This window comes from Streptomyces monomycini, from assembly GCF_022271435.1.
In the GTDB taxonomy this organism is placed as follows: domain Bacteria; phylum Actinomycetota; class Actinomycetes; order Streptomycetales; family Streptomycetaceae; genus Streptomyces; species Streptomyces monomycini.
This window is the reverse complement of record NZ_JAFIQY010000032.1, coordinates 54910-103019: the sequence shown is the minus strand read 5'-3', so window position 1 is coordinate 103019 and position 48110 is coordinate 54910. Positions and strand designations below refer to the sequence as shown.

At 74.2% G+C, this 48110-nt stretch carries 42 protein-coding genes, 2 pseudogenes and 1 riboswitch (1 of these 45 running past the window's edge); of the genes and pseudogenes, 21 read left to right on the top strand and 23 right to left on the bottom strand.

Translation table 11 applies throughout. The features are described from left to right. The 3 genes from JXZ78_RS28985 to JXZ78_RS28975 form a co-directional block, all read right to left on the bottom strand. Nucleotides 1-504: reverse transcriptase-like protein (locus tag JXZ78_RS28985; RefSeq protein ID WP_238783447.1), on the bottom strand; the 504-nt coding region annotated here is incomplete at its 3' end. Nucleotides 505-507: 3 nt separating this feature from the next. After that, on the bottom strand, nt 508-1251 hold the full coding sequence (locus JXZ78_RS28980; RefSeq protein WP_030022783.1) for a zinc ribbon domain-containing protein: 744 nt from the start codon (nt 1249-1251) through the stop codon (nt 508-510). After that, nucleotides 1248-2114 carry a Nif3-like dinuclear metal center hexameric protein gene (locus JXZ78_RS28975; RefSeq protein WP_030022782.1) on the bottom strand — a complete coding sequence of 289 codons (867 nt, stop codon included), beginning with the start codon at nt 2112-2114 and terminating at the stop codon, nt 1248-1250. Before JXZ78_RS28975 ends, JXZ78_RS28980 begins: the two co-directional genes overlap by 4 nt. Nucleotides 2115-2412: 298 nt before the next feature. Between JXZ78_RS28975 and JXZ78_RS28970 the strand changes: the two genes are divergently transcribed. Together JXZ78_RS28970 and JXZ78_RS28965 are read left to right on the top strand one after the other, a co-directional pair. Next, nucleotides 2413-3801 carry a hypothetical protein gene (locus JXZ78_RS28970; protein ID WP_050502814.1) on the top strand — a complete coding sequence of 463 codons (1389 nt, stop codon included), beginning with the start codon at nt 2413-2415 and terminating at the stop codon, nt 3799-3801. A gap of 134 nt (nt 3802-3935) precedes the next feature. Continuing rightward, the gene (locus JXZ78_RS28965) at nt 3936-4085 is read left to right on the top strand and encodes a hypothetical protein (RefSeq protein WP_167745458.1); all 150 of its coding nucleotides are present in this window, start codon (nt 3936-3938) and stop codon (nt 4083-4085) included. 158 nt (nt 4086-4243) lie between these two features. Here the strand turns inward: JXZ78_RS28965 and JXZ78_RS28960 are convergent, their stop codons facing one another. The 3 genes from JXZ78_RS28960 to chsH3 are packed head-to-tail and all read right to left on the bottom strand — an operon-like array spanning nt 4244 to nt 7260. Then, entirely contained in the window at nt 4244-5197 is a 954-nt protein-coding gene (locus JXZ78_RS28960) for a 3-oxoacyl-ACP reductase (protein ID WP_238783446.1), read from the bottom strand. 52 nt (nt 5198-5249) lie between these two features. After that, nucleotides 5250-6335 (bottom strand): Zn-dependent alcohol dehydrogenase, encoded by a 1086-nt coding sequence (locus JXZ78_RS28955; RefSeq protein WP_030022779.1) that lies wholly within the window; start codon nt 6333-6335, stop codon nt 5250-5252. Nucleotides 6336-6393: 58 nt separating this feature from the next. Then, on the bottom strand, nt 6394-7260 hold the full coding sequence (gene chsH3 / locus JXZ78_RS28950) for an enoyl-CoA hydratase ChsH3 (RefSeq protein WP_030022778.1): 867 nt from the start codon (nt 7258-7260) through the stop codon (nt 6394-6396). Nucleotides 7261-7627: 367 nt separating this feature from the next. Here chsH3 and JXZ78_RS28945 point away from each other — a divergent pair, with 367 nt between their 5' ends. After that, nucleotides 7628-8986, top strand: a complete 1359-nt coding sequence (locus JXZ78_RS28945) for a sensor histidine kinase (RefSeq protein ID WP_030022777.1) — start codon at nt 7628-7630, stop codon at nt 8984-8986. Nucleotides 8987-9109: 123 nt separating this feature from the next. Next, entirely contained in the window at nt 9110-10507 is a 1398-nt protein-coding gene (locus tag JXZ78_RS28940; RefSeq protein WP_030022776.1) for a condensation domain-containing protein, read from the top strand. A 103-nt stretch (nt 10508-10610) separates the two neighbouring features. Here the strand turns inward: JXZ78_RS28940 and JXZ78_RS28935 are convergent, their stop codons facing one another. Next, on the bottom strand, nt 10611-10913 hold the full coding sequence (locus JXZ78_RS28935) for a hypothetical protein (RefSeq protein ID WP_030022775.1): 303 nt from the start codon (nt 10911-10913) through the stop codon (nt 10611-10613). A gap of 102 nt (nt 10914-11015) precedes the next feature. On the opposite strand from JXZ78_RS28935, the gene JXZ78_RS28930 reads away from it, so the two are divergent. After that, nucleotides 11016-11627, top strand: a complete 612-nt coding sequence (locus JXZ78_RS28930) for a response regulator transcription factor (RefSeq protein ID WP_030022773.1) — start codon at nt 11016-11018, stop codon at nt 11625-11627. A 15-nt stretch (nt 11628-11642) separates the two neighbouring features. On the opposite strand, the gene gcvH is transcribed toward JXZ78_RS28930, so the two are convergent. The 3 genes from gcvH to JXZ78_RS28915 all read right to left on the bottom strand — a co-directional run bounded on the left by gcvH (nt 11643) and on the right by JXZ78_RS28915 (nt 14356). Further along, nucleotides 11643-12038: a glycine cleavage system protein GcvH gene (gene gcvH / locus JXZ78_RS28925; protein WP_030022771.1), complete on the bottom strand. Its 396-nt coding sequence runs from the start codon at nt 12036-12038 to the stop codon at nt 11643-11645. A 67-nt stretch (nt 12039-12105) separates the two neighbouring features. Next, entirely contained in the window at nt 12106-12918 is an 813-nt protein-coding gene (locus tag JXZ78_RS28920; RefSeq protein WP_050502813.1) for an SDR family NAD(P)-dependent oxidoreductase, read from the bottom strand. Beyond that, nucleotides 12911-14356, bottom strand: a complete 1446-nt coding sequence (locus JXZ78_RS28915) for an MFS transporter (protein WP_030022768.1) — start codon at nt 14354-14356, stop codon at nt 12911-12913. The genes JXZ78_RS28920 and JXZ78_RS28915 overlap by 8 nt, the downstream gene beginning before the upstream one ends. A 328-nt stretch (nt 14357-14684) precedes the next feature. Here JXZ78_RS28915 and JXZ78_RS28910 point away from each other — a divergent pair, with 328 nt between their 5' ends. Next, a complete protein-coding gene (locus JXZ78_RS28910; RefSeq protein ID WP_030022767.1) occupies nt 14685-15788 on the top strand; it encodes a VanZ family protein in 1104 nt (367 codons plus the stop codon). A gap of 34 nt (nt 15789-15822) precedes the next feature. Here the strand turns inward: JXZ78_RS28910 and JXZ78_RS28905 are convergent, their stop codons facing one another. Next, nucleotides 15823-17019, bottom strand: a complete 1197-nt coding sequence (locus tag JXZ78_RS28905; RefSeq protein ID WP_030022766.1) for a lipid-transfer protein — start codon at nt 17017-17019, stop codon at nt 15823-15825. Nucleotides 17020-17101: 82 nt separating this feature from the next. After that, nucleotides 17102-19372, bottom strand: coding sequence for an acyl-CoA dehydrogenase family protein (locus tag JXZ78_RS28900; RefSeq protein WP_030022765.1), 2271 nt, complete (start codon nt 19370-19372; stop codon nt 17102-17104). A gap of 392 nt (nt 19373-19764) precedes the next feature. Here JXZ78_RS28900 and JXZ78_RS28895 point away from each other — a divergent pair, with 392 nt between their 5' ends. From JXZ78_RS28895 to JXZ78_RS28875, 5 genes are all read left to right on the top strand, one after another. Then, entirely contained in the window at nt 19765-20415 is a 651-nt protein-coding gene (locus JXZ78_RS28895; protein ID WP_238783444.1) for a class I SAM-dependent methyltransferase, read from the top strand. Nucleotides 20416-20436: 21 nt separating this feature from the next. Then, on the top strand, nt 20437-21450 hold the full coding sequence (locus JXZ78_RS28890; RefSeq protein ID WP_030022763.1) for an N-acetylmuramoyl-L-alanine amidase: 1014 nt from the start codon (nt 20437-20439) through the stop codon (nt 21448-21450). Nucleotides 21451-21626: 176 nt separating this feature from the next. Continuing rightward, complete coding sequence (locus JXZ78_RS28885) at nt 21627-22490, top strand: DUF5336 domain-containing protein (RefSeq protein ID WP_030022762.1); 864 nt, start codon at nt 21627-21629, stop codon at nt 22488-22490. A 173-nt stretch (nt 22491-22663) separates the two neighbouring features. Then, entirely contained in the window at nt 22664-23674 is a 1011-nt protein-coding gene (locus JXZ78_RS28880) for an LLM class F420-dependent oxidoreductase (RefSeq protein ID WP_030022761.1), read from the top strand. 82 nt (nt 23675-23756) lie between these two features. Further along, nucleotides 23757-24068: a helix-turn-helix domain-containing protein gene (locus tag JXZ78_RS28875; protein WP_030022760.1), complete on the top strand. Its 312-nt coding sequence runs from the start codon at nt 23757-23759 to the stop codon at nt 24066-24068. Between the two features lie 103 nt (nt 24069-24171). Here JXZ78_RS28875 and JXZ78_RS28870 read toward each other — a convergent pair whose 3' ends face one another. Then, on the bottom strand, nt 24172-24966 hold the full coding sequence (locus JXZ78_RS28870; RefSeq protein WP_372498454.1) for a maleylpyruvate isomerase N-terminal domain-containing protein: 795 nt from the start codon (nt 24964-24966) through the stop codon (nt 24172-24174). Nucleotides 24967-25083: 117 nt separating this feature from the next. Here JXZ78_RS28870 and JXZ78_RS28865 point away from each other — a divergent pair, with 117 nt between their 5' ends. Continuing rightward, nucleotides 25084-25392, top strand: a complete 309-nt coding sequence (locus JXZ78_RS28865; protein ID WP_030022758.1) for a hypothetical protein — start codon at nt 25084-25086, stop codon at nt 25390-25392. A 34-nt stretch (nt 25393-25426) separates the two neighbouring features. Here the strand turns inward: JXZ78_RS28865 and JXZ78_RS28860 are convergent, their stop codons facing one another. The 3 genes from JXZ78_RS28860 to JXZ78_RS28850 all read right to left on the bottom strand — a co-directional run bounded on the left by JXZ78_RS28860 (nt 25427) and on the right by JXZ78_RS28850 (nt 28813). Further along, nucleotides 25427-26497 (bottom strand): prenyltransferase/squalene oxidase repeat-containing protein, encoded by a 1071-nt coding sequence (locus JXZ78_RS28860; protein ID WP_030022757.1) that lies wholly within the window; start codon nt 26495-26497, stop codon nt 25427-25429. Then, nucleotides 26494-27297, bottom strand: a complete 804-nt coding sequence (locus JXZ78_RS28855; protein WP_030022756.1) for a class I SAM-dependent methyltransferase — start codon at nt 27295-27297, stop codon at nt 26494-26496. The genes JXZ78_RS28860 and JXZ78_RS28855 overlap by 4 nt, the downstream gene beginning before the upstream one ends. A gap of 103 nt (nt 27298-27400) precedes the next feature. Continuing rightward, nucleotides 27401-28813: a glycosyltransferase family 4 protein gene (locus JXZ78_RS28850; protein WP_033039028.1), complete on the bottom strand. Its 1413-nt coding sequence runs from the start codon at nt 28811-28813 to the stop codon at nt 27401-27403. 285 nt (nt 28814-29098) lie between these two features. Between JXZ78_RS28850 and JXZ78_RS28845 the strand changes: the two genes are divergently transcribed. After that, nucleotides 29099-29731 (top strand): TetR family transcriptional regulator, encoded by a 633-nt coding sequence (locus JXZ78_RS28845; RefSeq protein ID WP_030022753.1) that lies wholly within the window; start codon nt 29099-29101, stop codon nt 29729-29731. Nucleotides 29732-29852: 121 nt separating this feature from the next. Then, a pseudogene (locus tag JXZ78_RS28840) lies at nt 29853-30443 on the top strand (response regulator transcription factor); the annotation flags it as partial. On the opposite strand, the gene JXZ78_RS28835 reads toward JXZ78_RS28840, so the two are convergent. The 6 genes from JXZ78_RS28835 to JXZ78_RS28810 all read right to left on the bottom strand — a co-directional run bounded on the left by JXZ78_RS28835 (nt 30369) and on the right by JXZ78_RS28810 (nt 38908). Continuing rightward, entirely contained in the window at nt 30369-32246 is a 1878-nt protein-coding gene (locus tag JXZ78_RS28835) for an ATP-binding cassette domain-containing protein (protein ID WP_030022752.1), read from the bottom strand. The pseudogene JXZ78_RS28840 and the gene JXZ78_RS28835 sit on opposite strands and share 75 nt — an antisense overlap. Then, nucleotides 32239-33939, bottom strand: a complete 1701-nt coding sequence (locus JXZ78_RS28830) for an ATP-binding cassette domain-containing protein (protein ID WP_030022751.1) — start codon at nt 33937-33939, stop codon at nt 32239-32241. The genes JXZ78_RS28835 and JXZ78_RS28830 overlap by 8 nt, the downstream gene beginning before the upstream one ends. 124 nt (nt 33940-34063) lie before the next feature. Next, the gene (locus tag JXZ78_RS28825) at nt 34064-34180 is read right to left on the bottom strand and encodes a SapB/AmfS family lanthipeptide (protein WP_063726143.1); all 117 of its coding nucleotides are present in this window, start codon (nt 34178-34180) and stop codon (nt 34064-34066) included. Nucleotides 34181-34338: 158 nt separating this feature from the next. Next, on the bottom strand, nt 34339-37005 hold the full coding sequence (lanKC, locus tag JXZ78_RS28820; protein ID WP_030022750.1) for a class III lanthionine synthetase LanKC: 2667 nt from the start codon (nt 37003-37005) through the stop codon (nt 34339-34341). Nucleotides 37006-37166: 161 nt separating this feature from the next. Beyond that, nucleotides 37167-37448 (bottom strand): ferredoxin, encoded by a 282-nt coding sequence (locus JXZ78_RS28815; protein ID WP_050502812.1) that lies wholly within the window; start codon nt 37446-37448, stop codon nt 37167-37169. Between the two features lie 8 nt (nt 37449-37456). Next, the gene (locus JXZ78_RS28810) at nt 37457-38908 is read right to left on the bottom strand and encodes an aldehyde dehydrogenase (protein ID WP_030022747.1); all 1452 of its coding nucleotides are present in this window, start codon (nt 38906-38908) and stop codon (nt 37457-37459) included. A gap of 127 nt (nt 38909-39035) precedes the next feature. Between JXZ78_RS28810 and JXZ78_RS28805 the strand changes: the two genes are divergently transcribed. From JXZ78_RS28805 to JXZ78_RS28775, 7 genes are all read left to right on the top strand, one after another. Next, the gene (locus JXZ78_RS28805) at nt 39036-40169 is read left to right on the top strand and encodes a Strvi_7410 family MBL fold metallo-hydrolase (protein WP_078624531.1); all 1134 of its coding nucleotides are present in this window, start codon (nt 39036-39038) and stop codon (nt 40167-40169) included. Nucleotides 40170-40234: 65 nt separating this feature from the next. After that, a riboswitch (cobalamin riboswitch) is annotated at nt 40235-40360 on the top strand. A gap of 208 nt (nt 40361-40568) precedes the next feature. Continuing rightward, on the top strand, nt 40569-41900 hold the full coding sequence (locus JXZ78_RS28800; RefSeq protein WP_078624528.1) for an SCO2321 family membrane protein: 1332 nt from the start codon (nt 40569-40571) through the stop codon (nt 41898-41900). Then, nucleotides 41900-42634, top strand: coding sequence for an SCO2322 family protein (locus JXZ78_RS28795; protein WP_030022742.1), 735 nt, complete (start codon nt 41900-41902; stop codon nt 42632-42634). The genes JXZ78_RS28800 and JXZ78_RS28795 overlap by 1 nt, the downstream gene beginning before the upstream one ends. After that, nucleotides 42631-43878, top strand: a complete 1248-nt coding sequence (locus JXZ78_RS28790; protein WP_106968873.1) for an energy-coupling factor transporter transmembrane component T — start codon at nt 42631-42633, stop codon at nt 43876-43878. Before JXZ78_RS28795 ends, JXZ78_RS28790 begins: the two co-directional genes overlap by 4 nt. Continuing rightward, a complete protein-coding gene (locus tag JXZ78_RS28785; RefSeq protein ID WP_030022739.1) occupies nt 43875-45719 on the top strand; it encodes an ABC transporter ATP-binding protein in 1845 nt (614 codons plus the stop codon). Before JXZ78_RS28790 ends, JXZ78_RS28785 begins: the two co-directional genes overlap by 4 nt. Next, nucleotides 45716-46633, top strand: a complete 918-nt coding sequence (locus JXZ78_RS28780; protein ID WP_033039026.1) for an ECF transporter S component — start codon at nt 45716-45718, stop codon at nt 46631-46633. The genes JXZ78_RS28785 and JXZ78_RS28780 overlap by 4 nt, the downstream gene beginning before the upstream one ends. Nucleotides 46634-46980: 347 nt before the next feature. Further along, nucleotides 46981-47421, top strand: a complete 441-nt coding sequence (locus tag JXZ78_RS28775; protein WP_050502811.1) for an aggregation-promoting factor C-terminal-like domain-containing protein — start codon at nt 46981-46983, stop codon at nt 47419-47421. A gap of 144 nt (nt 47422-47565) precedes the next feature. Here JXZ78_RS28775 and JXZ78_RS28770 read toward each other — a convergent pair. Then, nucleotides 47566-48110, bottom strand: a pseudogene (locus JXZ78_RS28770) (DinB family protein) (it continues 36 nt past the right edge of the window).

Sequence of the window (48110 nt, the reverse complement as noted above, 5' to 3'; positions counted from 1 at the left end):
CGCCGCCGCGTCGGCCGCGCGGGCGGCGGCACTGCGCGCCGGACCGCCCGCGTCCAGTTCGGCCCGCGAGTCCCGCGGCTCCCACTGCCGGCCCGCCTTGCCCGCGTCCATCGCCTCGTTGGCGAGCCGGTCGGCGTGCTTGTTCTCCTCGCGCGGGATCCACTCGTACGTCACCTGCGCGGGCGGGAAGACGCTCCGCGCCTCCGCCGCCAGCGGCCGCATGTCCGGGTGCTTGATCTTCCAGCGCCCGGACATCTGCTCCACGACGAGCTTGGAGTCCATCCGCACCCGGACGTCCGCCTCCGGGTCCAGCGCGTACGCGGCGCGCAGGCCGGCGACCAGGCCCCGGTACTCGGCGACGTTGTTGGTCGCCGTGCCGATGTACTCGGCGGCCTCGGCGAGCGCCTGCCCGGTCTCCGGGTCGATGACGACCGCGCCGTAGCCCGCGGGCCCCGGGTTGCCCCGGGACCCGCCGTCGGCCTCGACGACGAACGTACGGGCCACGGCCTACAGGCCCGAGTCGGGCGTGCGCACCAGGATGCGGCTGCAGTTCTCGCAGCGCACGACCTTGTCGGCGGGCGCGCTGCGCACGTCGTTCAGCTCGGTGATGTCCAGCTCCAGGCGGCAGCCCTCGCAGCGGCGCTGGTAGAGGCGGGCCGCGCCGAGGCCGCCCTGCTTCTCGCGCAGCCGGTCGTAGAGCTTGAGCAGGTCGGCCGGGATGTCGGCGACGGTCAGCTCGCGCTCCTTGCGGACCGTGTCGGCCTCGGCGTCGATCTCGGCCCAGGCGGCGTCCCGGCGGGCGGTGGCGTCGTTGACCTTGGCCTGGACGGACTCCACGCGTCCGGTCAGCTCGGTGACCCGCTCCTGGGCGGACTCGCGGCGCTCCATGACCTCCAGGACGACGTCCTCCAGGTCACCCTGGCGCTTGGCGAGGGAGGCGATCTCCCGCTGGAGGTTCTCCAGGTCCTTGGGCGAGGTGATGGCGCCGGAGTCCAGGCGCTGCTGGTCGCGGGCGGCGCGCTGGCGCACCTGGTCCACGTCCTGTTCCGCCTTGGTCTGCTCGCGGGTGGTGTCGCTCTCCTCGGTCTGCGCGGCGACGAGCAGGTCGCGCTGCTGGGTGAGGTCGCCCTCCAGGGTCTGGATCTCGGCCAGCTCGGGGAGGGTCCTGCGCTTGTGCGCGAGCTGGCTGAGCCTCACGTCCAGGGCCTGGACGTCGAGGAGGCGGATCTGGTCGGCGGGCGCGGCGTTCAGCGGGGGGCTCCTGATGTGTTCGTCGGGGTCGTGCGGGCGTCGGACGCCGCGTGGGCGGTCCAGGGGTCGGTGACCGTGCGCGACACGTGGGTGCGCAGGTTCCAGCCGTGCCGGTCGGAAATCTCGTCGAGCTGGGCCGCGGCCTGCTCGCACCAGGGCCACTCGGTGGCCCAGTGGGCGGCGTCCAGCAGTGCCAGCGGGCTCTTCTGGGTCGCCTCGGAGGCGGGGTGGTGGCGCAGGTCGGCGGTGAGGAACGCGTCCGCACCGGCCGCCCGTACGTCGTCGAAGAGGCTGTCGCCGGAGCCGCCGGAGACGGCGACCGTGCGGATCGTACGGTCCGGGTCGCCGGCGATCCGGACGCCCTGCGCGGTGGCGGGCAGCCGGGCGGCGGCGTACGGGCCGAACTCCGCGAGCGTCATCGGGTGCGGCAGCTCGCAGATCCGGCCCAGGCCGCGGCGGCCGTGGGAGTCGGTCTCGTCCGGCACCAGCGGACGCAGGACCCGCAGGTCCAGCGCGCCGGCCAGGGCGTCGGAGACGCCGGGGTCGGCGGTGTCGGCGTTGGTGTGCGCGACGTGCAGCGCGACATCGTTCTTGATCAGCGTGTGCACGACGCGGCCCTTGAAGGTGCCGGCCGCGACCGTGGTGGTACCGCGCAGGTAGAGCGGGTGGTGCGTGACGAGCAGGTCGGCGCCGAGCCGGACCGCCTCGTCGGCGATCTCCTGGACGGGGTCGACGGCGAACAGGACCCGGCGCACCTCGGCGTCCGGATCACCGCAGACCGTGCCGACGGCGTCCCACGACGCGGCCCGCTCGGGGGGCCAGAGGGCGTCGAGCGCGGCAAGGACTTCAGACAGTACGGGCACGGGGGAAGGTTACCTCCCAGCCGCACCGCCGCGCCGGGCCGCTTCGGACGGCGGCCCGGCAGGCCGGGAGCGCCGCGGCCGTCGGGGCGTACGGCGGGCACCGGGGCCGCCGGGGGCGTTCCGGCGTCGTGGCCGCTCCCGCCGCCGCCCCGTCCCGCCGCACACAGCACAAGCACCCCTCGCACCTCAAGGCGAACCGGACATCAGCCACTCTTTTGCGTGAAGTGCCGCAACCTTCTCTCCTCGTTTGAGAGTGCGAAAACTAGCTTCGACCGCACTGACTGGAGGTGAGCACTCGATGACAGCCTGTGTCACCGAGGACGCCGCGACGCCGGACACCCGGCAGCACGGCGCGGCGCTGACGATCGCCGCCGACGGCTCCTACGCCGCCCGGCTCGCGCGGCACCGCAGCACCGGGAGCTGGTACCCCGAGCGCTGGACGCTGGCGGGCCCCGAGCCGTACGCGGTCCCCCTGCCCGGCCACCAGCCCGAGGAGGCGGGCACCGGGCTGCTGCCCCTGACGGACGGCCGGGTGCTGATCCGGCGCCGGGCCGCGGACCGCTGCACGCTCGGCCTGCTGTACCCGACCGGCCCGGGCACCGGCGAGCTGCCGCTCGGCGCCGTCGGGACGGCGGAGCTGACGCTGCTGCCCGCCGCGCCGTGCGGCTCGCGCGCGTACGCGCTGGCGCCCGGCGAGCACTCCACCGTGCTGTGGCTGGTGCACGACGGGCGGCCGTCCACCGTTCCCGGCCGGGCGCGCTCCGTGCCCGCCTGCGTCGCCGAGATCGAGGGCCGCTGCACGGGCGGTGTCTGGCTGGACCGTACGGGCCGGCTGCTGGCCCTGGACCAGGAGGTGGCGGGGCGCACCAAGACGGTGGCGGTCGATCTGGAGCGCGGCGGCGAGGTCAGCCCGCTGCTCCAGATCACCGAGGAGAGCAACGACCGGCTGCTGCTGGCCGACCCGGACAGCGGGCTGCTGGTGCTGCGGTCGGACGCGGCGGGGCACGACCGGCTGGGCTGGGGCGTGCTGGGCAGCGCGCTGCCGGTGCGCTTCCCGGAGTGCCTGCGGCTGCCGGACGCGGCGCTGCGGCCGTTCGCCGTGCAGTCGGGTCAGGCGCTGGCGCCGGAGAGCTGCGCGGTGGCGTTCCGTGTGGACGCGGCCGCCGGGACCTGGCTGGGCGTCTGGCGGCCGGCGGAGCGCCGCCTGCGCCAGCTGCCGCCGCCGCGCGGGTGGCTGGCGGGCACCGGACTGTGGACGCCGGACGGCGAACTGCGGCTGCCGTTCGAGACACCGGCGGTGCCGTGCGGGGTGGCCCGGCTGCCGGCCGCGGCCACGGGGGCGCAGTCCCGGGATGCCGCGCCCGTCGTGCTGTCCGCCGGCGCCGGGCGTCGCGCGGAGCCGCCTGCCGTGCCCGGTTCCTCCGGTGGTCCGTCCGGCGGTCCGTCCGGTGCTGCCTCCGGTGATCCGACGCCCACCGGTTTTCCGGTCAGAGCCGCACGATGGGTACGTATCCCCTCAACTCCCGCGGGGCTGCACGTCCGTACGCCGCCACCGCCCGCTCCCTCCACACCATTCACACAAGCGGAACCCGTGACCCTGGAACCGTACGGCGCGTCCGCACATCCCTCTCCGTGCAGACCGGTGCCGCTGCAACAGGCGCCGCTGGCGGTCCGGGAAGCCCGGTAGAGCAAGATCGTTCGCTTCGTTAGGATCGGCGGTCGACCGGCCGCCGACGGCATCTCGCCGCGGCACTTCCCAGTGGTGACTGGGAGAGGTCCGACGCGTACCGCCGTAAGCGATCCGACGGAGTGACTCCCCGCATGTCCGAAGCCCGAACCGATACGACCCAGGCGCACCAGCAGGACGCCGACCGGGCCGCCGCGGCGGCAGGCGCCGGCAAACACCGTGGCCCGGCCGCCTCGGAGGACACCGCCGCGTCCCCGAACGGCAGGCACCGCCGGGACCAGTAGCCGCAGGACTCCCGAGAGCCCGCGTCCGAGCCTCCGGGGCCGCCCCGGGCCGTGGGGCCCGCCCCGGACCGCGCGCCACGCGACGGCCGTGACCTCCGTGCCACCCGGTCAGGGGCACGGCGGGCACGGCCGTCGGGTGTGTCCGGGGGCCGGAGGACTCACCTGCGCTTGAGGCCGAGCACCTCCGCCGCCGCGAACGTCTCGTTCGGCGGGCGCTCCGCGTAGTACGGCGTCAGGACGCCGTCCAGCTCCGCGTACGTGAAAGCGTCCTTCGCGGTGTCGAACTGCGCGGCCACCCTGGGCCGTTCGACCACCGCGACCATGCCGCCGTGCACCACGAGCACCTGCCCGTTGACCCGCGCCGCGGCGGGCGAGGCCAGGTAGCCGACGAGGGGCGCGACGTGCTCGGGGGCCAGCGCGTCGAGAGCCCCCTCCCCCGGTACCTCGAACCCGGCGAAGACGTCCTCGGTCATCCGGGTACGGGCGCGCGGGCAGATGGCGTTGACGGTGACGCCGTACTTGGCCAGCGCGAGCGCCGAGGAGGTGGTCAGGCCGACGATGCCGCCTTTGGCCGCCGCGTAGTTGGGCTGGCCCGCCGAGCCCGCGAGGAACGCCTCGGACGAGGTGTTGACGATCCGCCCGTACACGGCGGCGCCGGCGGCCTTGGAGCGTTCGCGCCAGTGGGCGGCGGCGAAGTGCGTGGTGTTGAAGTGGCCCTTGAGGTGGACGCGGATCACCGTGTCCCACTCGTCCTCCGTCATGGAGAACACCATCCGGTCGCGCAGGATGCCCGCGTTGTTGACCAGGACGTCCAGCTTGCCCCAGCGGTCCACGGCCTCCCGGACCAGGCCGCTCGCCGTCTCGTGGTCGGCGACGTCGCCGACGTGCGCGACGGCCTCGCCGCCCGCCGCGCGGATCTCGGCGGCGGTCTCCTCGGCCGGGGCCGCCGACGCGGCGCCGGAGCCGTCGCGGCCGGGCTGCCCGTAGTCGTTGACGACGACGGCCGCGCCGAGCCGGGCGAGTTCCAGCGCCTCCGCCCGGCCCAGGCCGCGGCCCGCCCCGGTGACGATCGCGGTCAGGCCGTCGAGCGGCCGTTCGGTGGGAAGAGTCACGTTCTCGGCTTCCTCTCGTTCGTCGGGGGCGTGCCACCCGCGCCGGGACGGGTCACATCTCGACGCACGTACGGAGCGCGACGCCGGTCCGCATCTGCTCCAGCGCCTCGTTGATCTCGGTGAGCCGCACCCGGTGGGTGATCAGCCCCGCCAGGTCGATGCGGCCCGCCCGCCACAGGGCGACGGCCCGCTCGTAGGAGCGCAGCACGTCCCCGCCCCCGTACAGCGACGGCAGGATGCGCTTCTCGTCGAAGAACAGCTCGAACATGTTGACCTGGAAGTGATCGTCCATCGCCCCGGCACCGACGACGCAGAGGGTGCCGCCGCGCCGCGTCGCCTCGTAAGCGGTGCGCGCGGTGGCGGACTTGCCGACGACCTCGAAGACGTAGTCGAAGCCTTCACCGGCGGTGATCCGCTGCACGGCGTCGGCCAGCGCCTCCGGGGCGACCGCTTCCGTGGCGCCGAAGCGCAGCGCCGCCTCGCGCCGCGTCTCCACCGGGTCCACCGCGACGATCGACGTGGCCCCGCACACCCGCGCGCCCTGGACGGCGGAGATCCCCACGCCGCCGCAGCCGAGGACGGCGACCGACGAGCCGGGCTCCACCCGCGCGGTGTTCAGCGCGGCACCCAGCCCCGTCGTCACCCCGCACCCGATCAGCGCCGCGATCTCGTACGGCACGTCGTCCGGGATCGGTACGGCGCAGTTGGCGGCGACCACCACCTCCTCCGCGAAGGTGCCGGTGCCCGCGAAGCCGAAGACGTCGGACGGGTCGGCGCCGGGGCGGCGGAAGTTGGGGGTGCCGGCGTTCATGAACCCGGCCAGGCACAGGTGGGTCTGGCCGCGCTTGCAGGACGGGCACGTACCGCAGGCGGGCAGCCAGCACATCAGCACCCGGTCGCCCGCCGACAGGCCCGCGACGCCGTCACCCACCTCCAGAATCTCGCCCGCGCCCTCGTGCCCGGGGACGAACGGGGCGGGCTGCGGCAGCACCCCGCTCATCGCGGACAGGTCGGAGTGGCACAGCCCGGTGGCCCGGATGCGGATACGGACCTTTCCCGGGCCGAACCCGACCGCCTCGATGCCATCGACGACTTCCAGCTTGTCCTGCCCTGTCTGGTGCTGAATCGCTGCGCGCATGTGCGCTCCCTTCGCGGGGCGGCCAGAGTGGGGTGGTCATGTGCGGCCGGGCCTGTCCTCACACACCCGGCGGGCCGGTCTCGACGGCGGTGTCCGCCAGGACCGGCGCGTCCTCCCGGTCGGCCGCCGTGACCGACACCAGGACCCCCTCCGGCTCCCGCCACATGCGGACGCGCAGCGTCTCGCCGGGGAAGACCACCCCGGCGAACCGGGTCGTGTACGCGGTGACGCGCGCCACGTCGCCGTCCAGCACCTCGTCCACCACCGCCTTCAGCGTGATGCCGTAGGTGCACAACCCGTGCAGGATCGGCCGGTCGAAGCCGGCCAGCTTGGCGAACTCGGGGTCGGCGTGCAGGGGGTTCCAGTCACCGGACAGCCGGTAGAGCAGGGCCTGGTCCTCCCGTACGGGCCGCTCGACGGTACGGTCCGGCGCGCGCTCGGGAAGCTCCCGCCTGCTGGACGGGCCCCGCTCCCCGCCGAAGCCGCCCTCCCCCTTGACGAAGATCTGCGTGTCGCACGTCCACAGCGGCCCGTCGTCGTCGGCCGTCTCGGAGCGCAGCACGATGACCGCGGCCTTCCCCTTGTCGTACACGGCGGGCACGGTGGACGTCTGGACGGCCCGGCCCCGTACGGGCAGGGGCCGGTGCACGGTCACGGTCTGGCCGCCGTGCAGGACGGCGGCCAGGTCCACGTCGATGCCGGGCGCGGACAGGCCGCCGGCCAGTGCCATGCCGCCGCCCGCCACCGTCGCGAAGCTGGGCAGTACGTGCAGCTCGCTCTCCAGGGTGTAGCGCAGCTCGCCGGGGTCGGTGGCGGGCACGCCGGCGCCGATGCCCAGGTGGTAGAGCAGGACGTCCTTCGGCTCCCAGGCGAGTTCGGTGGTCCGCGGCTCGGCGGAGGTGGCCTTGGCGGCGTCGATGGGCATGGGGCTGCTGCTCCTTCACCACGGTGGGAAGACCCCGGCCCGGCCGTCCGCACCGTCGGCCGTGCCGGGGTCGCCTGCGGTCGGCCGTCGCGTCGGCGGTCCGGGCGGTACGGGGCCGGCCACGGCGCCCGGCCCGCCGTTCTAGAACGCGTTCTATCCGACGGCTCCCATGTATAGCCGATCCGGCGGAAGCCCGGAACCCCCTGACGCCCCGTCAGGCGGGCGCGGCGCACCCACCGCCCGCCTCTGTGACATTTGTCGGTACCGACCGCGTACATTCACCCCTGCCGAGGCCGCGGACGGCGTCGGTAGCGTCGCGGGCGGAGCGCGGACAGCGGCGCGGAACAGGGAAGAGGCAGTACGGAACGTGCGCAGGAACCGGCAGACCGAGGCGGACGGCCAGAACGGGCAGGAAGGACAGGACGGGCGAGACGGCCAAGAGGCGCAGGGCGCGTGCGGCGGGCGGCGCCGGCCCGGCCGGCGCCGCCCCCGTCAGCAGGCCCGGCCGGGCTGGTCCGGCCTGCTCGACGTACCCATCGAGCCGCACCGGGCCGTCGAGGCCGGGACGAGCGACGGGAGCGCCCCCGCCAAGGGCACCCCCGACAAGGGACCGCGCGCCTTCACCTTCCTGCCGTGGCTGCTGATGGGCATCGGCGCCCTGTCCAACATCATCAGCGGCAAGTCGCAGAACACCTGGCTGGCGGGGCTCGGCCTGCTCGCCTTCAACTCGATCTACATCTTCGTCGTCTTCTCGGCCTTCAACCCCCGCTACCGCGACTCCCGCGTCCCCGTGTACGGCCTCGCCGCCCTGACCGCCGTCACCTACGCCATCTCGATCACCTTCGGCCACGCCTGGCTGCTCTTCTTCCCGCTCCTCTCCCTGGCCTCCGGTGCGGTCCGGGCGATCCGCGGCAAGCCCCACTTCATCCTGCTGTTCGTCCTCAGCGGCTCCGCGGGCACCATCGCGGGCCGGCTCGTCGGCGACCACTGGGAGGCCGCCGCCATCGGCTACGGCACTTTCATCTCCGGCATGGTCACCGCGACCGTCCTGAGCCTCTTCGACACCGTCAAGCAGCTCGACGCGACCCGCCAGGAGCTGGCCCGCACCGCCGTGGAGAAGGAACGCCTGCGCTTCTCCCGGGACCTGCACGACCTGCTCGGCCACACCCTGTCGGTGATCGTGGTCAAGGCGGAGGCGGTACGGCGGCTCGCGCCGCGCGACCTCGACGCGGCGCTGGCCCAGACCGCCGACATCGAGGCGGTGGGCCGCCAGGCGCTCACCGAGATCCGCGAGGCGGTCACCGGCTACCGCGAGGGCAGTCTGAGCACCGAGCTGGACCGCGCCCGGTCCGCCCTGGAGGCCGCCGGCATCGAACCCGTCGTACGCGAGTCCGGCCCGCCGCTGCCCCCGCAGGCGAGCGCGCTGCTCGGCTGGGTGGTGCGCGAAGGCGTCACCAACACCGTGCGGCACAGCGGCGCGACCCGCTGCGAGATCGAGGTCCGTACCGACGCCGCCGGCGACCGGGCCCGCCTCACCGTCACCGACGACGGCCACGGCCCCGCCCCGTCCGCCGCACCCGCCACCACCGGCGGCACCGGCCTCAAGGGCCTCACCGAACGCCTCGCGGCCGCCGGCGGCGCGCTGGACGCCGGGCCGGACGGCCGCCGGGGATTCCGGCTGGTGGCGGAGCTGCCGGTGGGCGGCGAGGAGCTCACGGGACGCTAGCGTGTCCTTTACCGCACAGTTCCGCCCCACGGTGCAACTTCGCTCTCATGGGATAACTCCCGCCCCGTCCGGGACAACCTGTAGCTGAGTTCCCGCGACTACGAACGGAGAACCCCTGTGCGCATGACCGACATCCAGCGTTGCGAGGTCCGGCCCGGACGCCTCGTGGAGTGGACCCTGCACCCGGCGGTCGTCGAGGCCGCCACGAGCTTGCCGAACGATGCGCGCCCGCCCGCCTACATCCAGGAATCCCACGTGCGCACGGCACGATCGGTACGCGAGGACGGGCTGTTCGTCCCCACCTGGCTCGGCACGGCCTTCGACATACCGCAGAGAGCCGACCTCGACGTCCTGCAGGAGGCGCTGCGGACCTGGACCCTCCGGCACGAGACGCTGCGCAGCGGTTTCCGCTGGGCCGGTGACGAGATGCAGCGGTTCACGCTCGACGCCGGCGACGTCGAGCTGCACCGTACGGAGGCCGGCGACTTCACCGACGCGGCGGCGCTGACCCAGCATCTGCAGGATCGATTCGACACCGCGGCGGACGCGCTCAGCTGGCCGAACTTCATCTTCGCCGCGGTCGTCCGGGACGACAGTACGAGTGTCTACATGGCGTTCGACCACAGCAACGTCGACGCGTACTCCATCCAGCGGATCACCGCCGAGATCCACGAGCTCTACGCGGCCGGTCTCGACCGCCGCACCGTGGACGCGGCGCCCGTCGCCAGCTACGTCGACTTCTGCGCGACCGAACGCAGCACCGCCGACCAGGTCGACGACACGCACGAGATCGTCGCCCGCTGGCGGAAGTTCATCGCCCAGTGCGACGGGAAGCTGCCGAACTTCCCCCTGGACCTCGGCCTCGACCCCGCCGGACCGCTGCCCACGCAGAAATTCCTGCACGAGATGCTGGTGGACGACGCCGCGGCGGCCGCCTTCGAGGCGTACTGCCGTCCGTACGGCGGCAGCTTCATCGGCTTCCTCGCGGCCACCGGCCTCATCGTCCGCGACGTCGGCGGCCACCCGGTGTACCGCACCGTCGTGCCCTTCCACACCCGGGCGAAGTCCCGGTGGTCGGACTCCGTGGGCTGGTACGTGGGCGGCGCGCCGATCGAGGTGCCCGTGGGCCAGGCGCCGGACTTCGACACCGCCATGCGGATGGTCCGTACCGCGTTACGCGAGAACCGGTCGCTGTCCCGGATTCCCCTCGCCCGCGTGCTCCGGCTGCTGGGCTCGGACTTCCGGCCCACGTCCCCCGACCTGTACTCGATCGTCTCGTTCGTCGACGCGCGCGGCGTCCCCGGCTCCGAACAGTGGCAGCACCTCAAGGCGTACGGGCTGATCCGGGTCTCGTACGGCGACCAGGTGTGCGCGTGGATCACCAGGCTCCACGAGGGCCTGCAGTTCGCCGGCCGCTACCCGGACACCGACGCCGCGTACGGCAGCCTGCGGCTGTACGTCGAGCGGCTGCGGGAGATCGTCCTGTCGGTGGCGCACGAGGGCGCCGCGACGCCCGTCTGAGTCCTGACGCTCCGACCCGCGCCGAGCCGCCGGCCGGCGCCGAGGCCCGCGCTGTCCGCACGAGCGTCCTCGGCGCCGGCCGTGGGCGGCCCGGCCCGGCGGGTCAGCGCTGGATCTTCACGCTGATCCCCCGGGGCGCTTTCGCCGACTTCCCCGGCGGGACGACCTGCCCGACGGTGCCGGAGCAGTTCGTCCCCCGGTACACGACCACTTCGCGGTTGGTCTGGTTCTTGATGTCCAAACCGGCCTTGGGCCAGGAAAAACAGGCCCCGTCGTGCGGATTGACGAATTTCTCGCCGCCGTTGACCGTGAGCGTGCCGGTGGCCGCCTGGGCGCTCGTCGGACACGTCAGACACAGGGCCGCAGCGGCGCACGAGATGCCGACCGCGGCACGCAGACGTTTCAAGGTTCCTCCCGGGGTGCGCAATGCATTCCCCTTATCGCTACCTCGCCTCGGCACCACCACACCACTCGTTCGCATGGTGTCGCAGCGCTCTACCCTGGTGCCATGAGCTGCGTAAGAGTCCTGCTGGCCGAGGACCAGGGAATGATGCGGGGCGCGCTCGCGCTGCTGCTCAACCTGGAGGACGACATGGAGGTCGTCGCCCAGGTGTCGGCCGGGGACGAGATCGTGCGGACGGCGCTGGAGGCGCGGCCGGACATCGCGCTGCTGGACATCGAGCTGCCGGGCCGCAGCGGGCTGGACGCGGCGGCGGAGCTGCGGGAGGCGCTGCCGTCCTGCAAGGTGCTGATCGTGACGACGTTCGGGCGGCCCGGGTACCTGCGGCGGGCGATGGAGGCGGGCGCCTCCGGGTTCCTCGTCAAGGACGGGCCGGTGGAGGAGCTGGCGGCGGCGATCCGGCGGGTGCTGGCCGGGGAGCGGGTCATCGACCCGGGGCTGGCCGCCGCCGCGCTCAGCGCGGGGCCCAATCCGCTGACCCAGCGTGAGCGCGATGTGCTGACCGCGTCCGTGGACGGGGCGACCGTCGCCGACATCGCGGGGAAGCTGCACCTGTCGCAGGCGACGGTGCGCAACTACCTATCCGGCGCCATCGGCAAGACCGGCACGCGCAACCGTATGGAGGCGGCGCGTACCGCCCGTCAGAACGGCTGGCTGTAGCGGCGGGCCGGGCCGTCAGCTCTCCGTGCCCTCCTGGAGATAGCCCTCGTAGCCCTTCGCGTCCATCAGCGCGTCGAGTTCGGCGGGCCGGGACAGGCGGAGGACGATCAGCCAGCCCGCGCCGTACGGCTCGTCGTTGATCTGCTCGGGGGCGTCGTTGACGGTGTCGTTGACCACGAGGACCGTACCGGTCAGCGGTACGTAGACCTCGGTGACGGCCTTGACCGACTCCAGCGACCCGAACGCGTCACCCGCCTCGAACCGCTCACCCTGCTTGGGCAGTTCGGCATAGACGATGTCACCCAGCTGCCGCTGCGCGTGGTCGGTGATGCCGACGGTGACCTGATCGCCTCTGACCCGGACCCACTCGTGGTCCTTGGTGTACGAAAGATCCGCGGGGATGTTCGCCATGCCGCGGACGGTGCCACCACGCCCGGGCGGAGGGAAGGCTTCCGGCGGCCGGGGCCCGGGCGGCCGCTCACGTCCGCAGGTACGACGCCCCGTTGAGGTCCAGTACCGCGCCCGAGCTCCACTGCGCCTCCGGGGAGGCCAGCCACCGTACGGCGGCCGCGACCTCCTCCGGCGTGGCGACCCGGCCGAACGGGCTCTGCGCGCGGATCGCCGCGCCCTCGGCGCCGGTCAGGCGGTGGGCCACCCGGTCCGTGTCGATGAAGCCGGGAGCCACCGAGGCCACCGCGATGCCGTACGGGGCGAGGGCGACGGCGAGCGACTGGCCGAGGGCGTGCACGGCGGCCTTGGTGGCACCGTAGGCGGGATGGTCGGGTTCGCCGCGGAAGGCCCCGCGGGAGCCGACGTTGACGATCCGGCCGCCGGTGCCCTGCGCGATCATCGCCTGGGCCGCGCCGTGACCGAGGTGGGCCGTGCCGAGCAGGTTGACGGCGACGTGCTGCTGCCAGGCGGCGGTCCAGTCGTCGTACGGCGTGGTCGCGGGCGGGTGCGGGGTGTTGACGGCGGCGTTGTTCACCAGGACGTCGAGGCCGCCGAGCGCCTCGACGGCCGCACCGGTCAGCGCGGCGGCACCGGCCGGGTCGGCGAGGTCGGCGCCGAGCAGGACGTGGCCGCTGCCGGGCAGCGCGGCGAGGGTCTCCTCGGCGTCGGCGCGCCGCGATCCGTAGTGCACCGCGACCCGGTCGCCGTTCGCGGCGAAGGCGTGGGCGACGGCCCGGCCGAGGCCGCGCGAGGCGCCGCTGACCAGGACGCGGCGGCCGGTGGCGGGGAACGCCGGGACGGGGGCGGCGGGTGCGGGGGTCACGGGGGCGGGGTCAGTCATGGTGGGCGTCCTCGGGGCGGCGCGGCAGGGCTAGGACCATCAGGAGCACGCTCGCCAGCAGGACGGCCGTGCCGACCTCGAAGGCGAGGCCGTACCCGGCGGCCATGGCGGCCCGGCCGCCGTGGTCCGCCGCGATGCGGGTGGCCGCGACCGTGGACAGGATCGACAGGCCGAGCGCGCCGCCCATCTGCCGCGAGGTGTTGATCAGGCCGGAGACCAGGCCCTGGTCGGAGGGGGCGGCGCCGGAGGTGGCGATGGAGGCGATCGGGGTGGCGGTCAGGCCCGCGCCGAAGGCCATCAGGATGCCGGGGCCGAGCAGCGTGCCGAGGTAGGTGCCGTCGGCGTCCATCTGCCCCTGCCAGAGCATGCCGGCGGCGGAGACCAGCGCGCCCGTGACGGCCAGCGTCTTGGCGCCCGCCCGCTTCATCAGGCGCGGCGCGATCTTGGAGCCCAGCACGATGCTCAGCGAGTGCGGGATGAAGGAGAGGCCGGCTTCGAGAGGGGTGTAGCCGAGGACGTTCTGCACGTAGAGGGAGAGGAAGTACCACATGGAGAACATCGCGGCGCCGGCCAGCACCATGGCGCTGTTCGCCGCGTACACCGAGCGCAGCCGGAAGAGCGTGAGCGGCATCAGCGGTGCCTTCGTACGGGCTTCGACGGCCACGAAGGCGAGGAGCACCAGCAGGCCGGCGGCCAGCGGCAGCAGCGCGGTCGCGGAGGTCCAGCCGTCCGACTCGGTCTGCACGATGCCGTACGCCACCAGCGCGAGGCCGGCCGTCACCAGCAGGGCGCCCGGTATGTCGAGCCGCCGTCCCTCGCCGCGCCGGCTCTCGGTGAGCCAGCGCAGCGCCCCGGCCAGCACGAGCGCGCCGACCGGCACGTTGATCAGCAGCACCCACCGCCAGGAGAGGTACTCGGTCAGTACGCCGCCGACCAGGCCGCCGACGGCGCCGCCGCCCGCGCCGACCGCGGTCCAGGTGGCGATGGCCCGGGTCCGGGCCGGGCCCGCGGGGAACGCGGTGGTGAGGATGGTGAGCGTGGCCGGGGAGAGCACCGCCGCGCCGATGCCCTGCACCGCGCGGGCCGCGATCAGCTGCCACGGCTCCCGCGCCAGGCCGCCCGCCAGACTGGCGACGGTGAAGAGGGTGAGCCCCACGACGAAGATGCGCTTGCGCCCGAAGAGGTCGGCCACCCGGCCGCCGAGCAGCATGAACCCGGCGAAGGTGATCACGTAGGCGTTGACCACCCATTGCAGCCCCAGCTCGCTGAGTCCGAGGCCGGTGCGCATGCTCGGCAGCGCGACGTTGACGACCGAGACGTCGAGGACGACGAGGAACTGCCCGGCGCAGACCAGCAGCGTCACCAGCCAGACGGGCGGGGTACGGCGGGCGTTTTCGGGCAGCGTGGCGGGGGTGGCTGTCGGGGGCATGGTCTCCATAGTTGCACCTGACACGCGCCGGCGGCATCGGATTATCGGCCCGGAGTGGCCGGTCGGCGGGCCTACGACGAAGGTCACCGGGTCCGGGCCGGAGGTCGCAGGACCGGGCCGGAGGTCCCGGCCGGACGAGGCGGTGTCCGCGCGTCCGCGCCCTTTAGGGTTACCGCCATTGATCATCGGGAGCGCGCGGCCGACCCTGCGCGCCCTCACCTGCCAGGAGAGACACCATGCGCTTACGCAGCCGTACGGCATCACCTGCGGCATTACCCAGCCGTTCGGCGTTGTCCACCGTGGCCGCGATCGCCGCCCCCGGCCCGGCCCCGGTCGTATGCTGACCGCCGTCTTCGGCGGGCACGGACAGTTCGTCGCCCTCGCCGTCGTCCTCTCCTGCGCCGTGGGCGCGGTGACCTGCGCCGTCGCCCGCAGGAAACGCGCCCGCCCCCTTGCCTGGGGACTGTGGGGCGCCTGTACGACCGCCACGCTCGCCCTGACGCTGTGGAGCACCGGCGACGGAGGCGAGGCGGCATCCTGCACCGTGAATCTCGATGTCTTCGAGCCCTTCCGGCAGACGCAGGGGCTGCTCAACTTCGGGATGCTGGTGCCGTTCGGCCTGCTCGGCGTTCTCGCCACCGGACGTCCGGTCCTGGTCGCCGCGCTCGGCCTCCTGCTCCCGGCCGCGATCGAGACGGCTCAGGCGCTGGCCCCGATAGGACGGGCGTGCGATACGAGCGACCTGGTGGCCAACGGCCTCGGCGCGCTGCTCGGTACGGCGGCCGGCACCGTCCTCGCGCAGTTCGGCCGCGGTACCCCCTTGTCCCCGGGCGTGACCAGAAGAGCCTTCCTCGGCGGCGGGGTCGCGGCGGCCGTCATGGGCGCCCTGCTGTTCTCCTTCACCGAGTTCAGCGTCGTCAGCCGCACGGTGAACACCGTGGCGGCCACGGCGGAGCAGAAGGCCGCGATCGACGGCCGGCTCCGGGCGGCCTTCGGTGGCGCGTACCGCGCGACCGACCACAGCGTCACGCTCGGCGAGGACGGTACCGGCACCGTCACCGCCTTCTTCGGTGCCGGTGCGGCCGAGCTGAGCTGGCCGGACCAGAGCGAGTTCACCGCCTCGATGCCCCCGGCGGACGTGGAGCCCGGTCAGGCGTTCGCGGTGCCGGGCACCCAGCCGCGGCCCGCGACCGGACCGGATGCCGTGCGGATCGCCGAGGCGTACGCCGGCCGGTACGCGCCCGGATGGCTGAAGAACGCGAAGATCCATGTCTCGCGCGACGACGGGCCGGCCGGCCGCGGCTGGCACGTCTACTGGCGTCGGCGGGAAGGCAAGGTCCTCCTCCCCCCGGGGCTCGACCTGCGTATGGACGGTGAAGGGCGCATCAGCGACCTGACCGAACGCAGGACCAACGATCCCGCGCGCGCTGCCGCCGGGTGACCGGGGCGGGCGAGGGCTCCGGAGCTCCGGGCCCTCACCCCTTCCGCAGCAACGTCACCACCGCCGCGCCGCCCAGGCCGATGTTGTGCGCGAGGCCCACGCGTGCGCCGGGTACCTGCCGGGCGCCCGCCGTTCCGCGCAGCTGCCACACCAGCTCGGCGGCCTGGGCCAGGCCCGTCGCGCCGAGCGGGTGGCCCTTGGAGATGAGGCCGCCGGACGGGTTGACCACCCACCGGCCGCCGTGGGTCGTGGCGCCGTCCTCGGCCAGCTTGCCGGACTCGCCGTCCGCGCACATGCCGAGCGCCTCGTACGTCAGCAGTTCGTTGACCGAGAAGCAGTCGTGCAGCTCGATCACGTCCACGTCCTCGATGCCGAGGCCGCTCGCCTCGTACGCCTGGCGGGCGGCGGCCCGGGACATCGGGCGGCCGACGACGTCGATGCAGGACCCGGCGGTGAAGCTGTCCTGGGTGTCGGTCGTCATGGCCTGCCCGGCGATCTCCACCGCCCGGCCGGCCAGGCCGTGTTCGCGGACGAACCGCTCGGAGGCGACGACGGCGGCGGCCGCGCCGTCCGAGGTCGGTGAGCACTGGAGCTTGGTCAGCGGCCGGTGGACGGTCCGGGCGGCGAGGATCTCCTCGACCGTGTACACGTCCTGGAACTGGGCGTTCGGGTTGTCCGCCGAGTGCCGGTGGTTCTTGGCGCCGACCGCGGCGAGCTGGCGTGCGGTGGTGCCGTACCGGTCCATGTGCTCGCGGGCGGCGTTGCCGAAGAGCTGCGCGGTGGGCGGGGACATCTCGAAGCCGTGCGCGGCGGCCATCACCGCGTAGTGGCGGGCCACCGGGGAGGTCGCGAAGTCGCCGCTGTCCGCGCCGCCGCCGAGCGCGCCGCGCTTCATCTTCTCGAAGCCGAGGGCCAGTACGCAGTCGTTGAGGCCGGAGGCGACGAACTGCCGGGCCATCATCAGCGCGGTGGCGCCGGTCGCGCAGTTGTTGTTGACGTTGTAGACGGGGATGCCGGTCAGGCCCAGTTCGTAGACGGCGCGCTGGCCGGCCGTGGAGGCCTGGTAGCAGTAGCCGACCGGTGCCTGTTCCACGGCGCTGTACGGAATGCCCGCGTCGGCGAGGGCCTTGCCGCCCGCTTCCCCCGCCATGTCCCAGTACTGCCAGTCGCGCGTTTCCGGCTTCTCGAACTTCGTCATGCCCACGCCGATGATGTACGCCTTGCCGGCCATGTCCGTCCTCCTCCTCGGGGGCGTATCCGGGCCCTGCTGTCCGGGCGTCCGGGCTCCGGATACCGGGTCTCCGGGTACCGGGTCAGATGAGCGGGCGCGGCTCCGGATCCCTGGGCAGGCCGAGCAGCCGCTCCGCGACGACGTTCAGCTGCACCTGCGTCGTACCGCCCGCGATCGTCAGGCAGCGCGACATCAGGAAGCCGTGCAGGGCGCGTTCCGCTTCGCCCTCGCCCGTCGCGCCCTCCGGGCCGAGGAGTTCGAGGGCCAGCTCGGCGACCTTCTGCTGGTGCGCGGTCTGCACCAGTTTGCGAATGCTGGCACCGGCGCCCGGTTCCCGTCCCGCCACCTGCTGGAGGGTGGTGCGCAGCCCGATGCAGGCCAGCGCGTGCGCCTCGGCGGCCAGCGCGCCCACCCGCTCGCGTACCGCGCCGTCCAGTCCGGCGGTCCGCTCGATCAGCGCCTCCAGGCCGGTGCCGAAGGTCACCTGATCGGCCATGTGGACGCGCTCGTTGCCGAGGGTGTGCCGGGCCACCGTCCATCCGTCGTCCACCTCACCCACCACCGCGTCCGCCGGGAGCAGTACGTCGTCGAAGTACACCTCGCTGAAGAGCGCGTCGCCGGTGATCTCCCGCAGCGGCCGCACCTCGACGCCGGGTGCCGACATGTCGACCAGGAAGAAGGTCAGCCCCTGGTGCTTCGGCGCCTCCGGGGCCGTCCGGGCGAGCAGGATGCCGTACCCCGCCCACTGGGCCGCCGAGGTCCACACCTTCTGGCCGTTGACCCGCCAGCCGCCGTCCGCCCGCTCGGCCCGGGTACGCAGCGCCGCCAGGTCCGACCCGGCCTCCGGCTCGGAGAACAGCTGGCACCACAGCTGGTCGCCGCGGAGCGTCGGCAGCAGGTGGCGCTCCTTCTGCTCCGGCGTCCCGTAGGTGATCAGGGAGGGCACCACCCAGGTGGCGATCCCCAGATCGCTGATCCGGACCCCCGCGTCCCGCAGTTCCCGCTGGACGGCCAGCTGCTGTACGGGGCCGGCGCCCAGACCGTACGGGGCGGGCAGGTGCGGCGCCGCGTACCCGGTGGGCGCCAGCTCGCGCCGTACGGCTGCGGGGTCCAGGCCGCGCACCTTCGCGATCACCGCGCGGGCCTCCTCGCGGTACCGGGCCGCCTCCCGCGACCGCTCCTCGGGCAGGTCCACGCGCAGCTCGCGCCGGGCGCCCCCGGCGCCGTACGCGGCCGCCCGCAGCCGGTGTTCGGCGCCGCTGCCCAGCAGTTGGCGGGCCACGGTCGCGCGCCGCAGGTACAGGTGCGCGTCGTGCTCCCAGGTGAAGCCGATGCCGCCGAGGATCTGGATGCAGTCCTTGGCGCAGGTGAAGGCGGCGTCCAGGGCGGTGGCGGCGGCCAGCGCGGCGACCATGCCGCGGGCCGCCGGGGCTTCGTCCGCGGCACGCGCCGCGTCCCATGCCAGGGCGCGGGCCTGCTCGACGCGTACGAGCATGTCCGCGCAGAGGTGCTTGACCGCCTGGAACTGGCCGATCGGCCGCCCGAACTGTTCGCGTACGCGGGCGTGCTCGGCGGCGGTGTGCAGGGCCCGGTCCGCCGTACCGCACGCCTCCGCCGCGAACAGCGTCGCGGCCAGGTCCCGCACGAGGGCGGAGTCGACGTCCAGCACCCGCGCGGACGGGACCGTGACGCCCTCGGCCGTCACGCGTGCGGCCGGGCGGGTCGGGTCGGCGGCGGACGGCACCCGTACGGCGAGGGCGTCGGCGTCCACGGCGAGCCAGAGGGTGCGCGGCGGCGCGGCGGACGGGCTGGTGGGCGAGTCGGCGGGCGGGTCGTCGGGGGCGGCCTCTTCCGCCGCTTCCGCCGCTTCCGTCTCCGCCGCCGCCAGGATGATCAGGTCCGCGTCGCCACCGCCGAGGACGGGCGGCGCGGCGCCGTCCAGCACCCACCCGTCCGTCGTGGCGGCCGCCCGGAGCGTACCCGCGCCGAGCGCCACCGCGCCGATGCGTTCGCCGGTGGCCAGGGCCCGCGCCAGATCGGGGGCGCCGCCACGCCGCAGCAGTTCGGCGGCGAGCACGCTGGGCAGATACGGGCCGGGCAGCGCGGCACGGCCGGTCTCCTCCAACACGACGGCGAGGTCGAGCAGTTCACCGCCGCCCCCACCGCACTCCTGCGGCAGGTGCGGCCCGAGCAGGCCCATCTCGGCGAGCCCGTCCCAGTACGCGGGGCGGCCGTGACGGGCGGGCCCGGCGTCGAGCAGCTTGCGCACCTCCTCCGGAGGCACGGCCCGGGCCGCCCACCCCCGTACCGCCTCGGCCAGCTCCCCTTGCTCCGGTGTGATTCCGATGCCCATGCCGGGCAGACTAGAACACGTTCCAAACTGACGGTAGGTCAGACGGGGCAGCGCATGGGCCCGACCGGGTGGGGCCGGCCGGCCCCACCCCGGACCGCCCCACCGGTCGTACGGCACCCTCGCCTGCACGGCACCCTCGACCACGCGGCGCCCCCTGCCGTACGGTGCCACCGCCCCCACGCCCCCGAACTCCTCCCCGGATTCCCCGCGACCTTCCGCACCGCCGCATTCCCCGTACCCTCCGGAATTCCCCGCCCCATTCCCCGCCGACCCGCCGCCCCCTCCCGCCGCCGAACGCCCACCCGTCCGTCCCGCGCATTACCGGCACGTACGATCCGTCGTTATGAGTCACCGCCGTACTCCGGTGACCGTACGACCGAGGAGGAATCCCCATGGCCGCCGCGAACACCCCCAAGCCGGAGATACTCGCCGCATTCGAGGCGGCAAAAGGGTTCATGCCGCTCGACGAAGGGCTGGCGCTTTACGCGGCGGCCGGTGAGGCGGCGGCGCTGGGGATGCCCCTCGTCGAGGTCGGCACCTATTGCGGGCGCTCCACGATTCTGCTCGCCGACGCCGCGCGCGCGGCGGGCGTGACGGCCGTCACCGTCGACCACCACCGCGGCAGCGAGGAGCAGCAGCCCGGCTGGGAGTACCACGACCCGACCGTGGTCGACCCCGAGGTGGGCCTGATGGACACCCTGCCCGCCTTCCGCCGCGCGCTCTACGCGGCCGGGCTGGAGGACCACGTCGTCGCCCTGGTGGGCCGCTCCCCGCAGGTCGCGGCGCTCTGGAACACCCCCGTCGGCCTGGTCTTCATCGACGGCGGCCACACCGACGAGCACGCCACCGCGGACTACGAGGGCTGGGCGCCGCACGTCGCGCCCGGGGGGCTGCTCGTCATCCACGACGTCTTCGCCGACCCGGCGGACGGCGGCCAGGCCCCGTACCGCGTCTACCGGCGCGCCCTGGAATCCGGCGCCTTCACCGAAATGTCGGCACAGGGATCGCTGCACGTGCTGCGTCGTACCGGCGAAGGGCACTGACCTCACCACTACGATCGCGATGTGACGAACGGCAGTACATTCCCCCCGCGCCGCCGTTTCGGCGGCACCCTCGTCGTCGTCCTGGCCGCACTGCTGGCCGCCTGCGCCGCGGGCTGGCTGATCTGGCGGTCCGCGAGCGGGCACGGCGGCGACAAGCCGCCCAAGGCCCTGCCCGCCGCGACCCCGGCCTCCCCCGACGGCCGGCCCGGCACGGACGGCGCGCACGGCAAGGACGGCGCGCACGGCAAGGACGGCACTCCCGGCGACGGCGGACCGGACAGAACGGACGGCGGGAACGCCGGAACCGGCGGAGACCGGGACGGCAAGGGTGACCAGGCCGGACCCGGCGGCCGGACCGGCACCCGCCTCCAGGGCAAGGTCGTCCTCCTCGACCCCGGCCACAACCCCCACAACCGCGACCACCCCCGCGAGATCGCGCGCCAGGTGGACGTCGGCAACGCGCACAAGGAGTGCGACACCACCGGCACCTCCACCAACGACGGCTACGCCGAGGCGTCCTTCACCCTCGACGTCGCGCGGCGCGCCCGTACCCTCCTCCAGGCCGAGGGCGCCAAGGTCGTCTTCACGCAGGACGGCGACCGCCCGTACGGCCCGTGCGTCGACGAGCGGGCCCGCGCCGGGAACGAGGCGAAGGCCGACGCCGCGGTGTCCGTGCACGCCGACGGGGCGGGCGACGGCAACCGCGGCTTCCACGTGATCCTGCCCGCCCGGGTCACCGCGGGCGCGGCGGACACCTCCGCCATCGTCGGCCCGTCCCGGGAGCTCGGCGAACGCCTGGCGGGCCGCTTCGTGGCGGCCACCGGGAGCGCGCCGGCCAATTACCTGGGCGGCGGTACCGGGTTGGTCGTCCGGTCCGACCTCGGCGGCCTCAACCTCTCCGGCATTCCCAAGGTGTTCCTGGAGTGCGGCAATATGCGCGACCCGAAGGACGCCGCGCAATTGACCGATCCGCAATGGCGGGAAAAAGCGGCCCGCGGGATCGCCGAGGGCATTACAGGCTTCCTGACCCGGTAGCGGGCGGCGCCGATACCGACTCGATACCTGACCGATACCTACAAGACGGCCCACAGGATCCGGCGGTAGGTTCCCCCTTACGATGGGGGGCCACCCCATGCCTCGCCACGCGCCCACCAGCGCTTACGGCAGCGACAGCGAAGACCAGAACACCGGAACCGACAAAGGACCCTTACGTGAACATCCGCTCCCTCACTAGAGGCGACGGCGTGGTGATCGGAGCAGCGGTGTTGCTGTTCATCGCCTCGTTTCTCGACATCAGCTCGTACGACGGATCCGACTGCACCGGCAGCTTCTGCCCGAAGATCGCGTCCACGAACGCCTGGGACTCGCTGTCCCTGCTGATGGGCATGTTCCTGGCCGGCGTGATCGCGGCCGCCCTGATCGTGGTGGCCCGCGCCCTGCCGCAGCCGCTGAAGGTCGCCGGGCTCGACCTCGGGCAGTTCGGCGTCGCGTGGACCGTGTTCGTCGCCTGGTTCGCCTTCTGGACGACGGTCAACAGCGGCGGCGCGGGCGCCGGCCTGATCCTCGGCCTGATCGCCGCGCTCGTGCTGGCGGCCGCGGCCGTGGCCACGCCGCTGGTACCGGCCCTGAAGGCCGGCCTCGTCCCGGCCCCGCGGCCGCAGACCCCGTCCCCGTACGGCGCGGCTCCGGGCCAGGGCTACGGCTACCCCGGTGCCCACCAGCAGCAGCCGGGCCACGGCGGGTACGGCTACCCGGGCGCCCAGCAGCCCGGTCAGGGCCAGCCGCAGCCGGGGCAGGCCCAGGCCCAGCCCGGCCCGCAGTCGTACGGCGGGCAGCAGCCCTCCCCGGCCGCCGCGCAGCAGCCGGCGCCCGCCGCGGACTTCGCGCCGTTCTGGTTCGCGGTGCCGGTGGCGCGCCCGCTGTACGGCGAGGACGGCGCGCCCACGCCGATCGCCGAACTGGCGCCCGGCACGTGGTACCTGGCCGTGGACCAGCGGGGCCAGGCGCTCATCGCGCAGACGCAGGACGGGCGCCGCGGCGTCCTCCAGGACACGACCGGCATCCAGCGCGGCTGACACCGGCCGCCGTCCACGCCGCACGGCCCCTCACCCGCTCCGGGTGAGGGGCCGTCGCCGTACCCGCCCTTCCTTTCCCCCCTCGCCCCTCATACAGTGCACCGACCACTAAGCCGGCCTGCCCACCCGTCACTTCTCCTCCCTCCCGTCGGCCGTCCCGGAAGGGGCCCACCGTGCGACTCGGACTGGCACTCGGTTACTGGGGCCGCGGCCCCGACCCCCGGCACGTCGAACTCGCCCAGGAGGCCGAACGGCTGGGCTACGACTCCGTGTGGACCGCGGAGGCCTGGGGCTCCGACGCCTTCACCGCCCTCACCTGGATCGCCGCCCACACGTCCCGGATCAAGCTGGGCACCGCCATCGCCCAGATGGCCGCCCGCACCCCCACCGCCACCGCGATGCAGGCCCTCACCCTGGACCACCTGTCCGGCGGCCGGATGCTGCTCGGGCTCGGCCTGTCGGGGCCGCAGGTGGTCGAGGGCTGGTACGGCCGCCCGTTCCCGGCGAGCCCGCTCACCGCCACCCGGGAGTACGTGGACATCGTCCGCCAAGTGCTGCGCCGGGAAGCCCCGGTGACGCTCGACGGCCGCTTCCACCCGCTCCCCTACCGCGGCCCGGACAGCACCGGCCTCGGCAAGCCGCTCAAGCCCATCACCCACCCACGCCGCTCCGGCCTCCCCGTCCTCCTCGGCGCCGAGGGCCCCAAGAACATCGTCCAGACCACGCGCATCGCCGACGGCTGGCTCCCGCTGTACTGGTCCCCGTACCGCACCGACGCCTACGAAGCGTCCCTCGCCGACGCCCCCGAGGGCTTCCTCGTCGCCCCGATGGCCCGCGCCCGGCTCTGCGACGACGTGGCCGAGGGCCTGCTCCCCGTCAAGGCCATGCTCGCCTTCTACATCGGCGGCATGGGCCACGCCTCCCGCAACTTCCACGCGGACCTGATGTCCCGCATGGGCCACGAGGAAGCGGCCCACCGCGTCCAGGACCTCTTCCTCCAGGGCCGCCGCGACGAGGCCGTCCACGCCGTCCCCGACACCTTCGCCGACGACATCTCCCTCATCGGCCCCCGCCCCCGCCTCGCCGACCGCCTCGCCGCCTGGCGCAAGGGCCCGGTGACCGACCTCCTCGTCACGTCCCCCGACCTGAAGACGTTGCGGGTACTGGCAGAGCTGAACGGCTGACCTCACCGCACACCCCACACGAGCGGGTGAACCACCCCCCTTCCACCCGCCGCCCTGCCACCTGCGCTCTTAGCCTCGCGCCATGGAAGCTCCGTACAAGACCCGGTGGCAGGTGCCGGAAGAGCACCGCAGTGACCCGGCCTACGTGGAGGCGGGGACGGCGATCGCGCTCGGGCAGGCGGTGTTCGACGTGCGCGGTGCGCTCGGGATGTCGGTGGGTGAGCTGGCGCGCCGGGCGGGGCTCGGTGAGGACGAGATCGAGCGGATCGAAGGGGGCGGCACCGTGCCGACGCTGCCGTTGCTGCGCCGGCTGGCGGGTGCGTTCGACGCGCAGCTCGATCTGTCCATCGACTCGGACGAGCTGTCGCTGTCGTTCGTCCCGCACGCCGCCTGACCCGAAGAGGCCGGCGCCCGGCCTGACCAGCAGAGGCCGGGCGCCCGGCCTGCCGCGAAGAGGCCCGTGCCCGGTCGCGTCGCCGGGCGCCGTGGCGGGTGGGTCAGCCGAACACCGCCATCCCCAGCCACTCCTCCAGGAATGCCCGGTCGCCCGTGACCTCGATGCCCGGTGTGCCGACCGGGAGGCGGCGGTAGTAGACGCGGAGGAGGTCGGCGACGGGGCCCTGGAGGGTGACGGTGGACGGTTCGGTCGAGTGGCGGTAGGTGGGGGCGGTGCCGGAGAAGTCGAGGAGCCAGTCGGCGGGGGCGCCGGGCGGGGTGTCGGTCGCGTGCAGGCGGACGGTGCGATCGGAGCCGAGGAGGGTGTTGAGGGCGTGGCCGGGCCGGAGGGTGGGCAGCAGGCACATCAGCTGGGACCACTCCTCTATCGTATCGGCGGCGACCTCCGGGTCCAGGGGGAAGGCGGCGCCCGTGGTGGCGGCCGCGTCCGCCCGGTGGACGATCGTCTCGTGGGTCATCCGCCGGGGCCAGAAGCCGGACGGCTGTCCCGGGGCCCAGGCCCAGACCGACGCGTCGGGGCCCGCCTCGCGCATCGCCTCGGCGGCCAGCCGTGCGCCCTCCGCCAGCCAGGCGTCCAGGGCCGCCGGGTCGTCGGCGGACGGGCCCTTGGCCTCCGGGACCGCCTCGTAGGACACCATCTCGGTGGCCCGGGTCCGTACGGTCGTGGCGGCCCAGCGGTAGGCGCCGCCGACGTGCCGGACGAGGTCCTCCAGGGTCCAGTCCGGGCAGGTCGGTACGGCCGCCGTCAGGTCGGCGCCCCGGATGGTCTGCCGGAACCGGTCGCCCTCCACGAGGACTTCGGCACAGTAGCGGTCGTGGTCGAGTGTTCCGTTCATGGTCGTCATGGGTCGCACAGTAACGGGTAGGAGCGGATGCCGCCTCCGGTTATTCGGGAACGGAGCGGGAACGGCGGGGAGTTGTTTATCGCGGGCCGGTGCGGCTACCCGGCCGGCATGTCCAGGAGACACCGGTACGGAAGCAGTCACGCGGCCACGGCCGTCACCGTCGTCGCGGACGTCACGGCCGTCATCCTCGGCCTGTGGATCGCGATGTACCTGCTCGACGCGAACCGCGCCAACGACCTGGTGCACTTCGTCCAGGGCGCGGCGCGGTGGCTGGCGGGCTGGTCCTACAACCTCTTCACCTTCGACGCCGACTGGCTGCGGACGCTGCTGAACTACGGGCTGCCCGCGATCGTGTACCTGTTCGTCGGGCACGCGCTGGCCGCCCGTATCCGGCGGATCGAGCGGGTCGAGCGGTGAGGAGGGGCGGCCCCGGGGCGCCCCTCCGTACCCGTCAGCGGCAGCAGTCCGGGGCCAGTCCCGTCGGCAGGCGTTCGCCGCCGAAGACGCTGGTGGTGGCCTCGTCTCCGCCCAGCGCGGCCACGGCCAGCAGCATCGATCCGGCCGTCCAGGAGGTCTGTTCCTCGGGCCAGACCGCGTCGTCGTCGAAGACGTAGCCGGTCCAGTACATGCCGTTGTCGGCGCGCAGGTGCTGGACCCACTTGAGGATCTGCACGGCGCGGTCGGACTCGCCCATCGCCCAGAGCGCCAGGGCCAGTTCGGCGCTCTCGCCGCCGGTGACCCACGGGTTGGGCAGGACGCAGCGTACGCCGAGGCCGGGGACCACGAAGTCTTCCCAGGCGGACTCGATGCGCTCCTTGGCGGCGGTGCCGCGCACGGCGCCGCCGAGGACCGGGTAGTACCAGTCCATGGAGTAGCGCGCCTTGTCGAGGAAGCGTTCGGGGTGGTGCTGGATGGCGTGGCCGAGCCGGCCGAGGGCCAGTTCCCAGTCGGGCTGGGGCTCTTCGCGCTGGTCGGCGAGGGCCAGGGCGCAGCGCAGGGCCTGGTAGACGGAGGAGGAGCCGGTCAGCAGGGCGTCGGTGACGGGTGTGCCGTCGTCCTCGCGCTTCCAGCCGATCTCGCCGCCGGGCTGCTGGAGGTCGAGGACGAATTCGACGGCCGCGTAGACGGCGGGCCACATGCGGTCGACGAAGGTGTCGTCGCCGGTGGACAGGTAGTGGTGCCAGACGCCGACGGCGAGGTACGCGCAGAAGTTGGTCTCGCGGCCGCGGTCGGTGGGGGCGGCGGCGTTCCCGTCGGCGTAGGCCGCGTACCAGGAGCCGTCCGGGTTCTGGTGCCGGGCCAGCCAGTCGTACGCGGCCTCGGCGCGCTCGTGCTCGCCGGCCGCGTCCAGGGCCATGGCGGCCTCGGTGTGGTCCCACGGGTCGAGGTGGTGGCCGCGGAACCAGGGGATGGCGCCGTCCTCGCGCTGGGTCGCCAGGATGCCGGCGACGGTGCGGGCCGCCTGTTCGGCGGTCAGCACTCCGGGCAGGACCAGGCGTTCGGTACGTCCTGGTGTGGTCACTTGGCGGCCCCGGAGGCGGCGGCGTCGGCTTCGGCGACGGGGGCGGCGGTGGCGTCCGCGGCGGCGGGGCCGGCGGCCCGTTCCGGCAGGTGCGGCTTGGTGGCGTACGCGACGAAGCTCTTGCCGATGACCGGGTTGAGCAGCTGCTCGGCCATCCGCGTGGCCAGCGGCTTCTTCATGATGTCCCAGACCAGCAGCTTGTGGTACGCCTTGACCGGCAGCGCCTGGTCGTTGTCGACGCCGAAGGCGCACTTGAGCCACCAGTAGGGGCTGTGCAGCCCGTGCGCGTGGTGGGTGCCGTACGGCTTCAGGCCCGCCTCGCGCATCCTGCCGAGGAGTTCGTCGGCCTTGTAGATGCGGATGTGGCCGCCCTCGACCTCGTGGTACGCGTCGCTGAGCGCCCAGCAGACCTTCTCCGGGCCGTAGCGCGGCACGGTCACCGCGATCCGCCCGCCGGGCCGCAGCACCCGCACCATCTCGGCGAGCACCCCCTTGTCGTCGGGGATGTGCTCCATGACCTCGGAGATGATGACGACGTCGAAGCTCTCGTCGGGGAACGGCAGGGCCAGCGCGTCGCCCTCCATGGCGGTGGCGGTGGCGCCCGCCGGGGCCTCCCCGGCCTCCTTCATCGCGGCGAACCACTTGGCGACCTCGCGGATCTCCTCGGCGTTCTGGTCGAGCGCCACGACCTGCGCGCCGCGCCGGTAGCACTCGAAGGCGTGCCGGCCCGCGCCGCAGCCCAGGTCCAGGACGCGGTCGCCCTGCGCCAGCGGGAATCGGGAAAAGTCGACGGTCAGCAAGGGCTCTCTGCTTTCGTCCTGGAGGTCCGCGGCAGCTACGGCCGACGGCGGCGGGTCATGGCGGTGGTCACGGTGGTGCGGGTCGGTGCCCGGCCGGCGCGCATCAGGCGCGGCCGGCCGGGGACGGTGCGGTGGCAGGCGCGGAGCCGCGGACGGCGCGCCCGCTCCGGGACTGCACGGCGATGGCCTCCCGGTAGCGCTCGGCGGTGCCGATGGCGGCCTGGCGCCAGGTGAAGCGGGCGAGGACGCGTTCGCGCCCGGCGGCGCCGAGGCGGCGGCGCAGGCGGTCGTCGTCCAGCAGCCGGGTCAGTCCGGCGGCCAGCGCGTCCGCGTCGCCCGGCGGTACGGACAGGCAGGTCTCGCCGTCCGGTCCGGAGACCTCGGGAATGGCACCACCGGTGGTGGCCAGCAGCGGCGTACCGGTGGCCATGGCTTCGGCGGCGGGCAGCGAGAAGCCTTCGTACAAGGAGGGGACGCAGGCGATCTGGGCGCCGCGGACCAGGTTCACCAGCTCGGCGTCGCTGATGCCCTTGACGAATTCGACGGCGTCGCCGAGGCCGTGCCGGGCGATGGCGGCGGCGACCGGGCCGTCGTCGGCGCGCTTGCCGACGACCACCAGGTGGGCCCGGGGGTTGCCGGTACGGACCTTGGCGAGGGCCTCGACCAGGTGGATCAGGCCCTTGAGGGGGACGTCGGCGCTGGAGGTGGTGACGATCCGGCCGGGGATCTCGGGGACCGACGGATCCGGCGAGAAAAGGTCGGTGTCGGCGCCGATGTGCACGACGTGGATCCGGCCGTCCCGTACGCCGAGGTGGTCCACGATCTCCTGGCGGGAGGAGCCGGAGACGGTCAGCACCGACGGCAGGCGGCGGGCGACGCGCTTCTGCATCCGGGTGAAGCCGTACCAGCGGCGGACCGAGGCGCGCCGCTTCCAGCCTTCGGCGGCGTCGAGGTCGAGCTGCCGGTCGACGGTGATGGGGTGGTGGATGGTGGTCACCAGGGGCGCGCCGAGGTCGCCGAGCAGGCCGTAGCCGAGGGTCTGGTTGTCGTGCACGACGTCGAAGTCGCCGCGGCGGGCGGCGAGGTGGCGGCGGGCGCGCAGCGAGAAGGTGAGCGGTTCGGGGAAGCCGCCGGTCCACATGGTGCCGACCTCGACGGCGTCGATCCAGTCCCGGTACTCGCCGCGCTCGGGCGTGCGGAACGGGTCGGGCTGGCGGTAGAGGTCGAGGCTGGGCAGCTCGGTGAGGGTGACGCCGCCCCCGGACTCCGGCCGGGAGGAGGCGGCCACGTCGTCGAGGACCGGGTACGGCTGGGCGCCGATCACTTCGACGGTGTGGCCCAGGCGGGCCAGTTCGCGGGAGAGATGGCGGACGTAGACGCCCTGGCCGCCGCAGAACGGGTTGCCCTTGTAGGTCAGCAGGGCGATGCGCAGGGGGCGGTCGCCGTCCGGACCCGGGGAGGCGGCGGGGGCCTCGGCGGGGTGCTGCGCGGCTGCCTGGACGGCCTCGGCGGACACTCTCGGCCCCCTTCTCGCTGGACTTTCGCCGGAGCGTAACCGCTGGCGCTAATCTAGAACAAGTTTCAGTACGGTTCGGCCGCGGCCGGCCGGCGACCGGCCCGCGGGCCACGGCGGCCGGTGGGCTACCGACCAGTTCAAGGAGCTTCGAATCTACCGGCCGGAAACCCGGCGGAAAGAGCAGCACCAGGTGATTCGCACCACCACCTGCGCCCCTGCCATGCTGTGCCGATCGCATGACCGGTACGCGCCGCACCGCGGGCGGACTGTCACGGAATGGGACATATGACTACGGACTCCACAGCGGCCGGTGCGGCGCTCCCCGCCAGTCCTCCCCTGACCGCGCGTCAGGAGGCCCGCCGCCGGCGCATCCTGCACGCCAGCGCCCGGCTGGCCGGCCGCGGCGGGTTCGACGCCGTACAGATGCGCGAGGTCGCCGAGTCGTCCGACGTCGCGCTCGGCACCCTGTACCGGTACTTCCCCTCCAAGGTGCACCTGCTCGTGGCGACCATGCAGGACCAGTTGCAGCACATGCACGAGACGCTGCGCAAGCGCCCGCCGACGGAGCGGGAGCCGGGCGCCCGGGTGGCGCAGACCCTGATGCGGGCCTTCCGGGCGCTCCAGCGCGAGCCGCAGCTGGCGGACGCGATGGTGCGCGCCCTGACGTTCGCCGACCGTTCGGTCAGTCCGGAGGTGGACACCGTCTCCCGGCTCACCACCGCGATCATCCTGGACGCGATGGGGCTGGACGGCGCGCCGACGCCGGAGCAGCTGTCCGCCGTCCGGGTCATCGAGCACACCTGGCACTCGGCACTGATCACCTGGCTCTCCGGGCGCGCCTCGATCGCCCAGGTGAAGATCGACATCGAGACGGTCTGCCGGCTCATCGACCTCACCGCGCCGCGCCGCCGATCCTGACCCGAAGGCTACGAACGGGTAACCCCTAACGAGGCGCATTCGGGGCGCGCACTCCCCCAACGCGCGCCCCCGCGCCCCCGCTTGGCCAATTCTTCGGGTCCATGACAGCGGCATTGCCGGTATGAATTCCGGGTACTCGCAACGGTGCCGGTACGCGGGGGTCTGGAGGGGGACTGCAGTGATCCGGGTGCTACTCGTGCATGACATCTGTCTGTTCCGATGGGCATTGACGGAAGTGCTCGACCGGGAGAACGACATCGACGTCTCCGCCGCCACCACCCGTGACGCGGCGGAACGGGTGCGCGCATTGCGCCCCGACGTCTGCGTGGTGGACGCGGAGAGCCCGGAGCCCACCGGGCCAGGCATATTGCGCAAGTTATCCAAACTCGCGAAAGGGAAAGGCCCGGGGAAATCACCGGCCCTGCTGGTGCTGGGCTCGGCGCACCGGCCCGGACCGCTGCGCCGGGCCTTCGAGGCGGAGGCCCTCGGCTACGTCGACAAGGAGGCCTCGCCGGTACAGCTGACCACCGGAATACGGCAGGTGGCGGAGGGGAAACGGTTCATCGACGGATCGCTGGGGTTCGGCTTCCTGCAAGCCGCCGACATCCCGCTGACCCGCCGCGAACTGAGCGTGCTGTCACTGGCCGCCGAGGGCTCCTCGGTCTCCGAGATCGCCGGCGTCCTGCATCTGTCGACCGGGACCGTGCGCAACTACATGTCCGCCATCACCCGCAAGACGGGCGCCCGCAACCGCGTCGACGCCATCCGCATCTCGCGCGGCGAGGGCTGGCTGTAGAGGGTGCCCGACGGGCGCGGCGGCCGGGGGCTCCTCGTGGGCCCACCCGCCCGTCAGCTCGCGGTAGAGCGCGGACCGCCGCAGCAGTTCGCCGTGCCGTCCCGTACGGACGTGCGTACCGTCCATCACCAGCACCCGGCCGGCCCGCAGCGCCGAGCTGATGCGGTGCGCGACGACGATCAGCGTGCCGCCGGGCCGGGCCGCGAAGGCGCGTTCGGCACGGGCCTCGGCCTCCGGGTCGAGGTGGCAGGTCGCCTCGTCCAGGACGACCAGCGGCGCGGGCGCGAGGTAGGCGCGCACCAGGGCGAGCAGCTGGCGCTCCCCCGCGGACAGTTCGGCGGGGGCGAGCGTGGCGTCCGGCCCGCCCAGCCGCGCCAGCAGCGCGCCCGCGCCGATCTCCGCGGCGGCCGCCAGCAGGTCGGCGTCCGGGACCCGGCCGCCGGGGCACAGGTAGGCCAGGTTCTCCCGTACGGTGCCGGAGAAGACGTACGCCTCCTGCGGTACGAGCACCCGGTCCGCGGTGGCGGGACGGCGGACCTCGCCGCTGCCGGGCTCCAGCAGGCCCGCGATCAGCGCGGCCAGGGTGGACTTGCCGATGCCGCTCGGGCCGACGACGGCCAGGTGCCCGCCGGCCGGCACGGTCAGGTCCAGGCCGCGCACGACGGGGTCGGCATGCGGGCCGTAGGCGAAGGTCACGCCGGTGAGTTCGACGGCGTGCCCGTCGCGGGGCGCACGGTGCGGCCGGGCGTCCGCCGCGCCGGTGGCCGGTTCGGCGGTGAGGCGGCGCAGCACCACGCCCAGGCGGGTGCCGGCCGTGCCCAGGCCGTGCATCAGGCTCTGCAGCGCGGGCAGCAGCGATTGCGTGAGGTAGGCGAGGGCGGCCACCAGCGCGCCGGGTGTCACGCCCCGGCCCAGCAGCCAGGGCGCGGCGACCAGCAGCAGCACGATGGGCAGCCGGCCGCTGATCCCGAGGGCGAGCACCCGGATCACGCTCCAGCGGGCCAGAGCGCCGGACGCCCGCGCTTCGGCGTCGAACCTCTCGCCCGCCGCGTCGGCCACCGTCCGCTCCGCGCCCGCCGCGGTGATGTCGCGCAGCCCGCCGACCGCCGTACCGGTCTCCGCCGCGATGGCCTCGTCCGCGGCGAGGAACGTCTCCTGCCGGCGGGCCATCGGCCGCAGCGCCCCGGCGAACAGCGCCAGGCCGAGCACCAGCGGCGGCAGCACCAGCAGCAGGAGTACGGGCGCGAGCGAGCAGAGTCCGACCAGCGCGCCGGCGGTGACGAAGACGAACGAGCGGGACACCAGCACCAGTCCGGCGAAGGTGTCACGGGCGATCTCGACCTGGTGGGTGAGCCGGGAGACCGCCGCGCCGTCCGGGGCGTACAGCCCGCGGGTGACGACCTTGCGCACCAGGGTGTCGCGCAGCGGTTCCACCAGGTCGGCCACGGCCCCGTAGACCCGGGCCGTGCCGTACGCCCCGGCGCCGACGCAGACCGCAGCGGCGGCCAGCCAGGCGGCGCCGACGACGGGGCTGCCGCGCAGGAACCCGTCGTCGAGGGCGTGCGCGAGCGCGAACCCGAACAGGAAGGTCTGCGCGGACTCGACCAGCGACCAGCCCGCGAGCCGGGCCAGGACCGTACGCCGCCGCTTGAGGAAGCGCAGTCCGGACCGCCGCAGCGGGGCCCCCGGGACGACCCCCTGCCGCTGGGCTTCAGACATGCGCGGTCTCCTTCGGGGCCGTGGCGAACAGCGCCCGGTACGCGGGCAGCTCCCACAGTTCGGCGTGCGGCGCAAGGGCGCGAATCCGCCCGTCGTCGAGCCAGGCCACCAGATCGGCGCGGGCGGCGGTGGCGGCGCGGTGCGCGATGACGATCCGGGTGGCGGCCTTGACGTCGTGCAGCAGGGCGTGGGTGACGTTCAGCTCGGTGACGGTGTCCAGGCTGGAGGTGGCGTCGTCGAGGACGAGCAGCCGCTCGGCGTGCGCGAACGCCCGGGCCAGGCCGAGACGCTGCATCTCGCCGCCGGACAGCGGGGCGTCCGCGCACGGGGTGGCGTAGCCGTCGGGCAGCCGGTGGATGAAGGGCGCGGCGCAGGCGGCTTCGGCGGCGGCCTCCACCTCCTCGCGCCCGGGGGCGTACGAGCCGAGTGTCAGCGTGTCGCGGAGGGTGGTGCCGAGGAGCGCCGGGCGTTCGAAGGCGTAGCCGACGGCGCGGCGCAGGGCGTCGTGCGACAGGTCGCGCAGCGGTACGTCGTCGAGGGTGATCATGCCGGAGTCGGGGTCGGCCAGCCGCCCGGCGACGGCGGCCAGCACGGACTTGCCGGTGCCGGAGCGGCCGACGACGGCGAGCGAGGTGCCGCCGGGCACGGTGAGGTCCAGGCCGCGCAGCACGGCACGGTCGCCGCGCCGTACGGTCACGCCGTGCAGCTTCAGCGTGCCGCCGCCCGCGCCGAGCTGCCGCCTCCCGTAGGGCATCGCGGGCACCTCCAGGGCCTCCGCGATGCGCCGGGCGGCGGCGCGGGCGTGCACCAGGCTGTTCAGCCGGCCGACGATCTGGCCGATCCCGGAGGCCAGCGCCGCGTACCGGGAGGCCGCGAGCAGCGCGCCGACGGTCAGCGCGCCCTGTGACAGCCGGACGCCCGCCACGCACAGCACGGCGATCTGGAGCAGCGGTACGAGCATGGCGGCCTGGGCCGTGGACCGTCCCAGGACGTGCCACATGCGGCGTCCGTGCTCGGCGAGGCCGGGCAGCGGGGCGAGGATGCGGGCGGCTTCGCGGCGCTGGGTGCCGGCGGCGGTGATGGTCCGGGCGCCGCCGACCGCCTCGACCAGGCGTCCGGCCATGTCGCCCTGGCTCTCCTGGTACCGCCCGACGCAGTCGCCGGTGTCGCGCGCGAAGGCCCGCAGCAGCAGGGCCAGCAGCGGCATGCCCAGGAGGAAGGCGACGGCGGTCCACCCGTCCACCAGCGCGAGGGCGGCCAGCGCGCCGACCGGGGTGATGACGGCGGCGACGGAGGCGGCGAGGGCGGTGGGCGCGGTACCGGCGTGGGTGGCGTTGCCGACGACGCGGGTGACCAGGTCGCCGGTCCCGTACCGCTCGGTGGCGCGCGGCCCGGCGGCGAGCAGGTGGTGGGTCAGGCGGCGCCGTACCCAGGCGGTGCCGCGGGCGTCGGTGGTGCCGGTGAGCAGCCCGTCGAGGGCGTCCAGCAGGACGATCAGGCAGGTCAGGGCCGCGCAGAGGGTGAGCCAGCCGGCCGCCGGCCGGTGGTCGAGCAGCAGGTCGAGGGTGTGGCCGAGGGCGGCGGGCAGTGCCAGGCCGAGGCCGGCCGATGCGGCGGTGAGCAGCAGGAGCGCGGTGGCGCGCACGGCGCTGTGGCGCAGGGCGCCGGCCAGCAGCCGGTCGGCGGGGGTCACGGTCGCAGCCTCTCGACGGGGTGTGCGTGCGGCCCGCGCAGGGGCCGCACGCACGTCCGGATCACAAGTCCCGGATCTGGGCTGCCGGTTCAGGCATTCCGGCAGCGGTCACCGACCGGTCAGGTCAGAGACACAGGACGATGCTGGCCTCGCTCCAGCAGAGCAGCAGGCTGGCCTCGCTGCCGCCACCGCCGCCGCCGTGCTCGGGTGCGTCCATCGCCTGGAGGTCGAGAAGCGCCATGACACTTTCCTCTCACTATGGGGACGTAGTTGTACTGGTGTTGCTGTACTGCTGTGTTACTCGGTGGTGCTGTGTTGCGGGTGTTGCTGCGGTTCCGGATGACGGGTCTCCCCGCGGCACCCGGTGGTACGGCTCCGGCACGGCGGCCGGGGCCGGCTTCAGGGCCGCCGGACCTCCGCGGAGGGCGGCGGCGGGAGGAAGGGCAACTGGACGGGCCGGTCGTGCAGCGCGGCACCGAGGGCCAGCAGGCAGCCCGCCGTACCGGTCGCCAGGTCCATCGACAGGCGCATCATCTGGTCGCCGGGGAAGGCGAGGTGCTTCTGGTAAGGCATGGCGTACCAGCCCAGGTAGGAGATCTGGGCCGCCAGCGCACCGTCCAGGTCGGCGCCCGGCGTGGTCGTGCGCGCCAGGTGCAGGACGCATCCCGCGCGTCCGCGGAAGAGGCCGGGCTGCGCGTAGAAGCGGGAACGGGCGGCGGGCAGGATGGCGGTCCGCGCCTCCTGGAACTCCTCGTCCGCGCGGTGCGCCAGGTAGTCGTCCAGCACCGCCGCGATGCCGACACTGCCGGCGCCGAGGTACGGCAGCGTCCGCCAGCCCTCGTCGACGACCAGGGTGCCGTTCTTGTTCCGTACGCAGCGCGCCAGGTCGCGCCGGAGCGCCTCGGCCGCGAGGTCGAGCAGCCCCGGGTCGCCGGTGGACTCGTACAGCCGCAGGAAGAGCAGCGCGGGACCGCTGGCGCCGCGCAGCAGGCCGGCCCGCTTCCCGCAGGCGTCCAGCCGGTCGGCGGTGTGCCCGGCGGCCTCCAGGGCCCGGTCGCGCAGCTCCCGTTCGCCGCGGGTGCGGGCGAGGTGGTCGAGGGCCAGGCCGACGCCGGCCAGCCCGCCGTGCAGATCGGGCGCGAGGCGGTGCCACTTCTCGGCGAGGACCCGCTCCATCAGCTCCATGGCGCGCTCGGGGTGGCCCAGCCGGTCCAGTACGCAGGCGACGCCGGACAGCCCGTCGTAGAAGCCCAGCGAGGTGCCGGGAGGAGGCGGGGCGGTCTGCCGCAACAACCACTCCTCGCCTTCCCCGTACCTCCCGGCACCGGTCTCGGCGAGCGCGTACAGGACGCCGGCGGCGCCGTACGCGATCCCCAGTCCGCCGCCGTCCGTGAACTGGGCTATGTCGCCGGGGAAGAGCCGGTCGGTGCGTTCGGGGGTGGCCGAGGCCAGGATGCCGGCGACCATCGCGTCGCGGCTGTGCGGCCAGTCGGCGGGTTCGGCGGGGAGGTAGGGCGCGGGGCCGGTACGGCGCTCGGCGGGCGGGGCCGTCACGGGAGCGGCCGTCTCCGGCGCGTCCGAAGGCGTCGTCGAAGCCGTCGCCGAAGCCGTCGGCGTCCCCTGGATCACGTCCACCGCCTCGGCCAGGAACTCCGCCGGTACGTCGGGGAATTCGTGCGCCACGATCTCGGCGAGGTGCCCGGCCTTGTCCCGGTCGATCACCAGCAGCGTGGTCATCGGCAGGAACAGTGCGAGCCGCAGGCAGGCGAGCGCGTACCGGTCCACCTCGAAGCCGGTGCGGTCGGCCGGGGCGATGAAGCCCGGGTGGGCCAGCGTCTGCCGCTGCGCCTCGCCGGCGTCCGCCGCCGCCTCGAAGTCCAAAAGTTTCACGCCGCTCTCGTCGGGCGCGACCATGATGTTGAACATGTGCAGGTCGTTGAAGACGACACCGCGGCGGTGCACGGCGGCCACCACGTCCTCGACCGCCGCGTGGATGCCCAGCGCCCAGCGCGTGTACTCGGCCAGCGCGGACGGCTCCGGCGCCGGCCCCATCAGCGGGTGCCGCTCGGCGAAGAACGCGTTGAGGGTGCGCCCCTCCAGGAAGTCCATGACCAGGAAGCGGTGGTCGTCCAGGGTGAACCAGTCGCGGACCTCCGGCGCGACGCCGAGTCCGGACAGCTTCTCCAGGGCGGCCCGTTCGCGCTCCAGGCGGGTGACGGCGTCGGCGCGGTCGGCGGCCAGCCCGGCGTGCGGGCGGGCTTCCTTGAGCACCACCTTGTCGCCGGTGCGCCGGTCGCGGCCGAGGTAGACGCCGCCGCCGTTGGAGAAGTGCAGCGCCGACTCGATCTGGTACGGCAGGTCGGCGACGGTGGTGGAGTTGCGGGCGGCGAGCTGCGGGGCGAGGAAGTCCGGCAGCTCGATCCACTCCGGTACGTGGAACCGCGGCTCGCGCCGGTCGGGGACCAGCTTGCCCTCGGCGTTCTCGATCGCGCCGACCAGGTTGCCGTGCTCGTCGACGCAGTAGCGCCGGGTGAACCCGCCGTACCGCACGTAGAGAGGGCCGTCCTGCCAGCGCAGGTCGCTGAGGATGTACGGGCCCGGCTCGCCGGCCAGCAGCGCGCCCAGTTCCCGCAGGACGGTGTGCAGCTGCTGCTCGTCCGACGGGTAGATGGTGGCGAACTTGCCGCTCGAACCGCGGTCGGCGTACTTGGAGTTGCGCAGGTGCAGCGGACGCGGACCCGGCACGAACTTGAACGGGATCAGCCGGGCGACGCAGTAGTCCCACACCTGGGACGCCGTCTTCTCGGCGTTGTCGGTACAGGCCGAGACGTGGATCTTCCAGCCCTGCGGGGGCAGTCCGGGACGCGGCTGTCCTTCGGCGTCGACCGGGTTGACGTGGAGCCAGTCCCCGGAGAGGAAACACCGCCACCCTTCGGGGACTGCGCGCTGCGCCGCTTCGTACAGGGGACCGCGGCCCGACGCGGCTCCGGTTCCGGCGGAGAGTCGGTCCGGGGTCTCGTAGAAGAATCTGTCGGCGAGACAGTAAACCTCGTACCGCTTGTCCATCGTCTCCCCCCTCGGCGGCGTGGCACAGAGATTTCCACGCCGCCGGGGAGCGTTAACAGTCGCAGATGTCACGAGGTCACCGTGAGAAGTTCACGGGTTACCGACAGTACGTCCCGGTGGGCGCGGGCCTCGCACCCGTACCGCCCAACGGGAACGGCCGCTCACTCCTCCGGCGGGAAGACGGCCTCCCCCGTGGCGGCGTCCGTCACGGTGATCGCTTCGACGGGGCAGCCCTCGGCCGCCGCGAGCACGTCGTCGGACGCCTCGCACTCGGGCCGTACGGGGTGCGACTGGCGGGCCGCGTCCAGCGCGAAGCCGCCGGGCGCGGTGGCCGCGCACAGGCCGGAGCCGATGCAGACACCCCGGTCGACCGCCACGTGCCAGCGGGGTCCTTCCGGCCCGGCCGCCACGCCCTTCCCGCCCTTGCCGTCCGTACCGCTCATACCGTCCCTCACCCCTCCGCCGGCAGATGGATCATCTTGTGCTCCAGGTACTCGCCGAAGCCCTCGGGCCCGAATTCCCGCCCGATCCCGGAGTTCTTGTAACCGCCGAAGGGGCCGAGCATGTCGATGCCGAAGGTGTTCACGGAGTACGTACCGGTCCGCACCCGCCGGGCGATGTCGATGCCGTGCGCGGTGTCCGCGGTCCACACCGAGCCGGAGAGCCCGTAGTCGGAGTCGTTCGCGATGCGGACCGCCTCGTCCTCGTTCTCGTACGGCAGCAGGCAGATCACCGGGCCGAAGATCTCCTCACGGGCTATGCGCATGGAGTTGGATACCTCGCCGAACAGCGTCGGCTCCACGTACCAGCCGGTCTCCTGGCCCTTCGGCCGCCCGCCGCCGGTGAGGACCTTGGCGCCCTCGCGCTGCCCGAGGGCGATGTAGTCCAGCGAACGCTGCTGCTGACGCCGGGCGACCAGCGGGCCGATCTCGGTCGCCGGGTCCAGCGGGTCGCCCACGCGCAGCGCGGACGCCGCGGCGGCGAAGCGTTCGGCGATCTCGTCATAGCGCTCGCGCGGCGCCAGGACGCGCGACTGCGCGATGCACGCCTGCCCGTTGACCAGGTACGCGTACGGCACGATGCCCGCCACCGCGGCGTCCAGGTCGGCGTCCGGCAGGATCACGGCGGCCGACTTGCCGCCCAGTTCCAGCGTCACCCGCGTCAGGTTGCGCGCCGCGACCTCCATGACGCGCTTGCCCGCGGCGACCGACCCGGTGAAGGACACCTTGTCCACGTCCGGGTGCCCGACCAGGTACTCGCTCACCTCCCGGTCCGCCGCGAGGATGGACAGCACACCCGGGGGCAGCCCGGCCTCGCTCGCGATGTCCGCCAGCAGATAGGCGTCCAGCGGCGTCTCGGGCGACACCTTGAGGATTACCGAACAGCCGGCCAGCAGCGCGGGCGCCAGTTTGGCCGCCGCGGTGAACTGCGGCACGTTCCACGGCACCACGGCCGCCACCACACCGGCCGGCTCGCGCCGCACCAGCAGCGGCCCCAGCACACCGGCCCGGCGTTCCTCGAACGGGAAGTCGCGGGCGACGGTGAGCGCCGCGTCCCACACCATCATCGCGGCCAGCGCCTGCACCAGCACGCCGGAGGTGTACGGGGTGCCGTTCTCGGCGCTGATGACCCGGGCGATCTCCTCGCTGCGCACGGCGAAGGCGTCCTTGACGCGGGTGACCACCGCGATCCGCTCCGCGAGCGGGGTGTCCGCCCACACTCCGGAGTCGAAGGAGGCGCGGGCGGCGGAGACGGCCCGGTCCACGTCGGTCCGCGAGGCGTGCGGCACCCGGCCGATGACCTGCTCGGTGTGCGGCGAGACCACCTCGATGGTGCCGCCGCCGGCCGGGTCGGTGAACTCGCCGCCGATGTAGAGCTGTTCGTACTCGACGAGTGCGCTCATGGCTGCCGCCTCCTGGGGGCCGGAAGAGTTCCTGACGGTGCATCAGACCTGATACCAGTTCCCGTTATGCTGGGCAATGCCCGGCACGGGGGCGCGGCCGGTCCGCGCGGAGGCGGAGGTGCGGCGGATGACGGCAGCGGCCCGTACGGGGGCGGCGGAGGCCGGGCCCCGGGTGACCGACCACCGGGGCGGCGTGTGGTCGATCGCCGTCCCCATCCCGGACAACCCGCTCGGCCACACCCTCGTCCACCTCTTGGAGACCGGCCGCGGCCCGGTCCTCGTGGACACCGGGTGGGACGACCCGGACGCCTGGGACACCCTGACCGCCGGGATCACCGCCTGCGGCTTCGACGTCACCGACCTGCACGGGGTCCTCATCACACACCACCACCCCGACCACCACGGCCTCTCCGCCCGCGTACGGGAGGCGTCCGGCGCGTGGATCGCCATGCACGCGGCGGACGCCGCCGTCGTACGCCGCACCCGGGAGGCCGAACCCGGCCGGTGGCTGGACCACCTGATCGCCAAGCTGGCCGCGGCCGGCGCGCCCGACAGTCACCTGGCGCCCCTGCGCCGGGTGCGCGCCAAGGGCCCGGTGCGCGACCTCCCCGGGCAGCGGGCGGCGCTGCCCGACCGCGAGATCGCGCCCGGCGCTCTCCTCGACCTGCCCGGCCGCCGGCTGCGCGCCGTCTGGACGCCCGGCCACACGCCCGGCCACGTGTGCCTGCACCTGGAGGAGGAGCACCCGGCCCGGCGGCCGGGCCACGGCCGGCTCTTCTCCGGTGACCACCTGCTGCCGGGCATCAGCCCGCACATCGGGCTCTACGAGGACCCGGACGACGCGACGCCCGCCGACCCCCTCGGCGACTACCTGGCCTCCCTGGAACGCGTCGCCCGGCTGGCGCCCGCCGAGGTGCTCCCCGCCCACCAGCACGCGTTCACGGACGCGGCCGGCCGGGTGCGCGAGCTGCTCGCCCACCACGAGGAGCGGCTGGCCGGGCTGCGCGCGCTGCTCGCCGTACCCCGTACGCCGTGGCAGCTCGCCGAGGCCATGGAGTGGAACCGGCCGTGGGATCGGATCCCGTACGCGTCGCGCACCATCGCGGTCGCGGAGGCGGAGGCGCATCTACGGCGGCTGGTGCGGCTGGGGCTGGCGGAGGCGGTGCCGGAGGCTTCGGGCGCGTCGGGAGCAGCGGGGGCCTCGCGGGCGGGGGCAGCGGGGGCCTCGGGGTCGGAGCCGGTGACGTACCGGGCGGTGTGAAGCGTGCACCTGCCGGCCAGCCCGTACCCGGGGCTCCCCCGGCCCGCCGGTTAAGGTGTGCGAGACAATTTCATCCTGTGCCCGATCGGGGGAAGCCGGTGGAAATCCGGCGCTGACCCGCAACCGTGATCCGACGCGTACGGCACCGTACGCCCGGCGAGCCGGAGCACCCGCTGGGGCACGACCAAGGCTCCCGCCGCCGGAAGGCCGCGCCTCCTCGCGCGGACGCCCGGCGCGCGGCACCGTCGAGGTATGCGGAGCTGAGCCCGGTGCCACCGCGGCCGGTCGTCGACCGGCGGGCGGCGGGGCGTCCGAGTGCGGCTGCGCGTCCACCGCAGCACCCATCACCGGCCCACCGCGGACCCACCGCAGCGACCTGATCCGAGAGGCACCGACCCGATGGCCACCACGGCTTCCCAGGCTCCCCTGGCTCCCAGGGCTTCCACGGCCCCCACCTTCGCCGTCCTGGCGCGCCGCGCCGCCGCGGCGCTGGCCGGGGCCGCCGTGCTGTGCGCGGCCGGTGCCCCCGTGGCGGCCGCCGACTCCCCCGCGCCCGCCGCGCAGGCGTCGAAGCTGCCCGACGGGCTGTACGGCAGCAAGGACCCGCAGTTCGACGGCGTGTGGCGGCAGTCGCTCGCCCTCCTCGCGCAGCGCACCGTCGGGGTGCGTCCGTCGGTGACGGGCGTCGACTGGCTCGCCGGGCAGCAGTGCTCCGACGGCGCCTTCAGCGCCTACCGCGCCGACCCGGCCAAGGCCTGCGACGACAAGACGATGCGGGACACCAACCAGACGGCTGCCGCGGTACAGGCGCTGGCCGCGCTCGGCGGGCACGACGACGCCGTACAGAAGGCCGTGAAGTGGCTGAAGTCCGTACAGAACGACGACGGCGGCTGGCCCTCGATGGGCGGCTCGCCCAGTGACGCCAACTCCACCTCCGTGGTGATCGGCGCGCTCAAGGCGGCGGGACAGAAGCCGGAGTCCGTGCAGAAGGGCGGCAAGTCCCCGTACGACGCGCTGGTCACCTTCCAGCTCGGCTGCGACGCGAAGGAAGGGGAGCGCGGCGCGTTCGCCTTCCAGCCCAAGGACGGCAAGCTGGCCCCGAACGCGGACGCCACGGCCGCCGCCGTGCTCGGCGGGCTGGGCGACGGCTTCGTGGTCGACCCGGCGGGCAAGGACGTCAACGCGCCGGTCAAGCCCCTGAAGTGCGAGGGTGGCGCGGCGGGCCAGGACGCGAAGCGCGACCCGAAGCAGGCCGCCGAGGGCGGCGCCGCCTACCTGGCCGCGGTGCTCGGCGCCAACGGCGGGCACCTGAAGTCCGCGATGCCCGGCGCCGAGGACCAGCCCGACGTCGGCAACACCGCCGACGCCGTGGTGGCCCTCGCCGCCGGCTCGCACGGCGACGCCGCGCAGGCGCCGCTGAAGTGGCTGGAGAAGAACTCCGCGAACTGGGCCAAGGAGGCCGGCCCGGCCGCGTACGCGCAGCTGGTGCTCGCCGCGCACGCCGCGGGCGCCGACCCGCGCTCCTTCGGCGGCGCCGACCTGGTCGCGCAGCTGAACGCCACCGGCCCCAAGCCGGCCGGCAGCTCCGCGCCGTCCGCCGCGCCGGAGAAGGACGCGCAGGACCAGGACGAGCAGAACTCCGGCGTGTGGTGGATCTTCGGCATCGTGTTCGTGGCGAGCATCGGCGCCGGGTTCCTGCTCAGCGGCCGCCGGAAGAAGAGCGACGTCTGATGCGCCCGCCGCGGCCCCGCTCCGCCCGCCTCCTCGGCGCCCTGGCCCTGGCCGGTACGGTCACGGGCCTGGGCGCGGCGCCCGCCCAGGCGCAGGAGTACCGCTACTGGTCCTTCTGGGACGGGCCCGCCGCCGGCGCCCCGGCCTCCGGGGGCGGCTGGTCGTACGCGACCGAGGGGCCGGCCACCAGCCGCCCCCGGGACGGCGCCGTGGCGGGCTTCCGTTTCACCGTCAGCGCCGACTCGGCGGCGGCCGGCAAGCCGCGCCGGGCCGCGGACTTCGCCGCGATCTGCGGGAAGACGTCCGCGCAGGACGGCACCAAGCGCGTCGGACTCGTCCTCGACTTCGGCACGAAGGCGGAGGCGGCGGCCGGGGAGAACCCGCCGCCGGTCCGTACGGAGTGCGCGCGGCTGCCGGAGGACGGGACGGTCGGTGACGCGCTGGCGGCCGTCGCCAAGCCGCTGCGGTACGACGCGAGCGCGCTGCTGTGCGCGATCGCCGGATATCCGAAGGCGGGGTGCGCGGACAAGGCTTCCGGTTCCGCTCCCGGCTCCGGTTCCGCTTCCGCTTCCGGTGCGCCGGACCCGGGTGCTTCCGGGGGCGCTGCCGCCTCCGGCGAGCAGGCGGCGGACGACGATTCGGGCGGCCCCTCCGCCGGACTGATCAGTGGCATCGCCGTCGTGGTCGTCCTGGGCGCGGCGGCCGGGTGGCAGGCCCGCCGCCGCCGCGGATGAGCGCCCGCGTCGCCGGCGCCCCCCGCGCCACCCGCTCGACCGCGCTGCACGCGGGCGCCTGGTGGCTGTGGGCGCTCGGCCTGGCCACCGCGGCGTCCCGGACGACCAACCCGCTGCTGCTGGGCCTGCTGATCGGCGTGGCCGGGTACGTCGTCGCGGCGCGCCGCACGGACGCGCCGTGGGCCCGCTCGTACGGCGCGTTCCTGAAGCTCGGCCTGCTGGTGATCGGCATCCGGCTGGTCTTCGCGTTCCTCCTGGGCTCGCCCATCCCCGGCACGCACACCCTGGTCACGCTGCCAGAAGTGCCGCTGCCCGAGTGGGCGCGCGGGGTACGCATCGGCGGCCGGGTCACCGCCGAGGGCATGCTCTTCGCCTTCTACGACGGGCTGAAGCTGGGCACCCTGCTGATCTGCGTCGGCGCCGCGAACGCGCTCGCCAGCCCGGCCCGCCTGCTGAAGTCCCTGCCGGGGGCGCTGTACGAGGCGGGCGTCGCGGTCGTCGTCGCGATGTCCTTCGCGCCCCATCTCGTCGCCGACGTGCAGCGGCTGCGCGCCGCCCGCCGGCTGCGCGGCCGCCCGGACCGGGGCGTCAAGGCGCTGCTCCAGGTCGGGCTGCCGGTCCTGGAGGGCGCGCTGGAACGCTCGGTGTCGCTGGCCGCGGCGATGGACGCGCGCGGTTACGGCCGTACGGCGCAGGTACCGCCCGCCGTACGGCACATCACCACCGCGCTCACCCTCGGCGGCCTGCTCGGGGTCTGCGCCGGTACGTACGGACTGCTGGCCGACACCGGAGCCGCGTACGGCCTGCCGGTGCTGCTCGCCGGACTCGTCGCGGCCCTCGGCGGACTGTGGCTGGGCGGCCGCCGGTCCGTGCGCAGCCGCTACCGGCCCGACCGGTGGGGCCTGCGCGCCTGGCTGGTGTCGGGCTCCGGCATCGCGGTGGCCGCCCTGATGATCTGGGCGAACTCCTACGACCCGGCCGCCCTGCACCCGCCCGCCGTCCCGCTCACCGCTCCCGTCCTGCCGCTGTGGCCGGCGGCCGGTGTCCTGGTGGGGCTGCTTCCGGCGTTCGTCGCACCGCTGCCGATGCGGGCGGCGGGGGCGGAGGCCGGGTCCGGGGCGGGGGCTGCCGCGGAGCCGGGGGCGGTACCGGGGCCCGTGCCGGGAGAACCGGGCGCCGGGCGGGCACGCGTAAGGAAGTCTCCGGCGCCGGGCGCGCCGCACACGAAGGAGTCCCCTCAGTGATCCGCTTCGACCAGGTGTCGGTCACCTACGGGGACGCGGCGGAGCCCGCCGTCCAGGGCGTCGACCTGACCGTGCCGGAAGGCGAACTGTGCCTGCTCGTCGGCCCGTCCGGCGTCGGCAAGTCCACCGTGCTGAACGCCGTCTGCGGCCTCGTGCCGCACTTCACCGGTGGCACCCTGCGCGGCCGCGTCACCGTGGCCGGCCGGGACACCCGTACCCACAAGCCGCGCGAACTGGCCGACGTGGTCGGCACCGTCGGCCAGGACCCGCTCGCCCACTTCGTCACCGACACCGTCGAGGACGAACTCGCGTACGGCATGGAGTCACTGGGCCTGGCCCCTGACGTCATGCGGCGCCGCGTCGAGGAGACCCTGGACCTCCTCGGCCTCGCCGACCTGCGCGACCGCGCCATCACCACACTCTCCGGCGGCCAGCAGCAGCGCGTCGCCATCGGTTCCGTCCTCACCACCCACCCCAAGGTGCTGGTGCTGGACGAACCGACCTCCGCCCTGGACCCGGCCGCCGCCGAGGAGGTGCTCGCCGTGCTGCAACGCCTGGTGCACGACCTCGGCACCACGGTCCTGCTCGCCGAACACCGGCTGGAGCGCGTCGTCCAGTACGCGGATCAGGTCATCCTGCTGCCCGCGCCCGGCGCGCCCCCGGTCGTCGGCGCGCCCGCCGACATCATGGCCGTCTCCCCCGTCCACCCGCCGGTGGTGGCCCTGGGCCGGCTCGCCCACTGGTCACCGCTGCCGCTGTCGGTACGCGACGCCCGCCGCAAGGCGTCGTCGCTGCGCGAGCGGCTGGCGGGGGTGGAGCCGGGAGGAAACGGGGCGACGGTGCCGCATGCCGGTTCCGGGGCGTCCAGCTCCGGTGCCGATCCCGGTGCCGACGCCGATCCTGGTGCCGATGCCGATGCCGATGCCGGTGCCGATGCCGATCCCGGTGCCGGTGCCGGCCCGGAGGACGGGGGCTCCGCCCGTAAGCGCTTCGGGTGGTGGCGCCGCCGCGAGGACCGCCACCGGGCCGGGGCGACACCCGGGTCGGAGCCCGTGCGCGCGCCGGAGGGCTCCGGCGGCCCCCTCGCCGCCGAGACCGTCGGGCTCTCCGTACGGCGCGGCCGGATCGACGCCCTGCACCGCGTCGGCCTGACCGTCCGCGCCGGCGAGACGATCGCCCTCATGGGCCGCAACGGCGCGGGCAAGTCCACCCTGCTCAGCACCCTCGTCGGAATGCACGAGCCGACCGCCGGCTCGGTACGCGTCGGCGGCGCGGCCCCGCACCGCACCGGCCCGCGCACGCTGCTGCGGCACGTCGGCCTCGTACCGCAGGAGCCGCGCGACCTCCTGTACGCGGACACCGTCGCCGCCGAGTGCGCCGCCGCCGACCACGACGCGGACGCCGCCCCCGGCACCTGCCGCGGCCTGGTCACCCGGCTGCTCCCGGACGTACAGGACAGCACCCACCCGCGCGACCTCTCCGAAGGCCAGCGGCTCGCCCTCGCGCTGGCCGTCGTGCTGACCGCCCGGCCGCCGCTGCTCCTGCTCGACGAGCCGACCCGCGGGCTGGACTACGCGGCCAAGGGCCGTCTCGTGCAGCTGCTGCGCGGGCTGGCCGCCGAGGGGCACGCGATCGTCCTGGCCACCCACGACGTCGAACTGGCCGCCGAGCTGGCCCACCGGGTCGTCATCCTCGCGGACGGCGAGGTCGTCGCGGACGGCCCGACCGCCGAGGTCGTCGTCTCCTCGCCCGCCTTCGCACCGCAGGTCTCCAAGGTGCTGGCGCCGCTGCCGTGGCTCACCGTCCCGCAGGTCGCCCACGCCCTGGAGGCCACGGCATGACCCGTACGTCCCCCGCTCCCCCGGACCGGCAGGCACGGGCGGTACGGCTGGGCCCGCGCGCCGTGGCCGCGCTCGTCCTCGTCTCCGTCATGGGGGTGATGGCCTTCGGCTGGCCCCTGCTGGCCGGCTCCGCCTCCGGCCTCGCGCACTCCAAGGACGCGCCGTGGCTGTTCGCGGCCCTGCTGCCGCTGCTGCTCGCCGTCGTCGTGGCCACGATCGCCGACTCCTCGGCGTCCGCCGCGACGGGCGGGGCGCCCAGCCTGGACGCCAAGGCCATCGCCATGCTCGGCGTGCTGGCCGCCGCGGGCGCGGCGATGCGCCCGCTGGGCGCGGGCACCGCCGGCATCGAGCCGATGTTCTTCCTGATGGTGCTGTCCGGGCGGGTCCTGGGGCCGGGCTTCGGGTTCGTGCTCGGCTCGGGGTCGATGTTCGCCTCCGCGCTGCTGACCGGCGGGGTGGGGCCGTGGCTGCCGTTCCAGATGCTGTCGATGGGGTGGGTGGCGATGGGCGCGGGCCTGCTGCCGGGCCCGGACCGGCTGCGCGGCCGCCGTGAGCTGGCCATGATCGCGGTGTACGGCGCGGTCTCCGCCGTCCTGTACGGCCTGGCCATGAACCTCCAGGGCTGGCCCTACATCGGCGGTATGGCCACCGGCGTCTCCTTCGTGCCGGGCGATCCGCTGCCCGACAATCTGGCCCGCTTCGTCGCCTACTGTCTGGCGACCTCGCTGGGCTGGGACCTGCCCCGGGCCGTGGTCACGGTGGTCCTCACCCTCACCCTCGGCCCCACCCTCCTCAAGGCCCTGCGCCGCGCCACCCGCCGCGCGGCGTTCGACGCCCCGGCGACGTTCACGACGGGGCCGGGGCCCGGCCCGGGCCCGGGATCGGAAACACCAGTCCAGAACGGCCCCAAATGATCTCCGAGAGCACCCGGTCGCCCTAGTCACCGGCCACCGTTCGTAATAGTTCATCGACACCCCTGTCCCTTACCCTCACCCCCCGCCCCTGTGTCCCCACCCACAGGACTTCCGTCACCTACGAGCCGCCTTCGTAGGCCGGCCCCTCCCCTCGATCCGCTCCCCCTCGGGAACTGACGGGCGGGACTTCCCGCCCCGCATGCGAGATCCACTAGTACGTACGGGGATTGCCAACCCGCCCGAGCACTTCCCAAGGTGAATGTGTCGCCGAGAGCAGCGTGCTTCTTCCCCCCTGGCCCGCAGCCTCGGCGGCGCCCCCCGCACCCCACCGGAAGGCTTCTTCTCCCGTGAGCGTCATCCCGTCCACGATCACCAGCCGTCTTGCCCTCCACAAGAAGGCCGTCGTCGCCGCCGGTGCCGTCGCCCTGGGTGCTTCGGCCTTCGCCGCCACGCCGGCCCAGGCCGCCACTCCCGCGCAGGCCCCGTCCTCCGCGAGCGCGAGCGCCGCCAAGGCCGCGGCGCACAAGCTGATCCCGGACCAGGCGCAGTACCAGTGCTTCAGCAACATCGTCGAGCGCGAGAGCGGCTGGGACCCGACCGCCACCAACCCGTCCAGCGGCGCCTACGGCCTCGTCCAGGCACAGCCGGGCTCGAAGATGGCCTCGGCCGGCTCGGACTGGAAGACCAACCCGGAGACCCAGATCAAGTGGGGCCTGGACTACATGAACTCCACCTACGGCAGCCCCTGCGACGCCTGGAAGTTCTGGCAGTCCCACAACTGGTACTGAGCAGCCGGGCCCCCGGACCGCCCGCGTCCCTGACGCCGGTACCGGCCTGCCCGTGACCCCGCAGCCCCGAAGCGGCCGACGCCCCAGGCGCCGGCCGCTTTCGCGCACCCCGCCGAGACCGCCCGCCGTCCCCGCCGCCCCCCGTCAGCGCCCGATCGCCCCGTCCATTCGCTCGCGCAGCAGGTCCGCGTGGCCGTTGTGCCGGGCGTACTCCGCTATCAGGTCGATCATGATGCGGCGCAGGGAGACCGGTTCCCCCGAGGCCGCGTGGGTGCCCGTCGCGTCCAGGGACGGTGCGCCGGCACGATGCGGCGGGAGTGCTCGCACTGCTCGCGCCAGACGGCCAGGGCCTCCTCCGGGTCGCCGGACAGGTCGTCGAAATCCTGGTCGGGGTCCGCGTCGGAGTAATGGAGCATCGGGGTCCGTTCGCCCGCGAACTGAATGTGGAACCACCACCGTTCCACCCCGGCGAGATGCCGTACGAGCCCGTGCAGGCTCATCCCGGACGGCGGCACCGTCCGCTCCGAGAGCCGCTCCGCCGGCACCCCCGAGCACTTCAGCGCGAAGGTGGCGCGGTGCCATTCCAGATAGCTGGTGAGGATGTCCCGCTCGTCCCCCACCAGCGGCGGGCGCTGCCGCGCGCCGCCGTCGTCGGCCCATACCGGCGCGTAATTGCCCTGCGGCACCGC

Bases quoted from the DNA above. Each gene is read 5' to 3' on its own strand.
- JXZ78_RS28810 (WP_030022747.1), bottom strand. From the start codon at position 38,908: ATGAGCGCACTCGTCGAGTACGAACAGCTCTACATCGGCGGCGAGTTC.
- JXZ78_RS28905 (WP_030022766.1), bottom strand. From the start codon at position 17,019: ATGGCCGGCAAGGCGTACATCATCGGCGTGGGCATGACGAAGTTCGAG.
- JXZ78_RS28900 (WP_030022765.1), bottom strand. From the start codon at position 19,372: ATGGGCATCGGAATCACACCGGAGCAAGGGGAGCTGGCCGAGGCGGTA.
- JXZ78_RS28955 (WP_030022779.1), bottom strand. From the start codon at position 6,335: ATGCGCGCAGCGATTCAGCACCAGACAGGGCAGGACAAGCTGGAAGTC.
- JXZ78_RS28845 (WP_030022753.1), top strand. From the start codon at position 29,099: ATGACTACGGACTCCACAGCGGCCGGTGCGGCGCTCCCCGCCAGTCCT.
- JXZ78_RS28895 (WP_238783444.1), top strand. From the start codon at position 19,765: ATGGCCGCCGCGAACACCCCCAAGCCGGAGATACTCGCCGCATTCGAG.
- JXZ78_RS28970 (WP_050502814.1), top strand. From the start codon at position 2,413: ATGACAGCCTGTGTCACCGAGGACGCCGCGACGCCGGACACCCGGCAG.
- JXZ78_RS28835 (WP_030022752.1), bottom strand. From the start codon at position 32,246: ATGTCTGAAGCCCAGCGGCAGGGGGTCGTCCCGGGGGCCCCGCTGCGG.
- JXZ78_RS28965 (WP_167745458.1), top strand. From the start codon at position 3,936: ATGTCCGAAGCCCGAACCGATACGACCCAGGCGCACCAGCAGGACGCC.
- JXZ78_RS28790 (WP_106968873.1), top strand. From the start codon at position 42,631: ATGAGCGCCCGCGTCGCCGGCGCCCCCCGCGCCACCCGCTCGACCGCG.
- JXZ78_RS28805 (WP_078624531.1), top strand. From the start codon at position 39,036: ATGACGGCAGCGGCCCGTACGGGGGCGGCGGAGGCCGGGCCCCGGGTG.
- JXZ78_RS28825 (WP_063726143.1), bottom strand. From the start codon at position 34,180: ATGGCGCTTCTCGACCTCCAGGCGATGGACGCACCCGAGCACGGCGGC.
- chsH3 (WP_030022778.1), bottom strand. From the start codon at position 7,260: ATGCCCATCGACGCCGCCAAGGCCACCTCCGCCGAGCCGCGGACCACC.
- JXZ78_RS28915 (WP_030022768.1), bottom strand. From the start codon at position 14,356: ATGGAGACCATGCCCCCGACAGCCACCCCCGCCACGCTGCCCGAAAAC.
- JXZ78_RS28795 (WP_030022742.1), top strand. From the start codon at position 41,900: ATGCGCCCGCCGCGGCCCCGCTCCGCCCGCCTCCTCGGCGCCCTGGCC.
- JXZ78_RS28920 (WP_050502813.1), bottom strand. From the start codon at position 12,918: ATGACTGACCCCGCCCCCGTGACCCCCGCACCCGCCGCCCCCGTCCCG.
- JXZ78_RS28870 (WP_372498454.1), bottom strand. From the start codon at position 24,966: ATGAACGGAACACTCGACCACGACCGCTACTGTGCCGAAGTCCTCGTG.
- JXZ78_RS28800 (WP_078624528.1), top strand. From the start codon at position 40,569: ATGGCCACCACGGCTTCCCAGGCTCCCCTGGCTCCCAGGGCTTCCACG.
- JXZ78_RS28940 (WP_030022776.1), top strand. From the start codon at position 9,110: ATGACCGACATCCAGCGTTGCGAGGTCCGGCCCGGACGCCTCGTGGAG.
- JXZ78_RS28865 (WP_030022758.1), top strand. From the start codon at position 25,084: ATGTCCAGGAGACACCGGTACGGAAGCAGTCACGCGGCCACGGCCGTC.
- JXZ78_RS28780 (WP_033039026.1), top strand. From the start codon at position 45,716: ATGACCCGTACGTCCCCCGCTCCCCCGGACCGGCAGGCACGGGCGGTA.
- JXZ78_RS28930 (WP_030022773.1), top strand. From the start codon at position 11,016: ATGAGCTGCGTAAGAGTCCTGCTGGCCGAGGACCAGGGAATGATGCGG.
- JXZ78_RS28875 (WP_030022760.1), top strand. From the start codon at position 23,757: ATGGAAGCTCCGTACAAGACCCGGTGGCAGGTGCCGGAAGAGCACCGC.
- lanKC (WP_030022750.1), bottom strand. From the start codon at position 37,005: ATGGACAAGCGGTACGAGGTTTACTGTCTCGCCGACAGATTCTTCTAC.
- gcvH (WP_030022771.1), bottom strand. From the start codon at position 12,038: ATGGCGAACATCCCCGCGGATCTTTCGTACACCAAGGACCACGAGTGG.
- JXZ78_RS28815 (WP_050502812.1), bottom strand. From the start codon at position 37,448: ATGAGCGGTACGGACGGCAAGGGCGGGAAGGGCGTGGCGGCCGGGCCG.
- JXZ78_RS28910 (WP_030022767.1), top strand. From the start codon at position 14,685: ATGCTGACCGCCGTCTTCGGCGGGCACGGACAGTTCGTCGCCCTCGCC.